Raw genomic sequence first — 57,671 nt, 5'->3', positions numbered from 1 at the left:
CGACGAACACGACGCGCTGATGCACGACCTCGGCGCGTTCCTCACCGTGATGGTCAACGAGCGGGGCCAGGTGCTCGGCGGCTGGGATCCGGCGACCGGAGAGCCCGTTCCCGAGAGCTGGAACCAGTACTTCACCGGAGAGGTGTTCTGGGCGCTCGGACTGTTGCATCGCACCTTTCCCGCCGCCGGCTACGACATCACCGCGCTGCGCATCGCCGACTACCTCGCAGCAGAGCGCGACGACGTCGAGGGCTGGTGGCCCGACGTGGCCGACCACTGGGCCGCCTACGGGTTCGCCACGATGGCGACGTGGCCGGGTGGGGCACCGCTCACCGACACCCACCGCGAGTACATCCGTCGCCAGATGGGCTTCCAGAGCCTGCAGATCCGCTGGGAGTCGCAGCGGACCAACAGCTTCTTCTCGCACTATACGAGGGGCCGTCAGACGCTCGGCGCCGGCATGGGCACGATCGGCGAGGCGCTCGACCAGTGGTCGGCCCTCGCCGAGGCCGACGACGACTTCGCCGGATACCGGGCTCCGCTGCGCGACCGGGCGCTGTGCGCAGCGGGCGTCCTTCAGTCGCGACAAGCCGACTCGGACACCGACCCGGCCGAGGACGGCGCCTGGTTCCAGTTCGGCATCACCCAGATGGACGACCAACAGCACTCGCTGTCGGCGCTGCTCGAGGCGATCCCGATCGCCCCCGGTGGCGACGGCTCGCACGACGTGGACCAACAGGGAGGATCGGCACCGTGAACTGGATCGTCGCCGTGGCGGCGCTGGTCGCCGCCGTGGATCTACCACAGCGGGTTCGCCAGCTGCGCGAGTACACGAGCAGCCAGCGCTACACGGTCGCCGCCGGCCTGGTCGCGGTGGGTGTGGTCGTCGCCGCGATCGCCTCGCTCCTTCTCGACGCCCTCGACGTCAGCTCGCCAACGATGGAGGTGGCGGCCGGCATGGTGCTCATCCTGTGGTCGCTGACGGCGTTCTTCCGGTGGTCCGACGATGCCGCGCCCGCTGCGCGGCCCGGTGCCGTCGGCGGTCTGGTGCCGGGCCTGTTCCCGATCGTGTTCACCCCGCCCGTCGGAGTCCTGACCCTCGCCGTCGCCGCCCGCAACGGCTACCCGGCGCCGATCCTCGGGCTTCTCATCGCCGCCGGTGTACTCGCCGCACCGAACGCCGTCGCGGCCGCCATCGGCCGCCGCCCCGCCCGTCTCGCGTCGGCCACGGCCGGCGTCGTCCTCGGCATCGTGATGATGACCGACGGCGTCCTCGCCGTGTAGTCACCGCCGCGCGTCCGGCTGTCAGACGGGGGCTTCGACGCGGCGCGGGGGCGACTTCATCGGGGGCTGGTGGGCGCGGAGGTCGGCGACGAGATCCTCGCGAAGGGCGCGCAGGGACAGGTCGTCCCAGCGGTTGACGCGCTGCAGCGGATCGTCGGCGAGCGAGTAGAGCTCGCCCTCCGTCCCGTCGTGCTGGGTGCCGGGCGCATACACCGTGCAGACCCACCCGTCGCGGGTGATCGTGCGGAGGTGGACCTCGACCCCGAACAGCTCGCTGTCCCACTCGGTGAGCACGCGCTCGAACCCACGGGCCTCGGCGTCGGCATCATCGACCGGCAGGGGCCGACCCTCCATCCAATGCGGGGTCGCCAGACCGGCGATCGCGCAGAACGTCGGGGCCAGGTCGACGTGACCGACCGGGCGCGAGACGGCCGACGGCACGGCTTCCACCGACGGCGCCGGGCGCCAGATCAGCGGCAGGCGCATCAGGGCGTCGACGTGATACGGGCCTTTGAACAAGAGCCCGAAGTCGCCCTGCAGCTCGCCGTGATCGGTCGTGAACACCACGTCCACCTCGGCCCCCCAGCCGAGCGCGTCGATCGCAGCCAGTACCCGGCCGACCGCCTCGTCGATCAACTCGACCTCGACCGCGTTGCGGGCGTTGACCTCGCGGACCTGGTCGGGCGTGAGCGTGGCCGGCACCCACCGCAGGGGCGCCTCGTAGTTGGACACGAGCCGGCCGTCGTACCAGGCCCGCCAGTGCCGCGGCTTGGCGTCGAGCACGGCCTCACGCTCGGCCCGGCCGGAGATGTAGCCGGCGGGCAACGGCACGTCGCGCCAGTCGAACCTGCCCAGTTCCGACTGCGGCGGATCCCACGGGTGATGGGGATCGGGGAAACTCATCCAACAGAACCAGTCGTCGGTGGGCGCCAGCGTCCGCAGCCAGTCGATCGTGCGATCGGCGACCCAATCGGTGTGGTACATCTCCCGCGCCACCGGGTTGTCCCACACCTGCGGGGCGCCGGTCTCACCGCCGCCGAGCGCGTTGACCTCGAGACCGGCGTCGAGCACGGGATAGAAGCCGGCCGCTGCCTCCGGGTGGTGCTCGGCCAGCCAGCGGGCGTAGTGCAGCGGTCCGGCTGGGGTGTGTGTCGCAGCGACGAAGTGCTCGAACCCGCGATGCGCCTCTGGTTGCCCGTCGCGTGCGAAGCGGTTCTCGGCGAACCGGGCGAAGGGATCGAGGAACGGCTCGAAGTGCGGCTTGCCGACGAGAGCCGTGCGGTACCCCGCCCCGCGCAGCACCTCGGCAACGGACGGGGCGTCGACGGGCAACGGCACGCCGTTCATCCACACGCCGTGGGTGCTCGGGTGCTGACCGGTCAGCATCGTCGACCGCGACGGCATGCACACCACCGACTGGGGGTGGGCCCGCTCGTACCGGTAGCCGGCGTTCGCCAGGGCATCGATGTTCGGGGTCCGCGACAACTGGCCGCCGTTGCAGCCCAGCGTGTCGTAACGCTGCTGGTCGGTCGTCACGAAGAGGATCTTGCGGCCCATCAGACGTCCGCCTCCGTCGTCTCCATCTGGCGCTTCAGCTCGGCGAGGGCAGCAGCCGTGCCCCCGCCGATCGTCAGGGCCATCGTGCGGGGATCAGCGTCGGTCGCGTACGACACGACGCACGTTCCGTCGTCGAGGTCGAGCACGTCGATCGTGCCGCGGTGATACGTGAACATCGCTTCCGTGATCCGGTACTGAAAGCGCCGACGGATGGCGTCGGCGACCGTGATCTCCTCCGTCAGCCGGAGCCCACTGCCCAGCGTCACCTTCCGGCACGTGCCCTCGACGACACACTCGTCGATCCCTGGGAACCACTCGTGGAGCCGGGCCGGATCGCCGACCAACGCCCACACGTCCGCCGCGGGCCGGCCGATCCGGACATGATGGCGCACCGACCCGAACGTCACGTAGCGAGCGTACGCTCTGTAAGTGTCCGCTCCGGTACCGAGCGGTCAGGGCACGATGCAGTCCATCGCCTCGCGATGAAGGTCGGCATTGGCCGCGGCGACCACGAATCCGCCGTTCAGCGGCCGGTGGCCGGACAGGTCGGTGATCACGCCTCCCGACGCCTCGACGATCGGGATGAGCGGCACGATGTCGTACGGCTGGAGGCTGGCCTCGACGACGAGGTCGACCTGTCCCATCGCCAGCATGCAGTACGAGTAGCAGTCCCCCCCGAACCGCGTCAGCTGCACCGCGTCCGACAGGCGGGTGAACGCATCGAGCTCACGCCCGGGACTGAACATCCCCGGAAACGTCGTGTACATCACGGCGCTGTCGAGATGTCGCCCGGTCCTCGAACGAAGCGGACGGCGTTCACCGGCATGGGCGAACCAGGCGTCGGACCCGACCGAGGCGAAGGTCTCGTCGAGGTACGGCTGGTGCACCCAGCCGGCGATCGGCTCGTCGCCGTCGAGGAGGCCGAGGAGGATCCCCCACAACGGCGAGCCGCTGACGAAGGACTTCGTGCCGTCGATGGGGTCGATCAGCCAGCGGTAGCGACCAACCGTTCCCGAGACCCCCTGTTCCTCGCCGATGATCTGATGGTCGGGATAGCGCTCGGACAAGCGCCGGCGCAGCAGATCCTCGATGCCGCGGTCAGCCTCCGTGACTGGGTCGAAGCCGTCGGCCCGCCCGGCGTTCTTGTCGTCGGCGATGAGCGCCGTGCGGAACCACTTCAGAGCGATCGCGCCCGCCTCGGCGAGCAACGGTGGCACGACGGTGTCGAGCTCGAGATCCTCCGCGACCATGTGACAACCTCCCTGTCGACGACCGGCGGCAGCGGCCAGGACAGACCGGCGTCAGCGGCCGATTGTGCCGCACCGGACACACCTGCGGCCAGCTCGCAGTTCTGGAGCCCGGCTCGAGGCGAGGCGTTCCGGGGCGGCGGCCGGTCAGCAGGGCTGGGCAAGGACCAAGGTGTTGCTCGTGATCGGCTGTCGGGAGGCCGTCGTGCCGATCGCGACCAAGTGGTCCCCCGCCGGCCAGTTGCCGAGGCACGGCGCCACGACGATGGACTGGGTCCACGAGCCGTTGCCTGCCAGGTCGGTGTAGATCGCAACGTACTCGTCGTCGCCGTTTCGGTGGATCGTCACGGAACCTCCCCGGAGGAGACCCGTGGCGGTGAGCTCCAGGTACAGGCAGCGATCGGCCAGGAAACCACAGTCGTCGATCCGTGGGCTGCCGATGGTCAGCGTGGGCGGGCCCGGCAGGGTCGTGGTGGTGGTGGTCGTGGTGGTGGTGGTGGTCGTGGTGGTGGTGGTGGACGTCGTGGTGCTCGTCGTCGTTGCCTCCGTCGTTGGCGCCTCCGTCGTCGTGGGTGCCTGCGTCGTCGTCGGCTCGGTCGTCGTCGATGTGGAGACTCCTGTCGTCGGAGCGGAGGTCGCCGGTCCGGTCGTCACCGTCGCCGGCACCGTGACGGGTGCAGACGCCGACGGTGGCACCGACGAGGCGCCGTCAGATGCTGCCGCCGGTGGGGGACAGTCCGTCCCTGCCGCCGCCGGATCGGACAACGGCAACGCTCCGAACAGCACCGTCGCGCCGAGCACAACCGCCGCCGTCGGTAGCCCGCGCCGTCTGACCACGAACACGATCGCCGAACCCACGACGATCAGCACGGCCGCGACGACCACGACGGCGGCGCCATCGAGGCCGGTCGCCGGTAGCTGACAGTCCATTGCACCCTCCCACCGATCTGGTGCCCATCAACCAGATCCCACGGCGACCGTAACACCCTCGTCGTCCGGCGGCCTGCGGACGCCAGCTCAGGACAGGTCAGCCGGCTGCCGTCACGAGAGCGACACTGCGGCGTACAACAGGTCGCGTAGCGCCTGATGCTGTTCGATCGGGATCTGGCCGGCGCCGGGTTCGGGCCGCTGCACGTAGAACACGTCGACCACCTCGTGCCCGAGGGTGGCGACCTTCGCCGTGCGGATGTCGACGCCGAAGTCGGCGAGCGAAGCGGCCAGACGGTAGAGCACCGCCGGGCCGTCCGGCGCTCGCACGTCGATCATCGTGGTCGAGTCGCTCGCCTCGTTGCTCACCAGCACCTCGGTCCTCGGCGCCGCCGCGGCGATGGCCCGCCGGCGGGCACGCCTCCGGGCTTCGTCGATCCGAGCGGCCAGCCGATCCTCCAGATCGAGCGAGCCGCCGACCACCGCCGCGAGGTCGTTCTGCACGCGGCCGAACGGCGGCGGGTCCTGATCGGGCAGGATCTGGAACTGCTGGACGGCCACACCGTCGCTGGTGCTCCACGCCTCGGCGGTCGCGATGTCCACCCGGTGCACCACGAGCGTGCCGACGACCGTGGCGAACAGGCCGGCCCGGTCGGCGGCAGCGACGCGGAACACCACGAACTCACCGTCGTGGTCCACCTCGCTGGCCACTCCGCCCCCGTAACGGACCTGCTCGACCAGGTCGGCGAACCGGGCGCCGGGGTCGACCCCGGAGGGTTGCGTCGGGCGCCCGTCGAGCGTCTCGTGGACGCGCCGCACCAACTCGTCGACGAGGGCCCGCTTCCAGGTCGACCACGCCGACGGACCGGTGGCCGTGGCGTCGGACTCCGTGAGGGCGCGCAGGAGATCGAGTCGCTCCGCGGTCCCGACGGCGTCGGCCACGTTGGCCGCCGTCCGTGGATCATTGAGGTCGCGGCGCGTCGCCGTCTCGACGAGCAGGAGATGGTGCTGGACGAGCACGGCGATCGTCTCCACGTCGTCGGGCGCGAAGCCCATGCGCGGGCCGATCAGCCGCGTGAGATCCACCCCGAGGTCGCTGTGATCACGCTCGTAGCCCTTACCGAGATCGTGGAACAGCGCGCCGACCAGCAACAGATCCGGCCGGCCGACGGCACGGACGAAGCCGGCGGCGTTGGCGATCGTCTGCAGCAGGTGACGGTCGACGTTGTAGACGTGGAAGGCGTTGCGCTGCGGGAGGCTCCGAACGTGCTCCCACTCCGGCAGCGCCCGGCTGAACAGGCCGTAGTGCTCGAGCGCCTCGACGACGCCGATCATCGGCTCCCCCGCGCCGAGCAGCCCGACGAACTCCTTGCGCATGGACTCGGTCCACGGCGCCGAGCCGTCGCGCGCCGGCAGCGACCGAAGGGCGGTCAGCGCTTCCCGGCTGAGGGGGATGCCGCTGCGCGCCGACACCCCGGCGACCCGGAACAACAGGGCCGGATCGTCGACGTCGGCCGCGTCGGTCAGATGGAGCTCGTCACCGATCACGGCGAGACCCGGCATCGGCTCGGGCGTCGGCCGCGTCGGCCGGTTGCGCCGCCCGCGTTCGACGATCCGCTCGAGCCGGCCGACACGACGCGGGCCGGCGGCTCCGTCGCCGGCCGAGCCGTCGAGGATCCGCTCCACGCGCCGCCAGAACCGCTCGCCGGCCCACTCGATGCTGCGCGCCGCGGTCGACACGGAGTGCATCAGACGATCGGCGGGATCGGTGCGCCCGCCGCGGTCGGCGTCGCCGTCGACGTGGAGCAGCGGGAGCTCGTCCCCGAAGGCGGCGGCGACCACGTCCTGCTCGTGCAGCGTCAGCACGTCGCTGTGCCGGCTGGTGGCCCGGTGGAGCTCGCAGCGCACGCTGAGCAGGAGGTCGGCGGCGGCGGCGAGCTCACCGAGTGGAGCCTCGAGGGACGCCACGACATCGGCGCGCCCGGACTCGACGGCCCAGCGCAGGACGTCGTGGTCACGTAGCCCGCCCCGACCGTCCTTGAGGTTGGGTTCGAGCAACGAGCTCACCGGCCCGGCGGTCGCCCAGCGTTGCCTGGTGGCCTCCAGCAACCGGTGCAGCCAGGGCAGCGGACGCTTGCGCCATTGCTGCTGGGCGCCCTCACGAAGCTCGGCGACCACCTGCTCGTTGCCGGCGAGGTGCCGGACGTTGAGCAGCGACGTCGCCGTGACGAGGTCGTCTGAGGCGAGCTGGAGCGCGCTTCGTGGCGACTGGACCGCCGGACTGAGCTTCAGCTTGGCGTCCCAGAACGGGTACCAGATACGGGCGGCGATCTCCTTGGCCTGGTCGTCGGACGCCCGCTGGGGGTGCAGGAGCAGCACGTCGATGTCACTACCAGGACACAGCGCGCCGCGTGCGTAGCCACCGGTCGCCGCCAGTGACCACCCCGCCGGCAGCCGTCCGGCGAGACGGACGAGCCACTCGTCGGCCTGGGCGGACAGCGCCGTCGCCAAGGCCCATCCCGTGAGGTCGCGGCGCTCGACGAGAGCGGCCCGCGCCGCTCGCATCGTTGTCCCGTCGAGAGCTGGCGGCGCCATCCCGATGGTCTAGTCGCTGGCCGTGCCGCGTGCTTCGGTTCGCGCGGGCGTCGTCCGCACTCGCGCGGGCCGTTCGGAGCGGTTGCTCAGCGCCCGCCGGCCCAGGACCACGGGTAGTCCGGGTCGCTGATCGCCCGGGCGGCGTCGCTCAGTCCGAGCGGCCGGAACGTGTCGACCATCACGGCGACCTCGGCGGTCTCCGCTTGCTCCTCACTCCGCTCGCGGCTGCCCGGCTGGGGCCCGTGCGTGAACCCGGCTGGGTGCAGGCTGATCGAACCGACCCCGATGCCCGAGCCCGATCGGCTCATGAAGTCACCGGCCGAGTAGTACAAGACCTCGTCGGAGTCGACGTTGGCGTGGTGGTACGGGACCTTCACGGCGTGCGGGTCGAAGTCGAACAAGCGCGGCACGAACGAGCAGACGACGAAGCCGTCGCCGGCGAACGTCTGGTGGACGGGCGGCGGTTGGTGGATGCGTCCGACGATCGGCTCGAAGTCGTGGATGCTGAGCGCCCACGGGTACACACACCCGTCCCAGCCGACGACGTCGAACGGGTGGTCGCGATGGACGTGACGGCTCCATCCGGCGCGCGCGCGGACCAGCACGTCGACGTCGGCACCCTCGACGAGCAACGGTTCGGGCTCGGGCCCGCGCAGGTCGCGCTCCGAGAACGGCGCGCCCTCGGCCAGCTGCCCGGTGGGGGTGAGGTACTTGCGCGGCACGCCGATGTGGCTGCGGGACCGCACGACGAGCAGCTCGACGCCGCTGTCCCCCTCGATCACCCAGCGATGGGTGATCCCGGTGGGGATCACGACGTAGTCGCCGTCGCGGACGGGCAGGCGCCCGAACACGCTCTCGAGCACGGCCGACCCGGATTGCACGTACACGAGCTGGTCGCCGACGGCGTCGCGATATAGCGGGCTGGTGCGCGTCGCGGTGGCGACGCCGATCTCCACGTCCTCGTTGCCGAGCAGGGCCGTGCGGGCGGTCACGGCGTCGTCGCCGGCCGGGACGTCGCCGGTCCGGAGATGGTGCGGCGTGACCGGCAGGTTCGGGCCGAACACCGGCTCGTCGATGTCGACGGATTCGATCGCGACGATCGCACTCGGCGAGTGGCGGTGGTACAGCAGGCTCGACGGACCGGAGAACCCCTCCTCCCCCACCAGTTCCTCGACGCACACCTGACCGTCGACGCGATGCAGGGTGTGCCGCTTCCGAGGGATCGCTCCGACGGTTCGGTAGTACGTCATGGCGCCTCCGGGGTCGGCACGATGGTGCCGGTCGCCTCGCCGAACCCAATGCGCGGACGGTCGCCGCCTCCGCACCATCCGCGGACCGTCACCGTGTCGCCGTCCTCGAGGAACGTCCGGGTGCTTCCGTCGTCCAGGGTGAGGGGTTCGGCCCCGCGCCACGTGAGCTCGATGAGGCTGCCGCGCTCGCCCTTGGTGGGGCCGCTGACGGTGCCGGAGCCGAACAGGTCACCCGAACCCGCCGGCGCCCCGTTGACGGTGAGATGGGCGAGTTGCTGGGCGAACGTCCAGTACATGTGGGAAAAGTTGGTGGCGGTGATCGGGGTCCCGTTGAGCTCGACGCGCAGCTCCAGATCGACAGCCCAGGGCAGAGCCGCCCGCAGGTACGGATCGGGCGGCGGTTCCTGCGCCGGCGGTTCCACGAGATACGGACGCAGGGCCTCGAGGGTGACCACCCACGGCGAGATGGTCGTGGCGAAGCTCTTGGCGAGGTGCGGGCCGAGCGGCTGGTACTCGAAGCCCTGGATGTCGCGGGCCGACCAGTCGTTGAGGAGCACGACACCGAAGACGTGGCGGTCGGCGTGGTCGGGTTCGATGCGCGCGGCCGGTTGACCGCCGACCAGGAACCCGACCTCCAGCTCGATGTCGAGCGCTCGGGTCGGCGTGAGCCGGCCGGTTCCCGATGCGTCGGCGACGAGCCCGGCCGGGCGTTCCACGGGGGTTCCGCTGACGACCACGGTGCGGGCCCGTCCGTGATAGGCGACGGGGAGCTGCCGCCAGTTGGGCAGGAGCGGCTCGCTGTCCGGGCGCAGGATGCGGCCGAGGTTCGTGGCGTGGTGGATCGACGAGTAGAAGTCGATGTAGTCGACGACGTCGATCGGCATCAGCACCTGCACGTCGGCGATCGGGTGGACGACGTCGGGTCGTTCGGGTCCGGTGAGCAACTCGGCGACGCGCTCGCGCACGGCCCCGCCATGGCCGCTGGCCATCAGCGCGTTCAGCGACGGCCGGGCGGCGAGGTCGGGCTCGATCCCGGCGGCGGCCACGTCGACGACGTGGTCACCGATGCGGACGCCGACGCGGGGCTCCTCGTCACGCGGCCGGAAGATGCCGAACGGGAGGTTCTCGATCGGGAAGTCCGACCCCTCCGGGACGTCGACCCAGGACATCACGGCGGCTCCCGTCCGGAGTCCAGCGAGCGCCAGAGAGCGTCCCGGCGTTCGAGCGGGGAGGCGACTGGAGCGCTGGCGGAAGGAGCCGGCGCCCCGGCCTGCGTGGCCGGGGAACGGTGCAGAATCGAATCGAGCTGGTCGGCGTGCTCTTCGTAGTGGCCAACGTGGAAATGACGGAGCTGATCGTCGAGATCCATCACCCCGAGTGTCTCATGGACACCGGCGCGTTCCCAGTCTTCATTCGTCATCCCGGCGAGCAATTCGGCGAGACGCCCCGCCGACGCGGTGACGACGGCGAGGTGCTCGGCCGGGTCGTCGTGGCGTCCGCGTTCGATCGCCTCGATGCGCCCGGCATCTCGGCGGGTGCGTCCGAACGGCACCGGCTCCGTCGAGGCCGCGTCGAGGATCGCCGTCAGCTGACCGAGCCAGTACTGGCCGAACTCGGCGACGTGGGCCCAGACCTGCCCGGCGTCCCACGTCTCGTCCTCGCCCGGCACGGGTGCCGTGCGACCGGGATGCTCGCGGTCGAGGTGTGACGCGAGGCGCGTCATCGCCGACTCCAGCCGGTCGAGCCATCGGGCTGCCCGCTGGGCCTGCTGTCCCGTCGCGATCGTCCAACCGCTGAGCAGGTCGGGGGCATCGTTCAGGCACGCCTCGAGGGCGGCGAGGAAGCGGTCGTTCTCGGCCGGCGTTCCGACCGTGACCCGCACGCCACCGTCGAGCGGCCGGGTGACGACGCCACGCCGTTCGAGCGCCTCGGCGAGCGGATGCGCTCCGGAGCCGGCGGCGAGCCACCAGAAGTTGCCGTGGCTCACCGGTACCCCGACGCCGAGATGGCGCAGCGCTCGGGCGACCCGGTCCCGCTCGGCGACGACGATGGCGCACCGGCGGCGGACCTCGTCGTCCTGTTCGAACGCGGCGAGTGCGCCGGCCTGGCCGGCGGCGTTCACTCCGAACGGTGTGGCGCAGGCGTCGACGGCCGCGATGACCAGCGGGTCGGCGACGAGGAATCCCACCCGCAACCCGGCGAGCCCGTAGGCCTTCGACATCGAGCGCAGGACGGCGACGTTGGGCCGGTCCGCGTAGCGGGCGATGGCGTCGGGGACCGAGACGTCGGTGACGAACTCGCGGTATGCCTCGTCGATCACGACGAGGCACTGTTCGGGGGCCGCGTCGACGATCCGATCGAGCTCGGTGGCGGTGAGCGCGGTCGATGTCGGGTTGTTGGGATTGGCGAGCAGGACGAGCATGGTGCGCTCGGACATCGCCGCGATCACGGCATCGGTGTCGAAGCGTTGGCGGACGAGCGGGACGGCGACCGGTGTCGCCCCGGCGAGCCCCGTGAACTGCGGATAGGCGATGAAGCTCGGCCACGGATACACGACCTCGTCGCCCGGGCCGGCGACGGCGAGAGCCAGTTGCTCGAGCAGCCCGACGGCGCCCGGACCGACGGCGACGTGGTCGCGGTCCACGCCGACGCGGTGGGCGAAGCATCGGGCGACGGCGTCGGCCGTGTGGTCGGCGTAGCGGTTGATCCCGCCAAGGACCGCGGACACGGCATCGGCGACGCCCGGCAGCGGCCCGAACGGCGTCTCGTTGGACGCCAGCTTGACGGCCGAGTCGAGCCCGTACGCCGCCATCGCGTCCGCTTCCGAACGTCCGGGCTGATACCGCGGCAGCCCGGCCACCCGGGGATGGGGCCTCACCACGTTTCCGCCCCCATCAAGGAGCGCTGCATCACAGATTGCCGCGGCGGGCTTGGTCGCGCTCGATGGCCTCGAACAACGCCTTGAAGTTGCCCTCGCCGAATCCCTTCGCGCCGTGCCGTTCGATGATCTCGAAGAAGACGGCGGGGCGATCGGTGATCGTCTCGGTGAAGATCTGCAGCAGGTAGCCGTCGTGGTCCTTGTCGCCGAGGATGTTCAGGCGCTGCAGTTCCGGCCACGGCAGGTCGAACTCGGCGAGGCGCTGCTTGGCCTCGGCGTAGTACGTGTCGGGCACGGTCATGAACCGCACGCCGCGATCGCGGAGCGCCTGGACGGCGGCGACGATGTCGTCGGTGCGCAGGGCGATGTGCTGAACACCGGCGCCGTCGTAGTGCTCGATGTACTCCTGGATCTGGCTCTTCTTGCGGCCTTCGGCCGGCTCGTTGATCGGCATGACGATCTTGCTGCCGTCCCAGACGACGGTGGACATCAGCGCCGAGTACTCGGTGCGGATCTGGTCGTCGTCGAAGTGGACCAGCGGTGAGAAGCCCATGACGTCGGCGTAGAACTGCACCCACGTGTCGAGCTGGCCCTCGGCGACGTTGCCGACGACGTGGTCGATGGCGACGAGGCCCACCGCCGGGCCGACCGTGGGGTTGGGCAGGTTGTCGTTCGTGTAGCCCGGCTCGAGCCCGCCCCGGTACCTGTGGCGGTCGACGAACGTGTGCACCGTCTCGCCGTACGTGGCCACCTGGGCCAACTCGAGATCGCCGTTGTCGTCGTGCTCGATCCACGGCTCGCGGACGCTTCGCGCACCACGGTTGATCGCCGCCTCGTACGTCGCACGGGCGTCGTCGACCACCCAGGCGAGGTCGTGGACGCCGTCGCCGTGGGTACGGACGTGGTCGGCGATGGGTGAGCCGGCCTCGAGGGCGCCGGACACCACGAGGCGGATGTCGCCCTGTTCGAGCACATAGCTGGCCTTGTCGCGGCGTCCAGTTTCGGGACCGGCGTAACCGGTGCAGCGGAACCCGAACGCCGACATGAGGAACCCGGCGGTGGTGCGGGCGTTGCCGACCCAGAACTCGATGCAGTCCCAACCGCGGAGGTGGGCGGCGGGCGGCACGGCGGTTGCTGCGGTCGTTGGTGCGCTCATATGCGTACGGAAGCCGATCGATCATGTGTGGTCAACATGCCGAGCGCGGCCAGCGCATGTTGTCGATGAATCGGCAAGATGCTGAACACTTTGTAGTGTCGAGCCATGGCGATCACCGATCGCGACCTGATGGACGCACTGGCCCCGCTCACCAGGCCGAACATGCTCGAGCTGTCCCGGCGTCTCGGCGTCGCCCGCAACACCCTGCAGGCCCGCCTCGACCGATTGCAGCGAGATGGCGTCGTGGCCGGCTACGAGCCGGTCGTCGATCTCAAGGCGGCCGGGTTCGGGGTGTTGGCCTTCATGACGCTCGAGATCGCCCAGGGCCAGGAGTCCTCGGCCCTCCACGTCATCGGCACCGTGCCCGAGGTATTGGAGGTGCACAAGATCACCGGGCCGGGCGATCTCTTCTGCCGGGTCGTCGCCCGTGACAACGAGCATCTGCACGACGTGGTCGAGGCCGTGCTCACCGCTCCCGGGGTGACGCGAACGACGACGACGCTCGTCCTCAACTCGCCGGTGAACCGCGTGTCGCCGAGCAGCGCAGCCGTGGCCGCGCTGCTCGGGACGAACGATCAGTAGTTGACGACGTTGTTGACGATCTCGGGGACGAGGCTGGTCAGCAGGGCGTAGGCGTGGCCGTCGGTGAGCGTGCCGGCGGGACCCGACACCGTGAACGTGACGACGAGCCCGCTGCGGTGCCACGTGGCGTAGCAGGCGACGGCCGGAGCGGGCGTCGCCGGGCACCCCGCGGCGAACTCCCCGCCGACCGCCGGGTCGGGCGTGGCGGACGGGGCGCCGAGACCGAGGCTCTGCACGTAGGTGGCGAATGGGTCGGCGTTGAGGGCGAACGCCGAGACGAGCACCGTGGTGGTCGCCGGATCACTCGCCCCGGGCCCGCAGACGACGCGCACGTCGGTGCTCGAGGTGTCGGCCGAGATCGAAGGCCGGAAGACCGAGCCGTCGTGGGTGACGCCGTAGGCGGCGAGCTGGGCGGTGATCCGATCACCGGCGATGAACGGGCACGGCGAGTCGCCGCCGAGCGTGCCGGCCGTGGCGTCCTGCGAGATGACGCGGGCCTTGGCCACGGCCGACGCCAACAGGCTGTCGCTGATCGGAGCCGGCGCGACCGTCGGGGCGGGCGTCGGCGCTGCGGTCGGCGGAGGCGTCGGGGCCGCGGTCGGAGGAGGCGTCGGCGCCACCGTCGGGGCCGGCGTCGGAGCCACCGTCGGGGCCGGCGTCGGAGCCACCGTCGGGGCCGGCGTCGGAGCGACGGTCGGGGCCGGTGTCGGCGCAACGGTCGTCGGCGAGCTGCTGGCGGACTGGTAGGCCGCGAGTGTGCTCACCGCTTCGGGGATCATCGACACCATGAACTGCTCGGCCTTGGCGTCGTCGACGGGATCGTCGGGGGCCGCCATGAAGTAGAAGAAGAGGAACCCGGAACGCAGCCAGGCGCCGAAGCACATCACGCGCGGGCGGCCGCTGCCGCACTGGGCGACGATCTCGCCGCCGAGCGTCGGCTCGGGATGGATCGACACCTCGAGCGTGAGCCCGAGTGCATCGACCAGCTGCTGGAGGCTCGTGATGTCGACGCGATGGGCTTCCATCTGGAACGCGAACGGTGCTGCCGGATCCGGCGTGTCGATGAAGTCACCCGGGTTGGGCCCGCACACGGCGCCGAGGCCGCCGATGTCGTCGAACGACGACGCGTCGGCGATGTATCCGTTCAAGGTCCCGGCCCAGCCGAGCTGACCCATGTAGAAGCCGACCTTGTCGGACGTGAGGATCGGACACACCCCGGGGGCGGCGGTGCCGGCGATGTCGTCGAGGCCGTACATCACCAGGCCGAGCTTGGCCAGCTCGAGCTGGGAGTCGTCGATGGCGACTTGGGCAGGGGCGGGGGCGGCCGCTGAGGTCGTCCCCGCTCCGAAAGCAGCCAGCGTGGCCGTAGTGGCGGCGATCGCCGTCGCGACACGCAGGACCCGGAAAGGCTTGGTGATGTTCACGGGTTACTCAGACGCTCGCCGCGAGCGATTGGTGTGTTGTGGTCGCGTAACTTTTACGTGACAGCGTCGACCAAGCGCTGGCGATTGTCGTCAAACCACCTGCGGCGCCGCTCGAATCGGGCCGCCCCACCCATCGCCTCCCACATCGCGATGAAGGCTTCATCGCCCGCATCCACCCGGCGTTGCACGAACGCCCCACCCCGCTCGATCTGTCCACCGAGCACTTCCACCAGTTCAACGCGGTCCCCATCGGAGAGACCGTAGCCGTCGGCGACGGCGGCGATCCCACCAAAAGGGTCGGAGGCGCCCCGTCCGAGCCGGGCCGCGTCCTCGGGCGAGTCGATGGGGACGCACATGCGCGCCAGCGCAGCCACGTCGTGGAGCCGGCGTCCGGGCGCGGCGAACTCCCAGTCGACGATGGCGACGGCGACGCCGCCGCGATAGACGACGTTCTCGGGGCAGACGTCGTTGTGGCAGATCACGTCGTCGCGACCGCCGGCCCGGGGATCGGCCATCTCGGTGCTCCACGACAGCCCGTGTGCGTCGAAGCCGACGGAGGCGTCGTGGATCCGGCGGAGTAGGGCGGCCGTCGAGGCGAGCGTGGCCGGGGCGTACGACCACGCAGGAAAGGGAGGCAGGGGCACGTCACCATCGACGAACACCAGCCGCTCACGCCCGTCCGGCTCCAGCCCGACGACCTCGGGCACGGCATCGCAGCCCGCCGCTCGTACGTGGTGGAGATAGCGGTGGATCGCCGGGGTGTGCGTCGACGTCGGACGCAGCACGTGATCGCCGACGCGCACCACCGCGCCGGCGTTGGCCACGCCACCGGCGAGCACCTCGACCGAGCCGTCGCTCGCTGCCGACCGTTCGGATCCCATGGCGATCAGTGTCGCAGTGATCGCGGCGGGTCGGACCCGATCCGGCGGTGCGCCGGATCAGTCGCCGGTCGAGCCGTCGATCGCCTCACGCAGGAGATCGGCGTGACCGAGATGTCGCGCGTACTCCTCGATCATGTGCACGACGATCCAGCGCACGCTGTACGGGCGCTCCGGGCGCGTCTCGAGCTGGTCGAGCGACGCCGCGGCCAAGATCGCACGGCTCTCGGCGATCTCGGCCTGGAGCGCGGCGAGCGCGTCGTCGAGCGTGGCGCCGGGCGGAGCGTTGAAGTCGCCGTCGTTGTCGCCGTCGGGGTGGGCGGCACCGTAGAAGCGGGGCGGCGCCTCCCTCCCGGCGATACCCCGCTGGAACCAGCTGCGCTCCACGTCGGCGAGGTGCCGCACGAGTCCGAGAATCGTCATCGGACTCGGCGGGCACGCGGCGACCCTGGCCTGCTCGTCGGTCAAACCCTCGGCCTTGCGGAGCATGACGGCGCGCTGGTAGTCGAGGAATTCGGACAGTGTGGTGCGCTCGTCGGCGGCGCCCGCCGGGTCGGCTGGCAACTCGGTGGGCATCGCAAGCTCCGTTCTCGCCGTGCTAGTGGTCTGTCGCCGGATTGATCAGGTGTCTCGCTTGCTGGATCTCGCCGCTGGCTGCGTTGCTCGTCCTCGAAAGACCTGGCGTATTCCTTCGTCCTCGCGCCTTGCCAGCGACGAGCCCAGCGGCGCGATCCACCTCACCAACTCGACGACAGACCACTAGGAGCACTACTTCTTGATCGAGCGCTCGTAGACGCGAACGGCGAGCGGCGCACAGACGACGACGATGCCGACGACCCACAGCATGGTGTAGAGCGCGGCGTGCTCGATCGGCCATGGCTGGGCGCCGGGGTCGCCGACCGGGTTGCCGAACTGCTTGCGCACGGCGTTGGCGAGCGTCGTCACCGGGTTCCACTCGGCCACCGTCTGCAGCACCCGGGGCATCGTGTTGGAGTAGGTGCCGTCGGCGTTCTGCCGGGTGAGCGGCACGAACGTGCTGGCGGCGAACGTGAGCGGGAACAGTGCCACGAAGGCGATTCCCGTCACCCCCTCGGGAGTGGCGACGGCGCTGCCGAGCAGCACCCCGATCCAGATCATCGCGAAGGCGAAGGCGATCAGCAGGAGGTAGCCGCCGACGGCGTCGATGAAGCCGCTGCGGATCCGCCACCCGACGACCAGTCCGCACAGCGACATCAGCACGATGGGCAGCAGGGCCTTGACGAGGTTGGCGATGGCGTGCCCGGCGAGGACGGATCCCTTGGCGATCGGCAGCGACCGGAAGCGGTCGACGGCGTTGTTCTTGCGGTCGTTGGCGAGCGCCAGGGCGACGCCGAACGCGGTGAACACGATCGTCTGGGCGAACACGCCGCCCATGAGGAATTCGCGGTAGTTGCCGCCCCCCGGGAGCGGGATGGCGCCGCCGAACACGTAGGCGAACAGGAGCACGAACATGATCGGCTGGATCGTCGCGTCGCTCAGCGCCTCGGGTTGGCGTCGCATGTGGACGAGACCGCGCTTGGCGATGACCCAGCTGTCGTGGACGACGCCACGAGCCGCGGGGACGTGCGCACTCGACCGGGGGGTCGACGAGTCGATGGTGATGGCGGTCATGAGTCCTCCTCGTGGGTGTCCGAGCCGGTGAGCGTCAAGAAGACGTCGTCGAGGGTCGGCTGGCGGATGCTGAGATCGTCGACCGCCACACCGGCATCACGGAGCGCCTGAGCCACGGCGATCAAGGTGTCGACGCCGCCGGTGGTGGGAGCGTTCACCGACCGGGCGTCTCGGTCGGTGGTCACGTCGGCCCCGGTCGCCGATCCGACGATGGCTGCTGCGTCGTCGAGACGGCCGGGGTCGATGACGACGACATGGATGTGGTCGCCGCCGACCTCGCGCTTCAACGTGCGCGAGTCGCCGCGGGCGATGATTCGGCCGCGGTCGACCACGATGATGTCGTCGGCCAGGCGCTCGGCCTCCTCGAGGTACTGCGTGGTGAGGACGAGCGTGGTGCCGCGGCCGACGAGGGTGTCGAGCACGTCCCACAGCTCGGCGCGTGCCCGGGGGTCGAGCCCGGTGGTCGGTTCGTCGAGGAACAGGACCTCGGGGCGCGAGACCAGCGTCGCGGCCAGGTCGAGTCGACGGCGCATGCCACCGGAGTAGCCCGACACCACACGGTCGGCGGCATCGGTGAGCGAGAAGTCCTCGAGCAGTTGCTGCGCCCGCTGCACGGCCTCCTTCTTGGTCAGCTGGTGGAGCTGGCCGAGCATCACCAGGTTCTCGCGACCGGTGAGCAGGTGGTCGACCGTGGCGTCCTGGGCGGCGAGCCCGATACGGCGTCGTACCTCGGCCGCCTCGGTGGCGACGTCGAACCCGGCGACGGTCGCCGTGCCGGCCGTGGCGTCGGTGAGGGTGGTGAGGATGCGTACGGCCGTGGTCTTGCCGGCGCCGTTGGGGCCGAGGACGGCCGTGACGGTGCCGGCGACGACCTCGAGGTCGATGCCGGCGAGGGCGGCGTTGTCGCCGTAGTGCTTCACCAGGCCGCGAGCGACGACGGCGTAGCGCTCCTCGGGCGCACCGCGGGATGCTTCGGCGGTGCGCAGATCGGTGGTGGGGGACGTTGTCGTAGCAGTCACGAGGAGAGGCCCTTCCTCAAGTGGTGGGGAACGAGCGGGGGCGTTCCAGGGGGTGTAGTCGACGGTAGGCGCCAGGGACGCGCCTCCCGTCGTGGGTTTCGACGGAGCGAGCCCCGGAAACTCATCGGTCCGGAGCGACGAACTCCGTCACTCCACGTTTCAGCCTAAGGAGCGGCGATAGAGGAGCGGCTCCATCGGGCAGCCACCAGCCAACTGCGGACGCCGAAACGCGATTAAGGTCCGCGTGCTCCCCCGATGTACTCGACCCGGGACAGCGGGAGCACCCGGGCGCCCACACGAAAGAGGACCAGCATGAGCGACGAGATCCACGACGCGGCGGACTCGGCCCAGGACGCCGCAGCCGGGGCCGCCGACGCGGCGCAGGATGCCGGATCGTCGGTGGCCGACAAGGCCGGCGACATCCTCGACACCGCCAAGGAGAAGGCCGGCGAAGCTCTCGACGCCGCCAAGGAGTTCGCCGGCGAGGCGAAGGAGAAGGCCGGCGGCCTGTTCTCGAAGATCAAGGACAAGATCGAAGACATCATCCCCGGTGACAAGGCCGGTGACAAGGCCGGCGACGGGACCGGCGACAAGGGCGGCGACGGGCACTGACCGCCCAGCGCTGATCCCATCGAGTTCGTCCGGGGCTCGATCGTGACGGCTTCGTCACGGTCGGGCCCGGCTCGCGTCCGCTGGGCTCCTGGGCCGAACGGTCGATCGTTCCCGCGCTACGTCTCTTCGGTGGCGCCTCTCGCTTCATAGGCTCCGCGTGTCGCTCGAGGCGGACCGTCGGTCCGTCCGCAACGTCCGGGGGGACCACATGACAGACAGCTCCGCCGACGCCGACTTCAACGGCGCCAACGGATCGAAGCACCCACTGAAGTTCGGCGTCTTCCTGCCGCCGATGCATCCGACGGGCCAGAACCCGACCTTGTCGATGCACCGCGACCTCAAGCTCGCCGAGCATCTCGACGAGCTCGGCTTCGACGAGTTCTGGGTGGGCGAGCACCACTCCAGCGGCTTCGAGACGATCGCCTCCCCCGAGGTGTTCATCGCCGCGGCTGCCCAGCGCACGCAGCGGATCAAGCTCGGCACCGGCGTCAACTCGCTGCCGTACCACCATCCGCTGATCCTCGCCGACCGCATCCTGATGCTCGATCACCTCACCAAGGGCCGCATGATGTTCGGTGCCGGTCCGGGCCAGCTGGCGTCGGACGCGGCGATGCTCGGCATCGTCGTCGACGAGCAGCGGCGGATGATGGAGGAGGCGTTCGAGGTCATCATGGCCCTGTTCCGGGGCGAGACGGTGAGCGCCGAGACCGACTGGTTCAAGGTGGTCGAGGGACGCCTGCAGCTGCGCCCCTACTCGAACTTCGACATCGCCGTCGCCGCCTCGATCTCACCGTCGGGCCCAAAGCTGGCCGGCCGCCACGGCGTCGGGCTGCTGTCCGTCGCCGCCACCAACCCGGCGGGATTCGAGAACCTCGCCGGTCACTGGAAGGTGATGGAGGAGCAGGCCGCAGAGGCCGGTCGCACCGTCGACCGCGGCAAGTGGCGGATGATGGGCCCGATGCACATCGCCGAGTCCGAACAGCAGGCGCTCGACGACTGCCGGTACGGCTTCGAGCGGGTCATCGACTACCTCGGCCACGTGATCCCGACCGCGCCCTCGGCGGCCACCGACTACGAGGGCCGGATCCGGGAGATGAACGACACCGGCGCCGGTGTGGTGGGCACGCCCGACATGGCGATCGCCCAGATCCAGCGGCTGATCGACCAGTCCGGCGGGTTCGGCACCTATCTCGTGTTCGGCGGCGATCTGGCCGACTGGCCGGCGACGCTGCGTTCCTACGAGCTGTTCGCCCAGTACGTGATGCCCCACTTCCAGGACCAGCTGGCGCCGCCGCAGCAGTCGTACGACTGGATCGTCGGGACGAATCACCAGTTCGTGCTGCAGACGCTCCACGCGATCGACAAGTCGCGCCAGGACTACGCCGCCGAACGCGGCGAGGACGCCCCCGAACTGCTCAGCCCCCAGTGACGCGGACCCCCAAATCCTGATTCTCAGCCGTCTCCGGTTGCGTTTCTGCAACCGGAGAAGCACAGGAATTTCCGGATATCCACGAAACGTGGACAGTGGATGACCACTTTCGACGCGGATGATGGTCACATGCCAGGACAAGCACCCGTGATCACCGACGAGCGCGAGCAACTGCTCGCCTACATCCGCCAGCAGCGCGACGGGCTGCGGTTCGCCATCTTCGGCCTGACCGACGAGCAGGCCGGGCTGGCCGCGGCCTGCAGTTCGCTGAGCGTCGGTGGCCTGTTGAAGCACGTCGCCAGCACCGAGAAGAGCTGGATCGACCTCGTCGCCCAGCGGCAGCGCCCGGCGACCGGGCAGGACGACTACATGGAGGGATTCCGGTTCAGCCCCGGCGACACCGTGCAAGGGGTCCTCGCCCGGCTCGACGAGGTCGCCGCCGAGACCGAGGCCGTGATCCGCTCGATCGACGACCTCGACCAACCGGTGCCGGTCCCCAAGGGCGTGCCCTGGTACCCGCAGGATCTCGACAACTGGACGGTGCGCTGGGTGCTGATGCACCTCATCGAGGAGATCGCCCGCCACGCCGGCCACGCCGACATGGTGCGCGAGGCCGTCGACGGCGCCACGGCGTTCGAGCTGATGGCCGCCGCCGAGGGTTGGCCGGCGACGCCGTGGCTCCAGCCCTGGTCGCCCGCCGCTGTCTGACCGCCGCTGTCTGGACCGCCGCTGCCTGACCACCGCTGCCTGACCACCGCTGCCTGACCACCGCTGCCGGCGGTCCTGACGATCCTTCATCCGAGTATGGAAGGGCCCGATTCGGGGCGTTCCGTACTCGGATGGGTCAGCGCGTTTCCCAGTCGGGGCGGAGGATGCTCATCAGGATCGTGTCATGGAACTCGCCGTCCCACAGGAGGGCGTCCCGCAGCACCCCTTCCTGCATGAAGCCGAGCTTGCGGTAGACGGCGATCGCCCGGGGGTTGAACGAGAAGACCTCGAGCGACAGGCGATGGATCGGCAACGACTCGAAGACGTAGTCGATGGCGAGGCGCATGGCCTCGGTGCCCACGCCACGGTCTCGATAGGCGGCGTCGACGGCGATGCGGATCCCGCAACTGCGGTTGTCGGGATCCCAGTCGTTGATCGCCAGCTCGCCCGCCCAGGCACCCGTGTGGGCGTCGGTGATGGCCAAATCGAGGCGGTCATCCTGCTCGATCCGTGACGCCGCCCACTGCTCGATGACCTCGCGGGTGAACTCCCGGTGGGTGCCGGTCAGCCGCTTCGCCTCCGGATCGTCGAGCCCGGCGAACATCGCATCGGCGTCGGCCGCCACGATCGGACGGAGCGTCACCAGCGTCCCCCGGATGGTCGGCTTGTCGGCGAAGGAACCCATGGCTGATGTCTACTTGACGTCAGCGGTGCTGGGCGGCGTCCAGAGCGAGGATCGCCCGAGCCCGGCCGAGCATGGCCGGGTCGACCATCTCGCCGTTGGCCAGTGTCGTGACACCGCCGGCCGCCATCACCGTGACCACGTCGTTCGCCCATTGCACATCGGCGGGATCGGGGGCGAAGGCGGCGCGGATGACCGCCACCTGCGAGGGGTGGATGGCGGTGCGCCCGACGAAGCCCATCGCCCTGGCCCGCTCAGTGTCGGCACGCAGGCCGTCGAGGTCGGCGATGTCGGCGTACACCGACATCATCGGCGCCGCCTTGCCGGCGGCGCGAGCGGCGAAGAGGAGCCGGATGCGGGCATGGTCGAGCACCGCTTGGTGACGGCTGCCGAGATCGCTGGCGAGATCGGCCTCGCCGAGCGACACGTCGATGACGGCCGGGTGGGCGGCGATCTCGAGGGCACGTTCGACGCCGAGTGCCGTCTCGATCAACGCGCTGATGCGAGCGCCCGGCAGCACGGCGATCACGGCATCGATGTCGGCAGACGACTCGACCTTGGGGACCTTGACGACGACCGCATCCTCGAGGCCGCGCAGCGCGGCGAGATCGTCGCCATCGCCGGCGTTGACCCGCACCTCGATGACCGGCGGTCCGCTCTCGCGAGCCGCGACCCAGGCGACGACGGCCTCACGGGCGGTGGCCTTGTTGGCCGGCGCCACGCCGTCTTCGAGGTCGAGGATGACCACATCGGTGCCGGTGGCCACCGCCTTGTCGAACCGTTCCGGCCGGTCGCCCGGCACGTAGAGCGACGTGATCGCGATCTGCTCTCCGGTGGTCATACCGCTCCCTCACTGCGTTCCCCGGCCACGCAGGCCGCTCCCGCACGTCGATGCCCGTTCACACCACACCTCTCACTGCGTTCCCCGGCCACGCAGGCCGCTCCCGCACGTCGATGCCCGTTCACACCACGCCTCTCACTGCGTTCCCCGGCCACGCAGGCCGCTCCCGCACGTCGATGCCCGTTCACACCACGCCTCGCGCGCGCAGGGCGGCGATCTCGTCGGCGGTCAGGCCGAGCTCGCCCAGCACCTCGGCGGTGTCGTGGCCGTGCGGGCGGCCCGTCCAGCGGATGTCGCCCGGCGTGCGGGACATGCGGAACAGCACGTTCTGCATCTTGACCAGACCGAGCTCGTCGTCGTCCACGGTGCGCACGGTGCCGAGCGCCTCGTACTGCGGATCGGTCATCACGCCGCGCACGTCGTAGACCTGGCCGATGGCGGCCTCGGCCTGCTCGAAACGGGCGATCACCTCGGCGGTCGGACGGGCGGCGATCCACGAGCCGACCGCGTCGTCGAGCTCGTCAGCGTGCTGGGCGCGCTCGTGCCCGGTGGCGAACCACGGCTCGTCGATCAGTTCGGGGCGGCCGACGAGGCGCAGGACCCGCTCGGCGATCGACTGCGACGACGTGCTGACGGCAACCCAGTCGCCGTCCGCGGTGCGATAGACGTTGCGCGGCGCGTTGTTGACCGAGCGGTTGCCATGGCGTTCCTGCACGATGCCGAGCTGGTCATACGCCGTGATCTGACCGCCCAGCATCATCAGGATCGGCTCGATGATCGCCATGTCGATCACCTGCCCCTCCCCCGTCGCCTCGGCGTGGCGCACGGCGCTGACGGCGGCAAAGCTCGTCGCCAGCGCCGTGATGCCGTCGGCGAGTCCGAACGGCGGCAGCGTCGGCGGGCCGTCGGGCTCGCCCGTGATCGCCGCGAACCCGCTCATCGCCTCGGCGAGCGACCCGAACCCGGGCCGTCCGGCATACGGCCCCACCTGACCGAACGCCGTCACCCTGGCGACCACCAGCCGCGGGTTGGCGGCGTGCAGGCGCTCGGGCGCGAGGTTCCAACGCTCCAGCGTGCCGGGACGGAAGTTCTCGATGAGGACGTCGGCCCGTTCGGCCAGGCCCACCAGCAGATCGGCGCCGTCGGGCTGGGAGAGGTCGAGCGTGACCGTCCGCTTGTTGCGACCGAGCGTCTTCCACCAGAGGTTGACGCCCTCCCGTTGCGGGCCGTGGCCTCGGGCGGCGTCGGGCCGGCGCGGGTGCTCCACCTTGATCACGTCGGCGCCGAAGTCGCCGAGGAACATCGCGGCGAGCGGCCCGGCGAACAGCGTCGACACGTCGAGCACGCGCACGCCTTCCAACGGACCACTCACGGTCAGGCCTCCAGGTCCCAGGCGATGCGGAAGCCGATCTGCGGCGAGCGCTCGACGCCCAGCCCGGCGAGCAGCAGCTTGGCCGAGAACTCCGGCTCCCGGGCGCCGCCGTCGAAGTACCACTCACGGCCCGGGGTGTCGGCGGGATCCTCGCCGGCCCCATCCGGCACACCGACCCGGAGCGGGTCGTAAACCGACCCGCCCTTGAGCATGACGAAGCGCGTGATGCCGTCAGTGTGCTCACTCTCGGTCCAGTTCCACACCAGCGGTTCGGCCCGGTGGAAGCCCTCGGCGTTGGCCGCCAGCTGCCACTCGTGCTCGGTGGGGAGGCGGGCGCCGACCCACGCGGCGTAGGCCCGGGCGTCGGCGAGCGAGACGTTGACGACCGGTGCCTCGGCGGACCGCGTGTCGCCACCGGCCACGAACCGGTTGCCGACGGCCGGGACGTACCCAGACTCGTCGACGAAGCGGGCGAACTGGCCGACGGTCACCTCGAGCGACGCCACGGCGACGGCGCCGACCTCGACGTCGACGACGGTCGACATGGCGGCGTGCAGGCGGGGCGGCAGGGGCTTCCATTCCTCCACGTACGGCGCTCCGTCGTACATGCCCGTCTCCCGCTGCCGGTAGGTCACGGTCAGCTGGCGCCGTCCCGGAGCGAGATTGATCGCCGTCCTCGGAACGACTTTGGACGTCGACCGCGCAGGCTGGACCCGAACGGCCGGCCGAGCCGGGAACGACGCATCGGTCGAGCGCTCGTCCGCTGCCGCGGCGGCCGCCAGTTCTGTGATCTCCGCGGCGACGGCGCCGGCAACGTGGACGAGTCCGAGCAGCCCGCGGGCGGGGACGGTGACGGCCAGGTCGGCACCCACCGTTCGACCGCCGGTCACGTCGAGCCATGCGCCGCCGGAGATCTCGGCGGCGACGTCGTCGGCGATCACCAGGCCTGTGTAGTCGGTGACACCGCGATTGACGATCGTCCACAGCGTCGTCTCCCCGCGAGTCCAGCGCGACGCGAAGACCCCGGCGGCCATCGCCTCGGGCGAAGCGTCGGTCAGCGGCGTCCAGTCGGCGTCGATGAGCAGGTCGGCGAGCACCCGCTGGGCCCGGACCATCGCCCGCAGCGTCGACGCGTCACGATCGTTCCATCCGACCCAGGACCCGAACACGGCGTCCCAGACGACGAGGCCGACGCCGTTCATCCACGCCGACTGCAGCTCCTCGCTGTGGTCGCGGTTCCAGCGACGGGTGTGGTGCTGCATGTGCCGCCGCTCGAACCAGTGGGCCCGCATCACCCCCGGCGCCCCGGTAGCCGTGGGGACGGGTTGCACCGCGTCGGCGAACCACTGGGCCCAGCTGATCTGGTGGTCGGCGATGCGGGCGAGCGACACCTTCGACTCGCCCTCCAGCACCATCGGCGGGTCGGTGGAGCGCAGTGCGGCCACCAGCTCGGCGCCGCCCTCTTTCATCGTGTCGAGGAACACGCCATCGGCACCGAGCGACACTGCCGCCGCTCGCGTCTCGGCGGCGTGGTCGTACGGCGTGACAGTGTCCCACGGGTTGTAGTCGACGAACACACGAAGGCCGCGGTCGTGGAACCAGGCGACAAGGTCGCCGAGCCCGGGGACGTCGTAGAAGTCGTACTGCGTGCGCTCGTCGATGCCGATGATGGGATAGGCGTGCCAAAGCACGATCGCGTCGAAACCGCCGAAGTGGGCTGTCTCGACGACGAACCGGCCCGGCGTGAAGCGCTGCGTGGCGTGGTCGAAGAGCCGCTCGTCCCACAGCCAGGTGAGCGCCACGCTGAAGTAGCGGCTCGCCCATGCCGTGCGGTCGTCGCGGTACGCCGCGTCGTCATAGCCGACGCGGGTCCGGGCGCCGTCGCGCCATGCGGCCAGCTGGGCGCGCCAGCGGGGCCAGTCGGCCGGATCGTCGGGCGCGGCGAAGATCTTGGTCCCGTCCATCGCCTCGACGTCGCCCGGCCCGTCGAGGTCGACGATCGTCGGCCGGTCGATCGGCCGGGGCACCAGCGGGTCGAAGTCGCCGCTCATGGTGCCGCCGATCGATGCGATGAGCGATGAGGCCGCCACGTGGCCTCATCGCTCATCGCGCTGGTCGTGTCGCCGGGCTGCGGGCTCATTCGAGGCTGGCGAGGAACTCGTCGATGACGGCGCGCGTCGGGATCGACGACACGGCTCCCTCGCGCTGCACCGAGAGCGCCGCGGCGGCGACGGCGAAGCGGGCCGCGGCGGCAAGGCCGAGGCCGTCGTCGAGAGCGGCGACGAGCGCACCACAGAACGTGTCGCCCGCGCCGGTGGTGTCGACGGCGTCGACCTTCGGCGAGGCGACGGCGGTCGAGACGCCGGTGCGGTCGCGAACGACGGCGCCACGGGCGCCGAGCGTGACGACGCACTCGGGAACCTGGGCCAGCTGCTCCTCGCCGACGGCCGCAGCCTCCACCTCGTTGACGATGAGCAGGTCGACGAGGGCGAGCAGCTCGGGCGGCAAGGGGCGAAACGGTGCGGCGTTGAGCACGACGGCCGTGCCGGCAGCTCGTGCCGCCGCGGCGGCAGCGATGACGGTGGGCAGCGGCGTCTCGAGCTGCATCAACAGGATCGACGCCGAGGCGACGGCTGTCCGCTCCTCGTCGGTGAGGTCGATGAGGTCGTTGTTGGCGCCGGAGTTGACGACGATCGAGTTCTCCGCGGCGTCGTCGACGGTGATCAGCGCCGTGCCGGTCGGCGTCGCCGGTCGGCGGAGTAGCAGCGTCACGCCCGCTTGCTCGAGGGCGGCGACCAGCAGGTCACCGTCGGCGTCGGCGCCGATCGCGGCGACGAACGTGGCCGGCGCCCCGGCGCGAGCAACGGCGATCACCTGGTTGTTGCCCTTGCCGCCGGGGTGCTTGGCGGCGCCGGTGGCGAGCACGGTCTCACCGGGGGCCGGCAGCGCATGGACTCGGTAGACGAGGTCGAGGTTGGCACTGCCCACGACGATGACGCCGCTCATCGCCGCCCTCCGACGCCTGCGCTCCCCCCGGCCGACGCCAACCATCCGAGTACGGAAGGTCCCGTTTCCGGCCCTCCGGTACTCGGGCGCCCTTCAGTACTCGGGCAGGAAGTCCCGCTCACGGGAGCTTCGCCTCGATGGTGCGGCGGGTGAGGTCGTCGAAGCCGATGCCGTCGAAACCGCGGACGCTCGTCGCCAGGCGGTTACGCAGCGGCTCGGTCCAGCGGCCGGGGAGGGCCGACGCTCCGGCGAGAGCCCCGCAGATCGACCCGACGGTGGCACCGTTCGAGTCCGTGTCCCAGCCTCCCGACACGGTGGCGGTGATCGCCGTCTCGTAGTCGCCCCCGCTGCGGGCGAGGGCGAAGGCGCACAGGGCCGAGTTGTTGATGGCATGGACCCAGTGGAGGTGTCCGTACTCGTCGTAGATCATGTCGATCGCAGCTTGGTCGGTCGCATCGCTTCGTCCAAGTTCGACCCCGCGCCGGATCGCCGCGGCGAACCGGCTGCCGCCCGGCACCACGCCGAGGCCGGCGGCGATGCAGTCGTCGACGCTGTCGGCCACGAGCGCCATCGACGTCGCCGCGGCCACGAACATCGCTCCGTAGACGCCATTGCGCCGGTGGCTGAGGCGGGCGTCGGTCCAGGCCAAGCGGGCGGCCCGCCGTGGCTGGCCGGGGGCGACCCAGCCGTACAGGTCGGTGCGGATCTGGGCGCCGATCCAGTCGGTGAACGGGTTCCCTCGCACGGCAGCGACATCGGGCTCGTCGCCGGCGAGGAGGTTGCGGTACGTGATCCGCTCAGCCGTGAACACCCGACCCGCCGGCAGTTCGTCGAGCCAGGCCTGCGCCACATGGTCGGTGGTGATCCCCTCACCGTGGCGCTCGACCAGGCCGAGGACGATCAGCGGGAAGTTCATGTCGTCGTCTTCGGGCATGCCGTCGATGTTCTCGACGAGGCTGTTGACGGCGCTGCGCCGGTTCCACGGATGGGCCTTGGCGATCTCGAGGTCGAGTCCGACGGCCGTGAAGTACGAGGCGATCGGCCAGTTCCCCGTGGACTCGGCGATCGCCCGGATGCCGACGCGTCCGACCTTCTCGACCGGCTTGCCGAGCAGGCAGCCGGCGGCGCGGCCGACCCACGCCCCGTGCACCCGGTCGGGGTCGACGTCCGGCGCCGCCGAGTCGGCGGCGCGCCCAACGGGTGGTGCCTGGCACGAACCATTAGGCGCGAGCTGCTCGATCGACTCGAGGTCGTCGGGCTCGGCGGCGGCGAGGTCGGCCGGGATCGGCCGGCGGTCGAGCTCGGCGAGCAGCTCGACGCCGAGGGCACGCACGTCGTCGCCCGCCGGCAGGGGTGTGGCACCGGTGACGGGGGGTGTCACCGGGCCTCCGGCCGCCTGCCAGCGGGCGGCGAGATCGTCCACGTCGATGCCGTCGAGGCGAGCGGCGACGAGGGCGTGGGGAACGAGGTCCTCGGGCTGGGTCCAGCTGAGCCGGATCATCGGCCACCGACCCGAGCATCTGGGCGCGAATCGTGACGCTCCCCGTCACGATCGGCGCCCAGAAGCGGGAATGGCACGATTCGCGCCCAGATGCTCATCGGTACGACGTTCGGGCTGACGCGACGGCCTCGGCACGGGCGGCGTCGCGCTCCCAGATCTCGCGGGTCACGGCGGCCATCGTCGCGCCGGGCGCGGCGAGGTCCACCCGGCTCGCCGACGCCACGGCGTCCTGCCAGTCGCCGGGAAGGCTCGACCGCCCACCGAGGGCGCCGGCCAAGGCACCCGCCATCGAAGCGATCGAGTCGGAGTCCCGCCCGTAGTTCACCGAGCCGAGCACCGACTCGCGGTAGTCGCCGCCGGCGACGAGCAGCATGCCGATGGCGATCGGCAGCTCCTCGATCGCCTTGGTCCGGCTGGGCAACCGGGCATCGAGGCCCGGCTGCCGGTAGTGGGGACCGACGGTGTCGAACGGCTCGACCGCCGCCCGCAGCGCCGGCAGGGCCGCCCGCCAGTCGTCGAGCCCGTTTGCTGCCTCGACGACGGCGACGATTGCCGCCCTCGTCCCATCGTGGGCGACCTCGATGGCGGTCGAGGCCACGGTGGTGGGCGTCGCGCCGGGCCGCATCGCCTCGGCCACCGTCGCGGCGAAGACCCCGGCCGCCTCGCGTCCATAGCTCGACTGGTGGGCGCCGGCGATGTCGATCGCCTCGGCGTACGCCCCGGCGGGATCGGCGGCATTGGCGATCCCGACCGGGGCGACGTACATGGCCGCACCGCAGTTGACGATGTTGCCCACCCCCGCCTCGCGGGGATCGACGTGGCCGTAGTGGAGCCGAGCCACCATCCACTTCTCGGCGAGGAAGACACGCTGTAGCAGCAGCGCCTCCGTCTCGAGCTCGGGGATCCAGCGCTTCTCGCCGATCAGGCGGGGCACGAAGTGCTCGGCCATGGCGAAGGCATCGAGGTGGTCCCGCACGGCGGCGTAGACGTCGACGAGCGTCATCGACATCAGCGTGTCGTCGGTGATGTGCCCGTCACCCTTGTGGTACGGCGCGATCGGCCGGGCGTCGCGCCAGTCGTCGAAGAACGGCGGCACGATTCCGGTGATGTAGCCGCCGTAGCGGCTCTGGATGTCCTCGGGCGGGTTGCCCTCGGCGGCACCACCGAGGGCGTCGCCGATCGCCGCGCCGGCCAGCGCGGCGATCGACCGGTCCTCGAGGGTTCCGTGCTCGTCCTCGCCGACCGGGGAAGCGTCGTGGGGGGTGACGGGCATCAGCCTCAGCCGCCCGCCTGCTCCCAGCCGTCGGTCAGCTGGGAGGCGAGGTCCTCGAGATCCCCGGAATCGGACGCCAAGAACGCCTGCAGCGACGGCTGCAGGTACTGGTCCTTCCAGCGCGTGTAGTCGGCGACCGACTGGAACGGTCCCGGGACCAGCCCTTCGGCGCTCGCCAGCATGCCGTCCCATCCGTTCTCGCCGGCCGTCGCTTCGGCCACGGCGTCACGGGCGTCCGACGACGTGGGGATGAGCACGTCCCCCTGCGCCACCGAGGCGAGGTTCGACGCCTCCATGAAGAAGTTGAGGAACTGCGTCGCCTCCTCGGGGTGCTCGCTGTCGACCGACACCGAGATCGTCTGCGGGTTGGCCGCCTGCAGCGGCCCCTCCGTTCCGGCGAGCGGCGGGAGCACGACGAACTCGAAGTCCTCGGGGCCGGTGTCGACGATCGAGCGGGCGAGGAAGCTGCCGCCGACGAGCATCGCGTAGTCGCCACCGAAGAAGCCCTGGAGGGCGTCGGTGCCGCTCTGCGTGAGCGACACGGGGTCGATCGACTGATCCGTGTACGCCATCTCGTGGATGCGCCGCGGCACCTCGAGCTCGGCCTCGCCGACCTCGAACGTGATGTCGTCGCCGTCGACGGTGAAGAAGTCGCCGCCGAAGCCGAGCGACAGGCTCATCACCGTTGCCGCCGGCGAGCTCAGGCCCCACCCGAGGCCGTAGCTGTCGTCGCCGGTCAGCGACGCGGCGAGGGCGGCGAAGTCGTCCCACGGCAGCGTCTCGCCGGTGGGCAGCTCGACCCCGGCCGCCTCGAACGCGGCGGTGTTGGCGAACACCACGTACGACTGGAGCAACGTCGGGACGGCGACGATCGCCCCGTCCGACGACGTGACCGTCTGCCAGAGCTCGTCCGACACGGCCGCCTTGACGTCCTCGGACAGATACTCGGTGATGTCGGCGAGGTAGCCCTGCTCGGCGAAGCCCATGATGTCGGCGGCCTCGTCGTGGATGATGTCGGGGGCCGTGCCGCCGGCGAACTGCGTGACGAGCTGGTCGTGCACGTTGTCCCAGCTGCCCTGCACCAGGTCGACCTGGATGTTCGGGTTGGCCTCGTTCCAGGCGTCGACGATCGCCTCGGTGGCGGCAACGGTCGGCTCGAGGTCCGACAGGCTCTGGAACGTCAGCTCGACGGTCTCGCCCCCGGCCGATGCCGTGCCCGTGAAGGCGGTCGCCCCGGCGACGAGCCCGAGCGCGGCGACCCCGGCGACGGCAGTCCTCTTCTTCTTCATGGTTTTCCTTCCCCCTTGTGTGGATGGTGTCGGCCGCTCGCTGCGCTCACCCTTTGACCGCCCCGCTGAGCAGGCCGGAGGTGAGCCGGCGTTGGATGAGTACGAAGAAGGCCAGGCTCGGCACGGTCGACAGCAACGACGCGGCGGCGAGCTGGCCGAGATTGGTGCGGCCCTCGGAGCCGATGAACAGCGACAGCGTGAGCGGCAGCGTCCGCTTGGCCTCGTCCTGGATCAGGACCAGGGCGAAGAAGAACTCGTTCCACGAACCGATGAACGCGAACAGGCTCGTCGCCACGAGCCCCGGTGCCAGAAGCGGCAGGACGATGCTGCGCAGGACACGTACCCGTGAGGCGCCGTCGATGGACGCCGCGTCCTCCAGCTCCCTCGGGATCGCCGCGACGTAGCCCTGAAGCATCCACAGCGAGAACGGCAGCGCCCACACCGTGTACACGAGGATGAGGCCCTGCAGCGTGTCGACCATCTTGAGGTCGCGCAGCACGAGGAACAGCGGGATGACGATCAGGATGTAGGGGAAGATCTGGCTGAGCAGGATCCAGCCCGTCGCCAGGCCACGCAGCCGCGTGCGGAAGCGGGCGAGGGCGTAGGCCGCCGGCAACGAGATGAGGATGACGATCCCCGTGGTGGCGGCGGCGACCACGAGGCTGTTGCGGGCCGAGCGGAACAGCCTCGTCTTCTCGATCGCCGCGCCGAAGTTGCTCCACTCGAACCCGCGGGGAAGGAACGACGGGTCGGGCGACGCCACCTCGCGCTGCGACTTCAGCGAGAACATCGCCAGGAACACCAGCGGGAAGGCGAGGAAGATCAGGTACCCGATCAACGCCAGGTAGTGCAGCGGCCGCGTGATCCGCGACGATCGTGACGCGATCATTGCAGCGCCCGCGCTTTCGCTTGGGACCGGAGGTAGAAGACGAGGAATCCGGCGACGATGACCACCATCACGTTGCCCATCGCCGCGGCAAGCCCCCAGTTGCCGTACTGGAACGCCTCGTTGTACGCGAACAGTGCGGGCAGCATCGCCTCGCTGGCGGCCGCCTGGTTCTGCATCATCACGTACACCAGACCGAACGAGTTGAAGTTGGAGATCAGGTCGAGCGTGGTGATCGCCACGACGATCGGGCGGATCGCCGGGAAGGTCACGTGCCAGAAGCGCTTGGCCGTGCCGGCGCCGTCGATCGACGCCGCTTCGTGCAGCGAGCCGTCGACCTGCTGCAGCCCGGCCAGCAGGGTGATCGTCGTCTGTGGCATCCCCGACCAGACGCCGACCACGATGACTGCGCGCAGGGCCCAGGCGGGGTCGCCGAGCCAGTTCGTGTCGCCTTCGAAGCCGAGTGCTCTGAGGCCCTGGTTGATCGGCCCGTGGTTGGGGTTGAGCATGAGGCGCCACATGATCGCCACGATCACCGGCGGCATCGCCCACGGCACGAGGGCGAGCGTGCGCGCCAGCCAGCGCAGGCGCAGATCCATGTTGAGCAGGAGGGCGAGACCGAGCGAAGCGAAGAACTGGATGATGGTGACCGACAGCGTCCAGATCACACCGATGCGGAACGACCGCCAGAACAGGTCGTAGTGCCACAGCTCGCGGTAGTTGTCGAGGCCGTTGAATGGCGACGAGATCTCGCGGGCAGCATGGGTGTCGGTGAAGCCGAGATAGATCCCGCGCAGCAGCGGATAGACGCTGAAGATGACGATCGGCAGCAGGGCGGGCAGGACGAGCAGCCAGGCGTCACGACCGTCACTACCGGCCGCGCCAGAGCGGTACGACGGACCCTTGCGCCGCCCGAACCGTCGGCGCGGCGCCGGCGCGGCGATCGCGGCCGTCATCGACGATGGCCCCGGGATGGATGGGCGGTGGGCGCGTGCATGCTCGACTCACGGACGGTCAGCTGCGGCTCGACGATGACGTGGCGATGGTCCTGGCCGGGGTCGGCGAGGCGCGACAGCAGCAGCTCGGCGGCGGCAGCAGCGCGCTCGGCGGCGCCGAGGTTCACGCTGGTCAGCGACGGGCTGGCGAGCTCGGCGAGGTCGGAGTCGTCCATCCCGACGACGGCCACGTCGGCGGGCACGGCGCGATCAGCGCGGGCGAGCACCTTCATCGTGGCCACGGCGAGCAGGTCGTTGGCGCACATCACGGCGTCGGGCGTGGCTTGGGCCAGCAACGCCTGGGCGGCGACCAAGCCGGCGTCGAACGTGAAGTCGTCGGCCTCCACCTGGAGCTCGGCCGTGGTCGGCAGACCGATCCGCTTCATCGCCGCGAGGTAGCCAGCGAGGCGGGCCGCGCCCGGGACGGTGTCCACCGGGCCGTTGACGAAGGCGATGTGGCGCCTGCCGTTGGCGTAGAGGTGGTCGAGCGCCATGCCGACGCCATCGGCGGACACCGCCCGGACGTTGTCGATGGGCACGCTGTCCGGGAGCGTTCCGACCACGGCGATCGGGAGGCGGCTGGACGACAGTTCCTCGACGAGCTCAGCGGTGATGCGGAGCGGGACGAGGATGAGACCGTCGGCGTAGCCACGGTTGACGCTGCGGAGGAGGTCGATCTGGGCGTCGGGGTCGCTGCCGGTGGATGACATCACGAGGCGGTACCCGCCCCCCGCCACGACGTCGGTGACCGCCCGCATCATCGTGACGTAGGCCGGGTTGCCGAGGTCGGGGACGGCGAAGGCGATCTGTTCGGTCTTGCCGACCTTGAGCGAGCGGGCGGTGGCGTCGGGGACGTAGTCGAGCTCGCGGGCGGCCGCTTCGACCTTGGCCTTGACCTCCGGAGACGTGGGGAGGCCGTTGAGCACTCGCGACACCGACGCGATCGACACCCCGGCGCGCTCGGCGACGAGCACGACCGTCGAGCGCCGCTTCGGGCTCATTGCATCGCTCCGTTCATGCTTCCCCTCGCCGCGGATTCCGGTAAACGTTTACGAGAACGTTTACCGCACCGTAAGCCCATCGAGAGGGGCGCGTCAAGCCCCAGCCATCACCTTCGCACCACCTTCCGCTGGCGCGAAAACACCGCGCCACGGCCTTCCGGCGCCACCAGAACAACGCCCCACCTTCTGCTGGCGCGAAAACACCGCGCCACGGCCTTCTGGCTCCAGCAGAACGAGTTCGGCGAAGCCGCCGCGGACGCTCAGCGGAAGTGGAGGCCGGCGAAGTCGCCGGAGTTGCGCCACTCGTCGAGATACGAGAAGTACGCCATCGCACCCTGCGGGTAGCCGACGAAGAACGCCCGGTTGTAGGCGCTCTGCTGTCCCTCGTTGTTGTAGTAGCCGGGGGTGCAGTCGGCCGAGCCGAGGAACGTCCCGGGACCGGTCAGCAGGAGGTCGACCCACTGCTGCTCGGCCTCGGCCGTCACCTCCACTTCTCGGTAGCCCTGGTCGAGGGCGTGCTTGACGATCATCGCCACCGTCCGGCTCGACTCGACGAAGTTGTGGGGCACGTTGGAGATCAGGTTGGCGCCTTGGGTCATCTGCAGCAGCAGCATGTTCGGGAACCCGTGCACGTGAGTGCCGTGGAGGCTGCGCATGCCCGTCCCCCAGTGCTCGGACATCCGCACACCATTGCGGCCCACGGGGTCGAAGCCGGCGCGCCGGGCGTGCTCGGTACCCACCTCGAAGCCCGAGGCGTAGATGATGCAGTCGACCTCGTACTCGACAGGCCCATCGGGGCGATCGACGACCACGGCAGACTCGGTGATCCGGGCCACGCCTTTGCCGTCGGTGTCGACGAGGTGGGTCCCCGGCTCGTTGTACGCCTGCAGGTACTCGTCGTGGAAGCAGGGGCGCTTGCAGAGCTGGCGATACCACGCCTTGAGGCTCTGCGCCGTCTCCGGGTTCTCGACGATCGTGTCGATCCGGGCCCGGATCTCCGACATCTTCTCGAAGTCCGAGTCCTCGAACGCGGCGAGCATGCCCTCAGGCGTCATCTGGTCCGGCGGCAGCTGCATGATCTTGGCTCGGATGCGGCGTGACAGGTCGGTCCAGCCGTCCATCACCAGGTCCTCGTCGCCGCCGACGCCGGTCTGGTTGGCCGTGAAGTTCTCCAGCCAGCGCTGCTGCCAGCCGGGCGTGGCGATGGCGGCGAACCACTCCGGATCGGTCGGCCGGTTGTCGCGGACGTCGACCGACGACGGCGTGCGCTGGAAGACGTAGAGCTCCTTGCACGCCATGGCCAGGTGCGGGATGCACTGCACGGCGGTCGCGCCGGTGCCGATGATGGCCACCCGCTTGTCGCCCAGCTTGTCCAGCGGGGCGCCGGCCGGGTCACCGCCGGTGTACTCGTAGTCCCAGCGGCTCGTGTGGAACGAGTGCCCCTGGAACGTCTCCAGACCGGGGATGCCCGGCAGCTTCGGGACGTGCAGTGGGCCGGTTCCGGTGGCCACGAACTGGGCGCTGAACTCGTCGCCGCGGTTCGTGCGCACGATCCAGTGCCGTGCGTCGTCGTCCCACACTAGCTCGGACACCTCGGTGTGGAACAGGGCGTTGTCGTACAAGCCGAACTGGCGGCCGATGCGTTGGCAATGCTCGAGGATCTCGGGGGCGTGGGCGTACTTCTCGGTGGGCATGTGGCCCGTCTCCTCGAGGAGCGGCATGTACACGAACGACGCCGTGTCGCACTGCGCGCCGGGATAACGGTTCCAGTACCACGTGCCGCCGAAGTCGCCGGCCTTGTCGATCATCCGGACGTCGGGCACCCCCGCTTCCTTGAGGCGTGCGCCGGCGAGGAGTCCGGCGAAGCCTCCACCGACGACAGCCACGGTCACGTGATCGCGCACGGGCGCGCGCTCCACCACCGGCGTGTAGGGGTCCACGAGGTAGTGGGCGAACCTCCCGGCGACCTGGACGTACTGGTCGTTGCCATCAGGTCGCAGTCGCTTGGCCCGCTCCTCGGCGTACTTCGCCTTCAGTGCGTCGATGTCGACGATGTCGGTCACGTCCCCTCCTCGTACCGTCCTCGGTCCGGCGGCGCCCGCCGGGCACGAACGTCGCCACTCTGGCACCATCGCCGGCGCCGCATCGGACCGAGCGCGCGGGCAGGACGCGACGTGAACACGGCCCGAACACGGCCCGAACCGGCAAGCTCAGACTGCTCCGGTGTGAGCAAGACGTCCCCGTCGGAGCGGCCGCGGAACATGGCGGAAACCCGGCGTGCCGCTCCGACGGTGGACCTCCGCAACCATGACGACGGCGTGTCGACCTACCTCGCCGACGAGTTCCCCAACGTCCTGCCGGCCTGGGACTGGTGCGTCGGCTACACCAGGCGCCTCATCGAGATGTCGTTCCCGGCGTCGCGCGAGGTCAGTGGCGACACGATCAAGGGCTTCGACCGCAGCTGCGGCGCCGACCGCAACCAACTCGATCGCGCCATCGCCGCGCTCGATGCCGGCTCGGCCGTCGCCTTCTACGGCTGGTGGCCGACGCCCGAGACGCTGAACCACGCGCCGATCCTCGGGGTGGAGCTGATGGAGGTGCCGACCCCTGACCGCAAGGGCGCGACGCTGGTCGACGGGCACGCCGTGGTCCTCGTCGGGTACGCTCGCCACCGGGCCTTCCCCGGCGGTGGCTACTTCGTCGTTCGCGACCCGAACGCGCCGGGGAGGTTCACGGGTCTGCCGTTCACGTACGTGCGGGCCTACGCCACCACCTTGTGGACGGGCCGGCCCGAGCTCCGTGATTCGGCGGACCGGCCAGAGGACGGGGACCAACTCGACCCCGTGGACGCCAACCGGCGCATCGCCAGCGCGGCGCGCTGCGCCGACCCGCGAGCGTCGTACACGTCGCTGTTCTTCTCCGAGGACCCTCGCGACGTCCTGCGGGCCAAGGCGATCTGCTCGGTCTGCACCGTGCGCCAGCTGTGCCTCAGCCGGGCCCTCGAGCGCCGCGAGCCGTACGGAGTGTGGGGCGGAGAGTTCCTGTTCGACGGTGCGGTCGTGGCCGTCAAGCGGGGCCGCGGCCGTCCCCGGGCCACGCCGCTGCCGCTGTACGTCGACGAGGTCACCGGCCAGCCGCTCGAGACCGTCGCCTGACGGATTGCGTTCCCCTGCCACGCAGGCCGGCGCGCCAGCCGGCTCCGCTGGCGCTCCGCCGTCTTACCCGCTCGAACTCCAGGACGCTCGCTGCGCTCGCTGAAGACGTCACGTCCGCGCGGGAACGACTACCTGGGGAACGGGGCGGGCTCGATGTCGAGCTCCGCGAGGCGGGCGCAGTACTTGCGGTACGCCCGGCGGGCCTCGCCGTGGCGACGTTGGGCCAGCAACGAAGCGATCAACCCCAGATAGGCATCCTCGTCGTAGGGGTCGACGTCGAGGATGCGCAGCCAGTGGCGGATCGCCTCGCTGTGCTCGCCGGCCGCATCAGCGAGCCCGGCGAGCTCGAACGACGTGTCGACGAACGTGTGCTTGGCGAGGTCGCGGATGCCGGCCAGCCAGTCGGCGTACGGGTCGTCGGCGCAGAAGTCCCCGACGTAGCGGGCCGCGGCGTCCGACAGCACGTCGCGGGCCTTCTGCCGGTCGCCCGCGGCGAGCAGCCGACGACCGTCCGCGGCCTCGGCGATGAACGACTCGATGTCGAGATCGACGTGATCCCGAACGAGCCACATCGTGTCGTGGTCGGCGTTGACGAAGTACTCGGGCTCGTGCGCCTTGCCGGGGTCGAAGACGTTCCGCACGGTGCTCAACAGCACCGACAGCCGCCGACCCGAGCGCTCACCGGCGTCCGGCCAGAGCACGTCGAGGGCCTCGTCGCGCACGACCGGGGCCCCGCGCCGGGCGATGAGCAGCTTGACGAGGTCGCGGGCCTTGCGCGATCCCCACTCCCCCACGTCGACCGGGACACCGCGCCGCACCACCCGGAAGCCACCGAGGGTGAAGATCGCTACCTCAGGCGCCGTTGGTCCCGCGGCGAGCAGGCGCCAGTCGGCGAGATAGCCGAGGGCCCCGGCGTCGTAGAGCACGCGCTCGGCGTCGGCGACCAGCTCGTCACGCCGCCGCCCGCTGCGTGACTGGGCGATCAACAGGTCGGCGCGGGCGCGTCCGATGCGGTTGCCGAGGTCGTTCCAAAGCCGCCCGGCCTCCTCGGCGAGGGCCACGTCGGGCGGCTGTTCGATCGCCGCCCGGAGCAGCAGCGACTCGGCCAGCGCCGGGCGATCGCGTCGATCGGCGGCGAGCTGGGAGGCCTTGTGAGCCCACCCGCGGGCTGCGGCGCGATCGCCCATCCGCAGCGCGATGCCGCCGGCGGTGACCAGGGCGTGCGGCATCCAGATGGCCTGGCCGGAGTCGACGGCCCGTTGGGCGACGGCTGCAGCCTCGTCGGGGCTCTCCAGCTCCAGCGCTCGGGCCAGCCCGACGAGCGACGCCGCCTCGCCCTGGGCGTCGCCCTGCTCGGCAGCTAGCCGGATGGCCTGCCGGAACAGAGCGATCGCTTGGGCGCGCTGGCCGCGCATGTACTGAACCACACCGAGGTTGCCGACGGCGTAGAGCACACGGCGCGAGCCCAGCCGTGTCCAGATCCGCTCCGCCTCGCGCAGCGCGACGAGGGCGTCGTCGAGGTTGCCGAGCGCCAGGTGGGCCTCCCCGCGGTTGTTGAACGCGAGGGCCGTGAACGTGTCGGATCCGGCCACCTCGGAGAGCTGGATCGCCGTATCGAGCTCGGCCAGCGCCTCGGCGTAGCGGCCCTCCTCGGTGAAGCGGCTCCCCCGGTTGGCGTGGATGCGGATGACCTGCACCACGTCGCCGCCCCGTTGCGCGTGCTCGAGGGCCCGTTCGTACCAGTGAAGGTTGGCGGCGAGGTCTCCGTCGAGGGCGGCAAGCATCGCCTTAGCGGTGTAGACGGCGGCCCACGCCGAGTCGTCTCCGGCCTCGGCGGCCAGCTGTTCGGCCGGCTCGACGAATCCGGCGCAGCCGGCGCGGTCGGCCCGGTTCCAGCAGACGACAGCCCGCCACATCAGGATCCAGGCCTCGTTGCAGGGGTCCGTGCCATCGATGACCGCCGTGCTGCACACTGCGTCGGTGGCCGCCAGATCGCCGCGCAGGTAGTGGATCGCCGCCTGTTTGCGGATGAGGCGCGTCGCACCGCCGTCGTCGCCGGCGATCGAGAGAGCGCGACCGTAGGCGGCGAGCGCCTCGTCCCAACGCCCCGTCCGGTAGTGCAGGTCGGCGCGCAGCTCGGCGGCCAGCGGGTGGGCGGGACCGCGATCGGCGACGTCGAGCGCCGCCTCGACGGCGTGCGGCAGCTCCACCAGGTGCCGGTGCTGGACGGCACCGAGCACCCTGATCACGAGCGGGGCGGACCCGGAGTAGGCCGCGAGATGCAGTGCGTTGCCCACGTCACCCGCCGCCACGTAGGCGTCGGCGACGCGCTCCACCAGGGATGGATCCGGTGCGGGCAGGGCCCGGCGGACGAACTGCCGGCCGAGCATCGTGGCCCGAGAGTCGCACACACTCGACATGATCGGCTCGACGAAGATGCGATCGGCGACCATGCGATCGAGCAGGGCGGCCAGGTCGTCGCGGCCGACCGCTCCGAGCAGCTCCGCCGACACCCGTGGCAGCACGCCGACGAGGGCGAGCAACTCCCGTTCGGCCGAGCCGAGTCCGGCGACGATCTCCTCCGCCAGGTAGTCGAACAGCACCGCGTCAGGGGCGAGCAGCCGCTCCACGACCTGCTCGCGATCGAGCGAGCCGTCGCGGCGGACGAGCGCCGTGGCCAGTTGCACGGCGAGCGGCCACCCGCCGGTCGCCTCGACGATGGCCGCGACCGTGTCGCGGCTGGCGGCGTCGGTCACCACGTCGTCGCCAACGTCGTCGATGCCGACGGCGAGGTCGTCACCACCGACCTTGAGCACCTCGCCGGCGGCGCGGAGACGGGCGATGCGAAGGGCGGGGGCGGTCCGGGCTGCGACCACGAGGTGCAGCCGGACGGGCAGATGCAGCACGAGGGTCTCGAGGAAGACCGACAGCGGGTCACCGGCGGGCCAGTCGGCGTCGTCGAGCAGCACGACGGTGTCCTCGGTGATCCGCTCGGCCGCGACCGCGGCGAACCCGGCCGCCAGCGCGGCGGCGTGAGCCGCCTGGTCCTCCTGGGTCGCGCTGGTGTACGCCGGCAGCTCCTCGCTCCCGGCGGCGCCGATCGCGTCGAAGAGCGCCCGCGTCAGAGCAAAGGACGTCCAGCCCGACGGCGGACGGATCACCTCGACACTGCGTGTCACCGAAGCCACCCTGCGGATGAACGTCGACTTGCCCCAGCCCGGACCGGCAACCACGAGCGTCAGCCGATGGGCGAGTACACGTTCAACCGTCGCCGCCGGCCACCGCTCCGAGGCCGACGTGTTCAGGCCCCTGATGGTAGGCCAGCGGCCTGGCACCGTGCCATCAATGCGTCGCGCCGAAGGAGATTCCCCGGCGCCGGCGGGACGCTGATGTCAGCGGGCCGTCCAACGGAGGTGCGCGAAGCGCGGGTGGCCACACTCGCAGCGGTAGTACACGACATGTCCCTCCGCCGTCCTGTGGCTCGACATTCGACGGTCGGGGTCGTCGACGTACGGCTCCGCCGCGCGGCCGCACCGGCAGCGCGGCGCGCACTCCACCTCGAGCCGCGTCTCCGTCGCGGGTTCCGGCAGAACGGGGTCGTCGACATCGTCGACCTTGTCCAACAGGCGACGGCCGGCTTCGATCGTGGCGGTCATCATCATCTCGGTTGCCTCCCTTGCGGCCCTCCGGCCGCTCCTCACCGAGAATCAGGCTGCATCCGCCCGGCTGCAGAACAGCTGCAGGCTGCGCGCCGCTCAAGCCCTCAGGCAGGCGGCGCGTCGACGACCTCGTCGCCGACCGCGACGGCGCCGGTCGTCACCACACCGGCGCCGACGGCGAGCAGCGACCGCCGTTCGGCGTTGATCGTGCGGAGGACATCGAGGTCGCGCTCGATGCCACCCGGCTGCGGGCGCGTCGTCATCACACACCGATCGATGGCCTTGACGATGTCGAGCCGGCAACCACCGACGGCGACCTGTGAGCCGACCAGACGATCCTCCTCGCCGTCCTCGCCATCGACGATCACGTTGGCCCGGAAGCGCCGCCGGTCCCAGTCGCGGATCGAACCAGTCGACAGGATCGACACCCTCGCCCGCGCCGAGTCGTGGAACGTGTCGTCGGGTCCGGTCCATTGCACCCACTCCGAGCCCGCCTCGTCCTCGAAGTCGACGGCGATCTCGTACGTGCCCGCCGTGCCCGCCCGCTGGAGCGAGACCGGCCGGCCGAGCCACCGGGACAGGTCGTCGTCGCTCATCGCCGTGGAGCCGTCAGGCAGGTCGATCGTGACGGTGTCGTCGTCGTTGCGGCGCGCCGCGGCGAACAGCAGGGCCGGCTCGCGGCGGGCGGTGAGGGCTAGGCCGGTGGTGCCGTCGACGATCGCCCACTGGCGGTCGCCGACGATGCCCTGGGCGCCGATCTCGGCGGCGTCGAGCCGTTCGCCCTGCATCGACTTCACGGGGTACCGCCACAGTTCGACCACTCGCATCGCGCCGACGCTACTGCCGGCGTCGCTGGGCACTGGTGGCCGTTCCGAACCCGTTCCTGTGCCGCCACGGTCGCGTCTTCGGGGGCTCCTGTCTTTCGTGGGTTCTGGACGGTGGAAGTGCGTACGGGGTGGGCCTCGGGGAGCGCGCTGGGTCGGCACTTCGACCGGGGCCGTTGCGCCTCTCTCGTCTTGTGCTGGCCGGGGGTTGGGCTGTGTCGCTGGTGACGGCTGCTGCTCCGACGGTGAGGTGATCGACATCAGTGGCCGGGGTGGACGCTGGACACCGTCGAGAATCTGGGGCTCGATCGTGCCATTCGGTGATCCCCGACGAGCCGCGTCGGCCTCGAGACCCCGAGGTCGGTGACGGAGATTGCGGCAACCGCAACCGGCGACCCAAACCACCCCGTCGCACCGACAAAGTGCCGGCCTCCGGCGTCCGACGACGGCACTCCAGCCTCAGGAGCAGACCAGCGTGCCGCAGCACAGCGATCACACCTGTACCCGACCCACAGGTCCGACAGGAACGCCCGATCTAGCGACGCCAGACGCCTGAGAATCGAGTTTTCCGGGTCAGTAGCGGCTGGGGGGCGGCTTGTCGTCGCCGGCGTCGGCACGATCGCGCAGGAACGCAGGCGTCTCGCCGAACACGGCGATCGCCTGACGCAGGGGCACCAGGTCGCGCCGCTGGCGGCGCTCGGCCTCGGCGATCGCCGCGTGGGCCTGCTCCTTGGCCGCCGCCAGCTCTTGGCGCAGCCGCTGGTTCTCGGCCTCGAGCTTCATCACCCGGCGGATGCCCTCGAGGTTCATGCCCTCCTCGGCGAGCTCGGAGATGCGCCGGAGCACGTCGATGTCCTCGTCGGAGTAGCGGCGGTTGCCACCCTGGGTGCGGGCGGGATTGACGAGGCCGCGCCGCTCGTAGATGCGCAGCGTCTGGGGATGCATGCCGGCCAACTCGGCCGCCACGGAGATGACGTAGACCGCCTGGTTGTGATGGCGTCGGACGCTCATGAGCTCGCTCCCTCCGGCACGACGGTACTCGCCGCCTTCAGTGCCTCGATGGCTTCGCGCTGTTCCTTGGTGAGGTGTCGCGGCACCGCGACATCGATGGTGACGATCAGGTCGCCGGTGCCCTTCTTGGTGGCGATCCCCTTGCCCTTCACACGGTGGCGACTGCCCGACTGGGTGCCGGGCTTGACGCGCAGCGTCACGTCGGGGCCACGCAGGGTGGGGACACCGATGACGTCGCCGAGAGCCGCCTGCCAGAAGTCGATCTCGACACGCACGGTGAGATCGAGACCGTTGCGGCCGAAATGCAGGTCGGGCGCGACGTTGATGTCGACGAGGAGATCGCCGGGCGGACCGCCGTTGAATCCCGGTGCGCCCCGGCCCTTCAGACGGATCGTCTGGCCGTCGTTGACGCCGGCCGGGATGCGCGCCTGCACCTGGCGGTCACGCTTCTCGGTCCCGCTGCCGCGACACGCCGGGCACGGATCCTCGATGATGGTGCCCGCTCCGTGGCACCGCGGGCACGGCGCCGAGAACGAGAAGAGACCCTGGTTGTCGTCGACCACCCCGCGGCCGCCGCACGTGGGGCAGACCTTGGGCATCGTGCCGGGCTTGGCCCCACTGCCGTGGCACACCGAGCACTGGGCATCGGTGGTGAGGTGCAACGTGGTGGTGAGCCCGAACGCAGCGTCGGCGAAGTCCATCGTCAACTGGGCACGGACGTCCTCGCCGCGTCGGGGGCCGACGCCCGACGCCGCGCCACCTCGCTGCTGGCGGAACATCTGGCCGAACAGGTCGCCGAGTCCGCTCGCGTCACCGGCGCGGTCGCGCATGTCGTTGACGTTGAAGCGGAACCCGCCACCTCCGGGTCGACCGCCTGCGGTCGGCCCGAGGGTACGGACTTCGTCGTACTCGGCTCGCGTCGCGGGGTCGTTGAGGACGTCGTACGCGACCGACACTTCCTTGAAGCGCTCCTCGGCCGCCGCGTCGCCCGGGTTGGCGTCGGGATGCAGCTCGCGCGCCAGCTTCCGGTACGCCTTGGTGATCTCCTTCGGGCTGGCCGTCGGAGACACTGCGAGGACCTTGTAGTAGTCCTTCTCGAACCACTCACGCTGCGCGGCCATCTCTACTGCGTTCCCCGGCCACGCAGGCCGGCGCACCGGCCTGCTCCGCTAGCGCTCCGCAGACCTACCCGCGCAAACTTCAGGACGCTCGCTTCGCTCGCTGAACTCCGGACTCGCGTCATCTGCGTTCCCCGGCCACGCAGGCCGGCGCACCGGCCTGCTCCGCTACCGCTCCGCAGACCTACCCGCGCAAACTTCAGGACGCTCGCTTCGCTCGCTGAACTCCGGACTCGCGTCATCTGCGTTCCCCGGCCACGCAGGCCGACGCGCCGGCCTGCTCCGCTAGCGCTCCGCAGACCTACCCGCGCCGACTCCAGGACGCTCGCTTCGCTCGCTGAACTCCGGCACGACATCGACTGCGTTCCTACAAGTGCTTCGCTGAAGCTCACGAGGCCACGCAGGCCGACGCGCCGGCCTGCTCCGCTAGCGCTCCGCAGACCTACCCGCGCCGACTCCAGGACGCTCGCGTCGCTCGCTGAACTCCGGCGCGACGTGCGACTGCGTTCTCCGGCCACGCAGGCCGCGTGAACGGCCGGCTCCGCTGGCGCTCCGCCGGCCTTCACCACGCGGACTGCGGGACGCTCGCTGCGCTCGCTGACATCCGGGCGAAGACCTCTCACTGAAGTCCCTTTCAGTCCTTGGTGCGGACCATCGCCGGGCGCAGCGTGCGCCCGTTCCATGTGTAGCCGCTGCGCAGCACCTCGGCGACGACGGGCTCACCACCGTCGCCGGGTTCGTGAGCCACGGCGTCGGCGAGGTTCGGGTCGAAGGGCTTGCCGAGGAGATCGACGGCCTCCAACCCGCGCTTCTTCAGCTCGGCCAGCAGCAGGTTCAGCAACGGGCCGACCTCGTCGGGGTGGCCGACGTAGGCCGCCTCGGCGGCGTCGAGCACCGGCAGCAGAGCTTCGGCGAACGCACCGGTGGCGCGCTCGATCTCGGCGGCCTGCTGGGCGGCGACGCGCTTGCGGTAGTTCTCGAAGTCGGCCTGGAGGCGCTGAGCGATGTCCTTGTACTGGTCCCGTTCGGCGGCCAGCTGGTCGATCTCCGAGGAGATCTCGTCGGCGAGGTCGCCCTCGTCGACGAGATCGGCCGGGTCACCGTCGGCGCCACTGTCTGACTGGCCACCGTCGCCGGTCTCGTCGACCGGAGCGGCAGCGGCGTCGTCGGCAGCGGGGTCGGGGTCGGTGTCATCGGAGTCGGTGTCATCGGAGTCGGTGTCGCCGGCCTCGGCGTCGAGGTCGATCGGCTCGACCTCGACGTCGTCAACCGGCCCCGTCACGTCATCGTTCGATGTCACGGTTGGCCTCCATCAGGTTCAACGAGGGGATGCGAGCGACCGGGCCTCCTGCGCGGACGGCGGTCATTGCTCGTCGTCGACGACTTCGGCGTCGACGATCTCGTCGTCGGACACGTTGCCGGCGCCGGACCCACCGGCCGCCTGACCCGAGGCCGACGTGCCGGCGGCGTTGGCGTCGCGCGCGGCGGCCTCGTACAGCTTCTGGCTGAACGCCTGGCTGGCCGACATCAGGGCCTCGCTGGCGGCCTTGATGGCCTCGACGTCGTCACCCTCGAGCGCCTTCTTGAGGTCGGCGAGCGGCTGCTCGACGGCGGCCTTCTCCTCGGCCGCGACATTGTCGCCCTGGTCGCGCAGCACCTTTTCGGTCTGGTAGACGAGCGAGTCGGCGTTGTTGCGGACCTCGGCCTCGGCCTTGCGGCGACGGTCGTCCTCGGCATGCGCCTCGGCATCCTTCACCATCTGGTCGATCTCGTCCTTGCCGAGCGTCGACTGGCCGGAGATCGTCATCGACTGCTCCTTGTTCGTCGCCCGGTCCTTGGCGGACACGTGGACGATGCCGTTGGCGTCGATGTCGAAGGTGACCTCGATCTGCGGCACGCCGCGAGGCGCCGGGGGCAGGTCGACGAGCTGGAACTTTCCGAGCGTCTTGTTGTACATCGCCATCTCGCGCTCACCCTGGAGTACGTGGATCTCGACGGACGGCTGCATGTCCTCGGCCGTCGAGAAGACCTCGGTCTTCTTGGTGGGGATGGTGGTGTTGCGCTCGATGAGCTTCGTCATCACGCCGCCCTTGGTCTCGATGCCGAGGCTGAGCGGGGTGACGTCGAGCAGCAGGACGTCCTTGACGTCGCCGCGCAGCACGCCGGCCTGGATGGCGGCGCCGACGGCGACCACCTCGTCGGGGTTCACCGTCTTGTTGGGCTCCTTGCCGGTGAGGTTGAGGACCAGCTCGTTGACAGCGGGCATACGCGTGGAACCACCGACCAGGATCACGTGGTGGAGGTCGCCCTTGGCGACGCCAGCGTCCTTGAGCGCCTGCTCGAACGGGATGCGGCAGCGCTCGATGAGGTCGGCGGTCATCTCCTGGAACTTGGAGCGGCTGAGCGTCTCGTCGAGGTGCAGGGGGCCGTCGGCCGTGGCCGTGATGAAGGGCAGGTTGATCTGGGTCTGCTGGACCTGGCTGAGCTCGATCTTGGCCTTCTCGGCGGCCTCCTTGAGCCGCTGGCTGGCCATGCGGTCGGTCGACAGGTCGACGCCATGCGCGGACTTGAACTGCTGGACCAGCCAGTCGATGATGCGCTGGTCCCAGTCGTCACCGCCGAGCTGGGTGTCGCCATGGGTGGACTTGACCTCGAAGACCCCGTCGCCGATCTCGAGCACCGACACGTCGAACGTGCCGCCACCGAGGTCGAACACGAGGACGGTCTCGTCCTCGGCGCCCTTGTCGAGGCCGTAGGCGAGGGCCGCGGCGGTGGGCTCGTTGATGATGCGCAGCACCTCGAGGCCGGCGATCTGGCCGGCTTCCTTGGTGGCGGTGCGCTGGGCGTCGTCGAAGTAGGCGGGCACCGTGATGACGGCCTGGGTGACCGTGTCACCGAGGTAGCTCTCGGCGTCGCGCTTGAGCTTCATCAGCGTGCGGGCGGAGATCTCCTGGGGCGTGTAGCGCTTGCCGTCGACGTCGTCGGTCTTCCAGTCCTCACCCATGTGTCGCTTCACCGACCGGAACGTGCGGTCGGGGTTGGTGATCGCCTGGCGCTTGGCCACCTCGCCGACGAGGACCTCGCCGGACTTGGAGAAGGCGACGACCGACGGCGTGGTGCGCGACCCTTCGGAGTTGGGGATGACGACGGGATCGCCGCCCTCGAGGACGGCGACGACGGAGTTGGTGGTACCGAGGTCGATACCGACGGCCTTGGCCATGGTGATGCTCCCTGATGTGCGGATGGGTGTGTGCGGATGGGGTGAGGACGTGTCGAAACGATCTGTACTGCCACGATACGGAGCAGCCTCCGGGAGCGACAACTCCACACGCAGAAAGATTGAGTCAAGATGACTCAAGTTTGACCCGTCGAGTGACGAGTCCGTCAGTCGCGGGCGTCGGCGAGCACACCGTCGATGGCCGACGCCAGCGCGGCCAGGTCGCGTTCCGCGTCGCCCGCGTTGCCGGCGTCGGTCGACTCGAGGCGGAACGACAGGCCGCCCGTTGTCCACAGCACCGCCGAGCCGGCCGCCACCGACCGGTACGGGGTCGTCAGGACATGATCACCCTCGACGGCCACGCCGCCGTCGCCGAGATCGGGCAGCGGGCGCACCTGGGCGGCCATGGCGACGGTCTTGGTGAACAGGATCTCCTGCAGCTCGCCGGCCGGTAGCAGCCAGAGCGTGGTCCCACCGTCGTCCCACACGGCAGCCGCGCCGCCTTCGGGCACCGCCAACCAGGCGACGGGCGCGCCGAGTGGGCAGTGATCGAGCCCGTCGACGGGCACCCCGACCCGCGCAGCCGCTTGCGACGGGGCGATCGGCTCGCCGCCGGCGACGAACCCGGGCAAACGATCCGCGGGCAGCGCCAGGTCGACGTCGACGCGGAACTCCGTGCGCCCCACGCCGAACCAACCGCCCACCGTCCGGCGCGCCGGGGCGATGGCCAGCACGGCGCCGGCCACGACCACCACGGCGAGCGCGGCAACGAGCAGGCGTTGCCCCGGATGCCGGCGGCCCGCCCACCCTGCTGAGGCGAGGTCCGGGGAGAGGTCGTCGCCGCTGTCCGGCGCGACGGCCAGATGGTGGCCGACGCTCTCGAGGACGGCGTCGAGCCGGTCGTCATCGATCATCGGCCACCGTCCGCCAGCTCGGCGCGCAACCGGGTCATCGCCCGTGACAATCGCGACTTCACGGTTCCCGGCGCGCACCCGAGCACGTCGGCCATCTCCCGCTCGCTCAGCTGCTCGAAGTACCGCAGGGCGATCACCAGGCGGGCCTCGCGGTCGAGTCGGTTGAGGGCGGCCACCACCACCGCCCGTTCGGCCGCCGAGACGGCCGCACCCTCCGGATCCTCGACCACGGGACCGGACGCCCGCTCGGCGAGACGCAGCTCCGCCCGCGCCCTGCGCCACCGTGAGCGGCGGTGATTGCGCGCCGTGTTGGCGACGCCCCGCAGGAACCACGACCGGAAGCCGCGGTGGGGATCGAGCGCGGCGACCGCCGGCCACATCCGCTCGACCGCCTGCTGCACCACGTCCTCGGCGTCGGCCGGCGAGCCGAGGACGATCGTGGCGACCCGGAGCGCGCTCGGCCGGTGGCGCGCGACGAGCTCGCCGTAGGCCTCGGTGTCGCCCGCCCGGGCTCGCCGCACGTCGTCATCATCGCCCCCTGCGATGCGATCATCCTTGCCCGTCCGACGACGACCCGAGGAGGTAGTCGACCACCGCCGCGACCTCGTCGTCGGTCAGGGGGAGCACCGGCATGTGCGACGTCGGGCCTGACGGACCACCCCATGCCGGCGAGACGAAGGCCCAGGGCGACTGGATCGACTGGGTGAGGTACTCCTCGGCCGACACGCCCTCGATGCGGCTGCCCGCCCAGTCAGCGGCCCCGACGAGGGACGGGGCGACGCCCGGCATGGCCGCCGGGCGATCGGCGGTGTCGTGGCATGCCGCGCACCCCTTGTCGACGAACAGCACCTGACCGTCGACCGCTCCCCTGGTCGCCGAGTCGGGACGGGCGACGACGGCGACCACGGCGACGAGCGCGGCCGCACCGGCACCCGCGCCGAGCAGGACCGCTCGACCCTCGATCACGCCGCGGCCGGCACCGCTCGCCGTCGGCGCAGCAGCTGAGCGCCGGCCAGACCGAGCACGGCGGCGACACCGACACCACCCCACTGGGCGACGTCCCATCCCCACGACGCCGCCGACGCCGGCGAACCGCCGACGTCGAGCGTGCCGAACTCGTAGGGCATGAACGTGCCCTGCAGCTCCCACGTGTACGTGCCCTCGCCGAGCGTGATGGTCGCGACGTGGTGGCCGTCCTCGCCGTCCGGCACGACGGCGAACCGCTCGCGGACACCGTCACCGGTCACGACGATCGCCATGTCATCGGAGGATTCGGGCGTCACACCGTGGCGAAGCACGGTGAACCCGACCTCGGTCGGTTCTCCGGCGTGGAACTCCGGGCGCTCGTCGAGTGAGACCACCACCCAACTACCGGCCGAGGCCGGCGAGGACGGCAGCCCGACGAGGCCGACGAGCGCGGTGAGCAGCGCCAACGCGCCGCCGATGAGGCTGAGGATTCGTTTCACACCCCGTCCTACACCGCCGGGGCCGGATCGGTTCCCGACGGTGCGCATGAGGTACCTCAGACGCCGGTCCCGGTCGCCGAAAGGCCACGTGACGTGCATCAACGGGGCATTCGCCCGATGTGCACCGGCACCTCACGGGCTCACCATGGATGCATGAACCCCTTCAGCATCGAACTCGCCAACGAGCACCGCCAGTCGCTCCTCGACCAGGCCGACGAAGCCCGGCGCGCCAACCGGTACCGCAACAACCCGCGCTGGGTGCGCCGCTGGCGGCACTCGAGCGGAACCCTGGGCCGAAACCGTTGACGACCCTGCCACCATGGAGTCCGTGACGATTCGCCTCACCGGCCGCACGATGGTGGGTCGCAGCGCCCAGCTCGACGAGCTGGAGGAGCTGTGGGCCACCGCGCGGTCCGGCCGGGCCGTCGCCGTCCTCGTCGGCGGCGACGCGGGCGTCGGCAAGACCACGCTCATCGACACGTTCTGCGAGCGTCGCGACGACGCCCGCATCGTGCGCGGCCAGTGCGTCCCGCTCGGCGGCGACGGCCTCGCCTACGTGCCGATCGTGGCCATCCTTCGCGACCTCGAGGCCCACGTCGGACGCGATCGCCAGATCGACTGGGCGGGTCCGGGAGTCGCCTCGTTACAGGCCTTACGACCCGAGATCACCGGACCGGCCGGACCCCTCGCGCCTGGGCCGAGCGATCGCACCCGCACGTTGGAGGTCGTCACGGAGATCCTCGAGCACGCCTCGAAGGACCACCCCCTCGTCGTCGTGGTCGAGGACCTCCACTGGTCCGACACGTCGACGCGCGACCTGCTCGGCTTCGCCGTGCGCGCCCTCAACGACGTGCCCGTGCTCCTCGTCGCCACCTATCGCACCGACGAGTTGCACCGGCGCCACCCGCTGCGGCCGTTCCTCGCCGAACTCGACCGGCTGCCGCAGGTCACCCGCCTCGACGTCCCCCGTCTCGACCGCGACGGTGTGGCCGCGATGCTCGCCGAGATCGACGGGGCGGGCGGCGTTGATCACGAACCCGACGCCGGCCGCGTCGACGACATCCATCGCCGGAGCGACGGCATCCCGTTCTACGTCGAAGAGCTCGCCGCCACCGGCGAGTGCTGCCTGCCCGGACCGTTGCGCGACGTCATGCTCGTGCGCTTCGAGGCCCTCAGCCCGAATGCCCAAGAGACCGTGCGCCTGCTCGCCGCGGCGGGCACGCGCACCGACCACACCCTGCTCGAGTTGGTGAGCCACCTGTCGCCGAGCGATCTCGACGCGGCGATCCGCGAGGCGGTCGACGCCAACCTCGTGGTCGCCGACGACACCGGCTACGGGTTCCGCCACGCGCTGCTGCGCGAGGCCGTCGCCGAGGATCTGCTACCCGGTGAGGCAGCGGCGCTGCACCGGTGCTTCGCCGAGACGCTGGAGCTGAAGGCCGGCATCATGGACGAGGCAACGAGGGCCGTCCGGCTCGCCCACCACTGGAACGCCAGCCACTCGCCGGGCAACGCCTTCCGCTGGTCGGTCACGGCGGCACGGATCGCGTCGGTCGGCAAGAGCGAGGCGCTCGGTCTGTTCGAGCGCGCCATCGAGCTGTGGCCGCAGGTGCCCGAGGCCTCCGAGGTCGCCGGCGTGTCGCACGCCGAGCTCGTGGAGGAGACGAGCAACATGGCCACCGACGCCGGCGAGCTCACGAGGGCGCTGGCTCTGGTGGACCTGGCCCTGGCCGAGATCGACCGTGAGACGAACCCGCTGGCGGCCTCTCGGCTGCTCGCCAAGAAGGGTCGCCTCGTCTCCAACCTCATGCGCTTCGGCGGCGTCGAGCTCCTCGAAGAGGCCGTCAGCCTCGTGCCCGCCGATCCCCCGAGTGCGCAGCGGGCCGAGGTCCTCGCCATGCACGCGGCGATGGTGATGCTGGCCGGCGACGACGAAGCGGCCATCGGTCCGGCCCTCACCGCCGTGGCGGCCGCCCAGGCTGCCGGTGCGCTCGCCGAGGAAGCCTCGGCGCGCATCACGCTCGGCACGAGCCTCGGTGGGTTGGGCCGGCTCGACGAGGCCCTTGCCGAGTTCGCCATCGCTCGCCGGCTCGACGGTCACAACGACCGCACCCTGGCCCGCATCCTGATCAACCTGTCCGACGTCCTTCGTCTCAACGGCAAGCTGCGCGAAGCGGTCGCCACCGCCACCGAGGGTGTGGCGATCAGCCGCACGCTCGGCATCGAGCGCACGTGGGGCGCGATGCTCGCCGGCAACGCCGCCGAGCCGCTGCTCGGTCTCGGCGAGTGGACCGAGGCCAGTCGCATCATCGAGCGTGGCCTCGCCCTCGATCCACCGCCGCAGAACCGCCTGCACCTGCGCCTCCTCAAGGCTCGCTTCCTCGTCGGCACGGGCGACCTCGCCACGGCCGATCGGCTGCTTTCGGAATTCCGCCCGCAGCTGCCCGGCCCCCACGCCAACCCGCAGTACCTGGCGATCATCGCCACGGCGGAGGCCGAGTACGCCCTCGCCGCAGGTGAACCGTTCCGCGCGTGGAACGCCGTCATGCACTCCTACGAGGCCCGGGCGGAGCTGAAGCCCGACGCCCTGTGGTGGATCTACGTGATCGGGGCCACGGCGACCGCCGACGCCCGGCGGGATCCGTCGGCGGCTCGTGGTTTCGACGTCGGGGCCGCGGTCGAGTTGCTCGGTGGCGCCGTGGTCGAGCTCGAACAGACGGTGCCGAATGACGCCGCGTCGGCACTCATCGAAGCCGAGCTGTCCGACGACGTGCCCGCGTGGCAGCGGGCCGAGGCCGCCCTGTCCCGGGTCGAGGGACCGGTCGTGTACGGACCCCACGCCCAGATCCGTCGGGCCGAGCTGGTCGCCGCGACCGATCGGGCTGCCGCCACCGAGCTGCTCTCGGCGGCGGCCGAAACGGCGAGGCGCATCGGTGCGGCGCGGCTCATCGATCGCGCCGACGACCTGCTGCGGCGCCTCGGCGCCCGCGAGGACGCCGGCGCAGCGGCGGGGGCGCCCGACGCGGGTCCTGAAACCGTGCCCGGCGCCCCCGCCCTCACCGCTCGCGAGCTCGACGTACTTCGCCTCGTGGCCGCCGGGCGCAGCAACGGCGAGATCGGCAAGGAGCTGTTCATCAGCACCAAGACGGCGAGCGTGCACGTGTCGAACATCCTCGCCAAGCTCGGCGTGGCCCGGCGCACCGAAGCCGCCGCCGTCGCCCACCGCCACGGCCTGCTCGACTGACGAGCGGCGACGTCGCCACCGCCGTTCGAGCGTCAGGTCCAGCCGAGGCGGGCGCGGACGGCGGCGACGGCGGCGGTCGGGAACCCATCCCAGCCGGGCGCCAACTCGCGCTCGGCGAGGTCGAGGAGACGGCGGGCCGCAGTGTCGGCGTCGAGGCGAACCGCCTCCTCGATCGCTGAGGCGATCGTCGGGTGGACGCGCTCGAGCCGGCGGCGGACGTCGAGCGTGTCCCGGGCCATCGGGTCGCCGGCCGGCGCGACCCGGACGGCGACCGCGGCGAGCAGGTGCTGCACCGCTTCGGTCCGCACCATGTGACTGCCGTTCGTGACCTCCCCGCGTCGGACCCGGCCGACGCCGATCAGCAACTGCGTGAAGAACAGCCGGATCTCCCGCTCTGGCACGACGCCGTCGCCCGGCACGGGCTTGGCGAGGACGGCGGCGACGGCCTCGGCGACCCCGCCCTTGTCGACGAGCACCTCGGCCCGGTTGCCGAGCCAGCGGGCGAAACCGTCGAGCGAGTCGATGCCGAACTCGAGCACGTGTCCGTCGTCGTAGACGACCTTGACGCCGCCGTGGCTCTCGACGACCGACAAGGCGATGCGGTGAGCATCGGGGAGCCACGAGAGGTCGTGGCGGTAGCGGTCTTCGGCGCCGGGCACCGTGAGCCAGGCGAAGTCGTGGTCCGACCACTCGTCGACTCGGGAACGATCGGCGGTGGAGCCGAAGCCGACGAGTCCCACCACGTCGGGCTCGCCGCCGGCGATGTCGACCAGCCGGGCGAGGTAGTCCTCGAACGCTGCGGCGACGGCGGTCATCGATCGAGTTGCTCGGGCCCGAACGCCTCCGGCAGCAACTCGCCGAGGGTGAACGTGCGACGCACGCCCTCGGGTCCGGCGGCGTGGACGGGAACGTCCGGCGTGGCGAACTCCCGGAGCTTCTGCCGGCACCCCCCGCAGCACGTGGTGAGGTGCTCGCCATCGGCGACGGTGAGCACCTCGACGATCACCCGCTCGCCGGCGGTGACCATCGCACCGATCGCCGAGCCCTCGGCGCACACACCCTGCGGGTACGCCGCGTTCTCGTAGTTGGCGCCGGTGAACACCCGGCCCGACCCGGTTCGGATCGCTGCGCCAACCGGAAAGCGGGAGTAGGGCGAGTAGCTGTTGGCCTGCGCCGCCTTGGCCGCGGCGAGCAGCTCCTCGACCCCTCCTTGCGAAGCATCGTGCACGGCACGGACACTAAGGGCCCACAACAGGAACCGTCGCGCCTGCTGCGGCGACGGCTCGGCGGCGTCATTGCGATGCGCCCTTCGTGGGGCGTGACCGGGCATCCGCTCCCGGTCACGCCCACACGATCTCTGTCGACGCTGGTCGACACTGGTCGACGGCCGTCGACGACCCGATGCTCAGCCGCCGGCGACGGCGAACTGCTCGTCGCCGACGGTGTCGGCCTCTCCGGCCACCTCATCGGCGGGGGCGGCGACGCTGGCTGGACCCCGCCACCACGTGTAGAGGGCACCGAGCACGAGGAGTCCGGCGGCGATCAGGACCGCCGTCTGCAGCCCGGACTCGAACGCCGACTCGGTCGCCCGGCGCAGCGAGTTGCCGGCGGCCCCGAGCTCGTCGGCTCGCCGAAAGGCCATCGCCGGCGCTTCCCGGGCGGCCTCAGCGACCTCAGGGTCGAACTCGGCGAGCTTGGGGCCGATGTCGTCGCGGTAGGCCGAGTTGAACGCGCTGGCCAGCACGGCCACGCCGACGGCGCCACCGATCTCCCGGGCCGAGTCGTTCACCGCCGACGCAACGCCCTGCTTGGCCGTCGGCAGCGAGTTGACGATCGCCGTCGTCGCCGGCGTCATCGCCAGGCCGAAGCCGACGGCGACCAGGAGGATGCCCGCCAGGAAGTCCACATACCCGCTGTCGGCGCCGAGCGTGGAGAACCAGGCGAACCCGGCGGCGGCGACCAGCAGGCCGATCGTCGTCAGGCGCCGTTGGCCGACTTTCATCGACAGCGGGGCGGCGATCGCCGACAGCGGCATCGCCAGCAACATCATCGGCAGCAACCCGACGGCGGCGGCCAGCGGTGTGTAGCCGAGGATCAGCTGGAGGAACTGGATCGACACCAGGAAGAACCCGAACATCGCCAAGAACATGATGAACAGTCCGGCGGCGCCCGTGCCGAAGCCCGGGAGTCGGAACAGCCTGGGGTCGAGCAGCGGGTGCGTCGAGCGCAGCTCCCACAGCACGAATCCGACGCTGGCGATGAGTCCGACGGCGAGGCCGGCGAGCGTGACCGGGGACGTCCAGCCCTTCTCGGGGCCTTCGATGATGCCGAACACCACGCCGCCGACGGCGAGGGCCGACAGGACGGTGCCGCCCGGATCGAGGCCGACGTGTTCACCGGCCTTGGTGGACGGTACGGCGATCACGATGCCGGCGAGGGCCACGGCGGCGATGATCGCGGCCACGACGAACGTCGACTCCCACGAGAACCACTTCAGCAGCAGGCCGGAGCCGAGCAGGCCGAGCGTGCCTCCGGCCATCGCGAAGCCCGTCCAGATCCCGACGGCACGGGCTCGCTTGTCGGCGGGGAAGACGCTCGTGATCGTGGACAGGGTGCCGGGCATGATGAGCGCCGCACCGATGCCCGTGAGGGCTCGATAGGCCAGCAACTCGTTGCCACTCGACGCGAGGGCGGAGAGAGCCGAGCCGATCCCGAAGAGGACCGTGCCCGCCGCCAGGGCGCCGCGGCGGCCGAAGCGGTCGCCGAGGGCGCCGGCGATGAGCAGGAGGGCGGCGAAGGGAAGGGCGTAGGCGTCGACCACCCACGTCTGCTGGGTCTGGCTGAGGTCGAGGTCCTCGGCCATCATCGGCAGGGCGTTGGTGAGCATCGACACACCGGCGATCACCAGGACCAGTGCCAGGCACATCGCCCACAGCACCATCGAGCGGCGCCGGGCACTGAGCTGGATCGAGGGCGCTTCGGGGTCGGGCGGTGTTCCGGCGGCGCCGCTGCCCAGTGCGGCGCCATCGAGGGCTTCGGTAGTCATGAGCACACTCCGGTGACGAGAGGGGGATGGGGTTCGGGTGGGTCTGACGTCCCCGCCGGTACCATGTGCACGTGGATAAACGGAAGGAACCTCCGGAACGATACGGAGGCGACCTCCGCTTCGCAACCCGCATTGCCCGTTGCCGCAGATTCCTCCGCGGCGCCACCGGTTCGCCGAGCCGGTCCCAGCTGAGACAGGATTTGTCGTGATGTCGCCCCAAGCCCCCGCGCCCGCCCGCCCCATGCGCGCCGACGCGCGGCGCAATCGGGAGCGCATCCTCACCGCCGCCGCGGCCGAGTTCGAGGAGCACGGCCCGGAGGCCGCACTGGAGGACATCGCCTCGCGAGCCGGTGTCGGCATCGGCACGCTCTACCGGCACTTCCCCGACCGCCAGGCGCTGTTGGTCGCGGTCTACCGCGAGGGCGTCGATTCACTCGTGCACTGCGGCGACGAGCTCTTGGCCGCCGACGACCCCTTCGACGGTCTCGCCCGCTGGCTCGGGGCGCAGCTCGAGCACAGCCGCAAGCACCAGTCGCTGGCGGCGTCGGCGATGCTCAACATGCTCGACGACCCGGACGGGCCGCCCCCGCCCTGCGAGGCGATGATGACCACCGGGGCCGCCCTCCTCGCCCGCGCCCAGGAGCGCGGCGTGGTGCGGGCTGACGTCGATGCCAGCGACGTGTCGCGGATGGTCGGGGCGATCGCCCTCGCCACCGACGGTGCACCCGACGGCCCGGTCTGCAGCAACCGCCTCTTCCAGGTCATGCTCGACGGCCTGCGCCCGCCGGCCGAACGCTGATCCCGACCCGGCCCACCGGGCTCTTGTACTCCTGTGGCCGCCTTTTCGGGCGCTCCTGTCGCTTTCGTGGGTTCTGAACGGTGGAAGTGCCTACGGGGTGGGCCTGCTGTGAGCGCGCTGGGTCGGCACTTCGGCGGGGCCGTCGCGCCTCTCTCGTCTTCTGCTCGCCGGAGGTCGGTCCGCTTCACCGGTGACGGCTGCTGCTCCGAAGGTGAGGCGATCGACATCAGTGGCCGGGCGGACGCTGGACAACGCCGAGAATCTGGGGCTCGATCGTGCCATTCGGTGATCGGGGGCGGGATCGTGACGAAAACCGTCACGATCCAGCCCCCGAAACATCCCCACGAGCCGCGTCAGGCGTCAGGAAAGCGCCGTGAGGACGGTGGCGACGAGGGCGTCCAGATCGCCCGGTCCGAGGTGGACCTCGGGCCGGTCGGGCGCCTCGTACGGATCGTCGATGCCGGTCATGCCGGTGAGCTCGCCGGCGCGCGCCTTGGCGTAGAGGCCCTTCGGGTCGCGCTCCTCGCACAGGGCCAGGGGCGTGTCGACGAAGACCTCGACGAACGGCAGATCCGCCGTGGCGTGGGCGGCGCGCACCCGATCGCGGTCGGCGCGGTAGGGGCTGATCACGGGCACGAGGGCCACCAGCCCGGCGTCGGCCATCAGCTTGGCCACCTCGCCGACGCGCCGCACGTTCTCGGCGCGGTCGGCGGCGGAGAACCCGAGCCCGGCGTTGAGGCCGTGGCGCACGTTGTCGCCATCGAGCACGTAGGCCGGACGTCCGGCCTCGAGGAGGGCGGCGGCGACGGCGTTGGCGAGCGTCGACTTCCCCGACCCCGACAGCCCCGTGAACCACACCGTCGCACCCGACAGCCCGTGGCGTTCCCAGCGCTGCGCGCGCGTCACCGACGTCTCGTGCCAGGTGACGTCGCTCACGTCAGCCCCACCGGCCCGAACGGGCGCTTCGGCATGACACGAACGGCCTCAATCGAGGCGGACGAGGCCGGCGGCGACCGTCTGGTTGGTCACCTCGTCGATGAGGACGAAGCTGCCCGTGACCCGGTTGCGCCGGTAGTCGTCGACGACGACGGGCTCGGTGAGGCGCAGGCTGGCGAGACCGATGTCGTTGGCCGCCAGGGTGTCGGCCTTCTGCGGCTCGCCGAGGCGCTCGACGTC

At 70.8% G+C, this 57,671-nt stretch carries 50 protein-coding genes and 1 pseudogene (2 of these 51 only partly in view); 10 read left to right on the top strand and 41 right to left on the bottom strand.

What is annotated here, in order from left to right; all coding sequences use genetic code 11:
• Together DN771_RS01645 and DN771_RS01640 are read left to right on the top strand one after the other, a co-directional pair.
• Positions 1-757: the 3' portion of a prenyltransferase/squalene oxidase repeat-containing protein gene (locus tag DN771_RS01645; RefSeq protein ID WP_116995569.1), read on the top strand. Its footprint begins 470 nt before the window's first position; only the last 757 of its 1,227 coding nucleotides appear in the window; its start codon lies beyond the left edge, outside the window; it ends in the stop codon at positions 755-757.
• Positions 754-1,284 carry a hypothetical protein gene (locus DN771_RS01640; RefSeq protein ID WP_116995568.1) on the top strand — a complete coding sequence of 177 codons (531 nt, stop codon included), beginning with the start codon at positions 754-756 and terminating at the stop codon, positions 1,282-1,284. The genes DN771_RS01645 and DN771_RS01640 overlap by 4 nt, the downstream gene beginning before the upstream one ends.
• Before the next feature lie 21 nt (positions 1,285-1,305).
• Here DN771_RS01640 and DN771_RS01635 read toward each other — a convergent pair whose 3' ends face one another.
• The 9 genes and pseudogenes from DN771_RS01635 to hppD all read right to left on the bottom strand — a co-directional run bounded on the left by DN771_RS01635 (position 1,306) and on the right by hppD (position 12,894).
• Positions 1,306-2,841, bottom strand: a complete 1,536-nt coding sequence (locus DN771_RS01635; RefSeq protein ID WP_116995567.1) for a sulfatase family protein — start codon at positions 2,839-2,841, stop codon at positions 1,306-1,308.
• A complete protein-coding gene (locus DN771_RS01630; protein ID WP_116995566.1) occupies positions 2,841-3,248 on the bottom strand; it encodes an SRPBCC family protein in 408 nt (135 codons plus the stop codon). The genes DN771_RS01635 and DN771_RS01630 overlap by 1 nt, the downstream gene beginning before the upstream one ends.
• A 45-nt stretch (positions 3,249-3,293) precedes the next feature.
• Complete coding sequence (locus DN771_RS01625) at positions 3,294-4,091, bottom strand: inositol monophosphatase family protein (RefSeq protein ID WP_116995565.1); 798 nt, start codon at positions 4,089-4,091, stop codon at positions 3,294-3,296.
• A gap of 144 nt (positions 4,092-4,235) precedes the next feature.
• Positions 4,236-5,018, bottom strand: coding sequence for a hypothetical protein (locus DN771_RS29130; RefSeq protein WP_162941368.1), 783 nt, complete (start codon positions 5,016-5,018; stop codon positions 4,236-4,238).
• Between the two features lie 111 nt (positions 5,019-5,129).
• The gene (locus DN771_RS01610; protein WP_116995562.1) at positions 5,130-7,610 is read right to left on the bottom strand and encodes a [protein-PII] uridylyltransferase; all 2,481 of its coding nucleotides are present in this window, start codon (positions 7,608-7,610) and stop codon (positions 5,130-5,132) included.
• An 86-nt stretch (positions 7,611-7,696) separates the two neighbouring features.
• Positions 7,697-8,860: a homogentisate 1,2-dioxygenase gene (locus DN771_RS01605; RefSeq protein ID WP_116995561.1), complete on the bottom strand. Its 1,164-nt coding sequence runs from the start codon at positions 8,858-8,860 to the stop codon at positions 7,697-7,699.
• A complete protein-coding gene (gene fahA / locus DN771_RS01600) occupies positions 8,857-10,029 on the bottom strand; it encodes a fumarylacetoacetase (RefSeq protein ID WP_116995560.1) in 1,173 nt (390 codons plus the stop codon). The genes DN771_RS01605 and fahA overlap by 4 nt, the downstream gene beginning before the upstream one ends.
• 647 nt (positions 10,030-10,676) lie before the next feature.
• Positions 10,677-11,741, bottom strand: a pseudogene (locus DN771_RS30800) (histidinol-phosphate transaminase); the annotation flags it as partial.
• Positions 11,742-11,769: 28 nt separating this feature from the next.
• On the bottom strand, positions 11,770-12,894 hold the full coding sequence (gene hppD, locus DN771_RS01590) for a 4-hydroxyphenylpyruvate dioxygenase (RefSeq protein WP_116995558.1): 1,125 nt from the start codon (positions 12,892-12,894) through the stop codon (positions 11,770-11,772).
• A 105-nt stretch (positions 12,895-12,999) separates the two neighbouring features.
• On the opposite strand from hppD, the gene DN771_RS01585 reads away from it, so the two are divergent.
• Positions 13,000-13,476 carry an Lrp/AsnC family transcriptional regulator gene (locus tag DN771_RS01585; protein ID WP_116995557.1) on the top strand — a complete coding sequence of 159 codons (477 nt, stop codon included), beginning with the start codon at positions 13,000-13,002 and terminating at the stop codon, positions 13,474-13,476.
• On the opposite strand, the gene DN771_RS29930 is transcribed toward DN771_RS01585, so the two are convergent.
• The 5 genes from DN771_RS29930 to DN771_RS01560 form a co-directional block, all read right to left on the bottom strand.
• A complete protein-coding gene (locus tag DN771_RS29930) occupies positions 13,470-14,900 on the bottom strand; it encodes a hypothetical protein (protein WP_193615335.1) in 1,431 nt (476 codons plus the stop codon). The genes DN771_RS01585 and DN771_RS29930 overlap by 7 nt on opposite strands.
• A gap of 53 nt (positions 14,901-14,953) precedes the next feature.
• Positions 14,954-15,781 carry a phosphotransferase gene (locus DN771_RS01575; protein ID WP_116995556.1) on the bottom strand — a complete coding sequence of 276 codons (828 nt, stop codon included), beginning with the start codon at positions 15,779-15,781 and terminating at the stop codon, positions 14,954-14,956.
• 57 nt (positions 15,782-15,838) lie between these two features.
• Positions 15,839-16,354 carry a DinB family protein gene (locus tag DN771_RS01570; protein WP_116995555.1) on the bottom strand — a complete coding sequence of 172 codons (516 nt, stop codon included), beginning with the start codon at positions 16,352-16,354 and terminating at the stop codon, positions 15,839-15,841.
• 192 nt (positions 16,355-16,546) lie between these two features.
• Positions 16,547-17,428, bottom strand: coding sequence for an ABC transporter permease (locus DN771_RS01565; protein WP_116995554.1), 882 nt, complete (start codon positions 17,426-17,428; stop codon positions 16,547-16,549).
• Positions 17,425-18,447 carry an ATP-binding cassette domain-containing protein gene (locus DN771_RS01560; protein WP_227462241.1) on the bottom strand — a complete coding sequence of 341 codons (1,023 nt, stop codon included), beginning with the start codon at positions 18,445-18,447 and terminating at the stop codon, positions 17,425-17,427. The genes DN771_RS01565 and DN771_RS01560 overlap by 4 nt, the downstream gene beginning before the upstream one ends.
• Positions 18,448-18,759: 312 nt before the next feature.
• Between DN771_RS01560 and DN771_RS01555 the strand changes: the two genes are divergently transcribed.
• From DN771_RS01555 to DN771_RS01545, 3 genes are all read left to right on the top strand, one after another.
• A complete protein-coding gene (locus DN771_RS01555) occupies positions 18,760-19,059 on the top strand; it encodes a hypothetical protein (protein WP_116995553.1) in 300 nt (99 codons plus the stop codon).
• 208 nt (positions 19,060-19,267) lie between these two features.
• Positions 19,268-20,488 (top strand): LLM class flavin-dependent oxidoreductase, encoded by a 1,221-nt coding sequence (locus DN771_RS01550; protein WP_205528359.1) that lies wholly within the window; start codon positions 19,268-19,270, stop codon positions 20,486-20,488.
• Positions 20,489-20,617: 129 nt separating this feature from the next.
• Positions 20,618-21,196 carry a DinB family protein gene (locus DN771_RS01545; protein WP_116995552.1) on the top strand — a complete coding sequence of 193 codons (579 nt, stop codon included), beginning with the start codon at positions 20,618-20,620 and terminating at the stop codon, positions 21,194-21,196.
• A 136-nt stretch (positions 21,197-21,332) separates the two neighbouring features.
• Here the strand turns inward: DN771_RS01545 and DN771_RS01540 are convergent, their stop codons facing one another.
• The 12 genes from DN771_RS01540 to DN771_RS01485 form a co-directional block, all read right to left on the bottom strand.
• The gene (locus DN771_RS01540; protein WP_116995551.1) at positions 21,333-21,881 is read right to left on the bottom strand and encodes a GNAT family N-acetyltransferase; all 549 of its coding nucleotides are present in this window, start codon (positions 21,879-21,881) and stop codon (positions 21,333-21,335) included.
• A gap of 19 nt (positions 21,882-21,900) precedes the next feature.
• Positions 21,901-22,719, bottom strand: coding sequence for an HpcH/HpaI aldolase/citrate lyase family protein (locus DN771_RS01535; protein WP_116995550.1), 819 nt, complete (start codon positions 22,717-22,719; stop codon positions 21,901-21,903).
• Positions 22,720-22,903: 184 nt separating this feature from the next.
• The gene (locus tag DN771_RS01530; protein ID WP_116995549.1) at positions 22,904-24,091 is read right to left on the bottom strand and encodes a CaiB/BaiF CoA transferase family protein; all 1,188 of its coding nucleotides are present in this window, start codon (positions 24,089-24,091) and stop codon (positions 22,904-22,906) included.
• A gap of 2 nt (positions 24,092-24,093) precedes the next feature.
• The gene (locus DN771_RS01525; RefSeq protein WP_205528358.1) at positions 24,094-26,181 is read right to left on the bottom strand and encodes a formylglycine-generating enzyme family protein; all 2,088 of its coding nucleotides are present in this window, start codon (positions 26,179-26,181) and stop codon (positions 24,094-24,096) included.
• A 46-nt stretch (positions 26,182-26,227) separates the two neighbouring features.
• Positions 26,228-27,097, bottom strand: coding sequence for a ribokinase (locus tag DN771_RS01520; protein WP_116995548.1), 870 nt, complete (start codon positions 27,095-27,097; stop codon positions 26,228-26,230).
• A 118-nt stretch (positions 27,098-27,215) separates the two neighbouring features.
• Positions 27,216-28,598: an ADP-ribosylglycohydrolase family protein gene (locus DN771_RS01515; RefSeq protein WP_116995547.1), complete on the bottom strand. Its 1,383-nt coding sequence runs from the start codon at positions 28,596-28,598 to the stop codon at positions 27,216-27,218.
• A gap of 94 nt (positions 28,599-28,692) precedes the next feature.
• Entirely contained in the window at positions 28,693-29,871 is a 1,179-nt protein-coding gene (locus DN771_RS01510; RefSeq protein ID WP_116995546.1) for an ADP-ribosylglycohydrolase family protein, read from the bottom strand.
• Positions 29,872-29,876: 5 nt separating this feature from the next.
• Complete coding sequence (locus DN771_RS01505) at positions 29,877-31,160, bottom strand: ABC transporter substrate-binding protein (RefSeq protein WP_116995545.1); 1,284 nt, start codon at positions 31,158-31,160, stop codon at positions 29,877-29,879.
• A 46-nt stretch (positions 31,161-31,206) separates the two neighbouring features.
• Complete coding sequence (locus DN771_RS01500) at positions 31,207-32,049, bottom strand: carbohydrate ABC transporter permease (protein WP_116995544.1); 843 nt, start codon at positions 32,047-32,049, stop codon at positions 31,207-31,209.
• Positions 32,046-33,002, bottom strand: coding sequence for a carbohydrate ABC transporter permease (locus DN771_RS01495; RefSeq protein WP_116995543.1), 957 nt, complete (start codon positions 33,000-33,002; stop codon positions 32,046-32,048). Before DN771_RS01495 ends, DN771_RS01500 begins: the two co-directional genes overlap by 4 nt.
• Positions 32,999-34,042 (bottom strand): LacI family DNA-binding transcriptional regulator, encoded by a 1,044-nt coding sequence (locus DN771_RS01490; protein WP_116995542.1) that lies wholly within the window; start codon positions 34,040-34,042, stop codon positions 32,999-33,001. The genes DN771_RS01495 and DN771_RS01490 overlap by 4 nt, the downstream gene beginning before the upstream one ends.
• 260 nt (positions 34,043-34,302) lie before the next feature.
• Positions 34,303-36,096, bottom strand: coding sequence for a flavin-containing monooxygenase (locus DN771_RS01485; RefSeq protein WP_420810916.1), 1,794 nt, complete (start codon positions 36,094-36,096; stop codon positions 34,303-34,305).
• A gap of 171 nt (positions 36,097-36,267) precedes the next feature.
• Here DN771_RS01485 and DN771_RS30635 point away from each other — a divergent pair, with 171 nt between their 5' ends.
• A complete protein-coding gene (locus DN771_RS30635) occupies positions 36,268-37,197 on the top strand; it encodes a WhiB family transcriptional regulator (RefSeq protein WP_276113416.1) in 930 nt (309 codons plus the stop codon).
• A 128-nt stretch (positions 37,198-37,325) separates the two neighbouring features.
• On the opposite strand, the gene DN771_RS01475 is transcribed toward DN771_RS30635, so the two are convergent.
• The 10 genes from DN771_RS01475 to DN771_RS01425 form a co-directional block, all read right to left on the bottom strand.
• Positions 37,326-40,376 carry a tetratricopeptide repeat protein gene (locus DN771_RS01475; RefSeq protein WP_191912100.1) on the bottom strand — a complete coding sequence of 1,017 codons (3,051 nt, stop codon included), beginning with the start codon at positions 40,374-40,376 and terminating at the stop codon, positions 37,326-37,328.
• A 584-nt stretch (positions 40,377-40,960) separates the two neighbouring features.
• The gene (locus tag DN771_RS01465) at positions 40,961-41,683 is read right to left on the bottom strand and encodes an MOSC domain-containing protein (protein ID WP_116995538.1); all 723 of its coding nucleotides are present in this window, start codon (positions 41,681-41,683) and stop codon (positions 40,961-40,963) included.
• A 570-nt stretch (positions 41,684-42,253) separates the two neighbouring features.
• The gene (locus DN771_RS01460; protein ID WP_116995537.1) at positions 42,254-42,691 is read right to left on the bottom strand and encodes a heat shock protein transcriptional repressor HspR; all 438 of its coding nucleotides are present in this window, start codon (positions 42,689-42,691) and stop codon (positions 42,254-42,256) included.
• Entirely contained in the window at positions 42,688-43,812 is a 1,125-nt protein-coding gene (dnaJ, locus tag DN771_RS01455; RefSeq protein ID WP_116995536.1) for a molecular chaperone DnaJ, read from the bottom strand. The genes DN771_RS01460 and dnaJ overlap by 4 nt, the downstream gene beginning before the upstream one ends.
• Before the next feature lie 631 nt (positions 43,813-44,443).
• Complete coding sequence (locus DN771_RS01450) at positions 44,444-45,109, bottom strand: nucleotide exchange factor GrpE (RefSeq protein WP_116995535.1); 666 nt, start codon at positions 45,107-45,109, stop codon at positions 44,444-44,446.
• Positions 45,110-45,172: 63 nt separating this feature from the next.
• Complete coding sequence (gene dnaK / locus DN771_RS01445) at positions 45,173-47,029, bottom strand: molecular chaperone DnaK (RefSeq protein ID WP_116995534.1); 1,857 nt, start codon at positions 47,027-47,029, stop codon at positions 45,173-45,175.
• 164 nt (positions 47,030-47,193) lie between these two features.
• Complete coding sequence (locus DN771_RS01440) at positions 47,194-47,940, bottom strand: hypothetical protein (RefSeq protein WP_116995533.1); 747 nt, start codon at positions 47,938-47,940, stop codon at positions 47,194-47,196.
• Positions 47,937-48,461, bottom strand: a complete 525-nt coding sequence (locus tag DN771_RS01435) for an RNA polymerase sigma factor (protein WP_162941423.1) — start codon at positions 48,459-48,461, stop codon at positions 47,937-47,939. Before DN771_RS01435 ends, DN771_RS01440 begins: the two co-directional genes overlap by 4 nt.
• A gap of 28 nt (positions 48,462-48,489) precedes the next feature.
• The gene (locus DN771_RS01430; protein ID WP_162941422.1) at positions 48,490-48,906 is read right to left on the bottom strand and encodes a c-type cytochrome; all 417 of its coding nucleotides are present in this window, start codon (positions 48,904-48,906) and stop codon (positions 48,490-48,492) included.
• A complete protein-coding gene (locus DN771_RS01425) occupies positions 48,903-49,406 on the bottom strand; it encodes a hypothetical protein (RefSeq protein ID WP_116995530.1) in 504 nt (167 codons plus the stop codon). The genes DN771_RS01430 and DN771_RS01425 overlap by 4 nt, the downstream gene beginning before the upstream one ends.
• A 153-nt stretch (positions 49,407-49,559) precedes the next feature.
• Here DN771_RS01425 and DN771_RS29120 point away from each other — a divergent pair, with 153 nt between their 5' ends.
• Together DN771_RS29120 and DN771_RS30630 are read left to right on the top strand one after the other, a co-directional pair.
• Positions 49,560-49,712 (top strand): hypothetical protein, encoded by a 153-nt coding sequence (locus DN771_RS29120; RefSeq protein ID WP_162941421.1) that lies wholly within the window; start codon positions 49,560-49,562, stop codon positions 49,710-49,712.
• Positions 49,713-49,734: 22 nt separating this feature from the next.
• Positions 49,735-52,650, top strand: coding sequence for a helix-turn-helix transcriptional regulator (locus DN771_RS30630; RefSeq protein WP_162941420.1), 2,916 nt, complete (start codon positions 49,735-49,737; stop codon positions 52,648-52,650).
• A 32-nt stretch (positions 52,651-52,682) separates the two neighbouring features.
• Here DN771_RS30630 and DN771_RS01415 read toward each other — a convergent pair whose 3' ends face one another.
• The 3 genes from DN771_RS01415 to DN771_RS01405 all read right to left on the bottom strand — a co-directional run bounded on the left by DN771_RS01415 (position 52,683) and on the right by DN771_RS01405 (position 55,696).
• Entirely contained in the window at positions 52,683-53,465 is a 783-nt protein-coding gene (locus tag DN771_RS01415) for a hypothetical protein (protein WP_116995528.1), read from the bottom strand.
• A complete protein-coding gene (gene cdd, locus DN771_RS01410; protein WP_227462239.1) occupies positions 53,462-53,878 on the bottom strand; it encodes a cytidine deaminase in 417 nt (138 codons plus the stop codon). Before cdd ends, DN771_RS01415 begins: the two co-directional genes overlap by 4 nt.
• 177 nt (positions 53,879-54,055) lie before the next feature.
• Positions 54,056-55,696 carry an MFS transporter gene (locus DN771_RS01405; RefSeq protein WP_162941419.1) on the bottom strand — a complete coding sequence of 547 codons (1,641 nt, stop codon included), beginning with the start codon at positions 55,694-55,696 and terminating at the stop codon, positions 54,056-54,058.
• 208 nt (positions 55,697-55,904) lie between these two features.
• Here DN771_RS01405 and DN771_RS01400 point away from each other — a divergent pair, with 208 nt between their 5' ends.
• Positions 55,905-56,495, top strand: coding sequence for a TetR/AcrR family transcriptional regulator (locus DN771_RS01400; protein ID WP_116995763.1), 591 nt, complete (start codon positions 55,905-55,907; stop codon positions 56,493-56,495).
• Between the two features lie 360 nt (positions 56,496-56,855).
• On the opposite strand, the gene cysC is transcribed toward DN771_RS01400, so the two are convergent.
• Together cysC and DN771_RS01390 are read right to left on the bottom strand one after the other, a co-directional pair.
• Positions 56,856-57,431, bottom strand: coding sequence for an adenylyl-sulfate kinase (gene cysC / locus DN771_RS01395; protein ID WP_116995525.1), 576 nt, complete (start codon positions 57,429-57,431; stop codon positions 56,856-56,858).
• Between the two features lie 48 nt (positions 57,432-57,479).
• On the bottom strand, positions 57,480-57,671 hold the final stretch of the coding sequence (locus DN771_RS01390) for a sulfate adenylyltransferase subunit 1 (protein WP_116995524.1). Its footprint extends 1,122 nt past the window's final position; only the last 192 of its 1,314 coding nucleotides appear in the window; its start codon lies beyond the right edge, outside the window; the stop codon is at positions 57,480-57,482.

Source organism: Desertimonas flava (assembly GCF_003426815.1).
GTDB classification, from domain to species: Bacteria; Actinomycetota; Acidimicrobiia; order Acidimicrobiales; family Ilumatobacteraceae; genus Desertimonas; species Desertimonas flava.
Note: the sequence above shows the minus strand (reverse complement) of the source record. Positions and strands in the feature narration are given on the sequence as shown.

What these genes read in the sequence shown, in the direction of transcription:
- DN771_RS01510 (WP_116995546.1), bottom strand. Translation starts at nt 29,871, where the DNA reads ATGCCCGTCACCCCCCACGACGCTTCCCCGGTCGGCGAGGACGAGCAC.
- hppD (WP_116995558.1), bottom strand. Translation starts at nt 12,894, where the DNA reads ATGAGCGCACCAACGACCGCAGCAACCGCCGTGCCGCCCGCCGCCCAC.
- DN771_RS01575 (WP_116995556.1), bottom strand. Translation starts at nt 15,781, where the DNA reads ATGGGATCCGAACGGTCGGCAGCGAGCGACGGCTCGGTCGAGGTGCTC.
- DN771_RS01635 (WP_116995567.1), bottom strand. Translation starts at nt 2,841, where the DNA reads ATGGGCCGCAAGATCCTCTTCGTGACGACCGACCAGCAGCGTTACGAC.
- DN771_RS01625 (WP_116995565.1), bottom strand. Translation starts at nt 4,091, where the DNA reads ATGGTCGCGGAGGATCTCGAGCTCGACACCGTCGTGCCACCGTTGCTC.
- DN771_RS01505 (WP_116995545.1), bottom strand. Translation starts at nt 31,160, where the DNA reads ATGAAGAAGAAGAGGACTGCCGTCGCCGGGGTCGCCGCGCTCGGGCTC.
- DN771_RS01415 (WP_116995528.1), bottom strand. Translation starts at nt 53,465, where the DNA reads ATGACCGCCGTCGCCGCAGCGTTCGAGGACTACCTCGCCCGGCTGGTC.
- DN771_RS01495 (WP_116995543.1), bottom strand. Translation starts at nt 33,002, where the DNA reads ATGACGGCCGCGATCGCCGCGCCGGCGCCGCGCCGACGGTTCGGGCGG.
- DN771_RS01400 (WP_116995763.1), top strand. Translation starts at nt 55,905, where the DNA reads ATGTCGCCCCAAGCCCCCGCGCCCGCCCGCCCCATGCGCGCCGACGCG.
- DN771_RS01605 (WP_116995561.1), bottom strand. Translation starts at nt 8,860, where the DNA reads ATGACGTACTACCGAACCGTCGGAGCGATCCCTCGGAAGCGGCACACC.
- DN771_RS01565 (WP_116995554.1), bottom strand. Translation starts at nt 17,428, where the DNA reads ATGACCGCCATCACCATCGACTCGTCGACCCCCCGGTCGAGTGCGCAC.
- DN771_RS01610 (WP_116995562.1), bottom strand. Translation starts at nt 7,610, where the DNA reads ATGGCGCCGCCAGCTCTCGACGGGACAACGATGCGAGCGGCGCGGGCC.
- dnaK (WP_116995534.1), bottom strand. Translation starts at nt 47,029, where the DNA reads ATGGCCAAGGCCGTCGGTATCGACCTCGGTACCACCAACTCCGTCGTC.
- DN771_RS01555 (WP_116995553.1), top strand. Translation starts at nt 18,760, where the DNA reads ATGAGCGACGAGATCCACGACGCGGCGGACTCGGCCCAGGACGCCGCA.
- fahA (WP_116995560.1), bottom strand. Translation starts at nt 10,029, where the DNA reads ATGTCCTGGGTCGACGTCCCGGAGGGGTCGGACTTCCCGATCGAGAAC.
- DN771_RS01585 (WP_116995557.1), top strand. Translation starts at nt 13,000, where the DNA reads ATGGCGATCACCGATCGCGACCTGATGGACGCACTGGCCCCGCTCACC.
- DN771_RS01570 (WP_116995555.1), bottom strand. Translation starts at nt 16,354, where the DNA reads ATGCCCACCGAGTTGCCAGCCGACCCGGCGGGCGCCGCCGACGAGCGC.
- DN771_RS29120 (WP_162941421.1), top strand. Translation starts at nt 49,560, where the DNA reads ATGAACCCCTTCAGCATCGAACTCGCCAACGAGCACCGCCAGTCGCTC.
- DN771_RS01550 (WP_205528359.1), top strand. Translation starts at nt 19,268, where the DNA reads ATGACAGACAGCTCCGCCGACGCCGACTTCAACGGCGCCAACGGATCG.
- DN771_RS01490 (WP_116995542.1), bottom strand. Translation starts at nt 34,042, where the DNA reads ATGAGCCCGAAGCGGCGCTCGACGGTCGTGCTCGTCGCCGAGCGCGCC.
- DN771_RS01405 (WP_162941419.1), bottom strand. Translation starts at nt 55,696, where the DNA reads ATGACTACCGAAGCCCTCGATGGCGCCGCACTGGGCAGCGGCGCCGCC.
- DN771_RS01520 (WP_116995548.1), bottom strand. Translation starts at nt 27,097, where the DNA reads ATGAGCGGCGTCATCGTCGTGGGCAGTGCCAACCTCGACCTCGTCTAC.
- DN771_RS01515 (WP_116995547.1), bottom strand. Translation starts at nt 28,598, where the DNA reads ATGATCCGGCTCAGCTGGACCCAGCCCGAGGACCTCGTTCCCCACGCC.
- DN771_RS01460 (WP_116995537.1), bottom strand. Translation starts at nt 42,691, where the DNA reads ATGAGCGTCCGACGCCATCACAACCAGGCGGTCTACGTCATCTCCGTG.
- DN771_RS01500 (WP_116995544.1), bottom strand. Translation starts at nt 32,049, where the DNA reads ATGATCGCGTCACGATCGTCGCGGATCACGCGGCCGCTGCACTACCTG.
- DN771_RS01545 (WP_116995552.1), top strand. Translation starts at nt 20,618, where the DNA reads ATGCCAGGACAAGCACCCGTGATCACCGACGAGCGCGAGCAACTGCTC.
- DN771_RS29130 (WP_162941368.1), bottom strand. Translation starts at nt 5,018, where the DNA reads ATGGACTGTCAGCTACCGGCGACCGGCCTCGATGGCGCCGCCGTCGTG.
- DN771_RS01540 (WP_116995551.1), bottom strand. Translation starts at nt 21,881, where the DNA reads ATGGGTTCCTTCGCCGACAAGCCGACCATCCGGGGGACGCTGGTGACG.
- DN771_RS01440 (WP_116995533.1), bottom strand. Translation starts at nt 47,940, where the DNA reads ATGATCGATGACGACCGGCTCGACGCCGTCCTCGAGAGCGTCGGCCAC.
- dnaJ (WP_116995536.1), bottom strand. Translation starts at nt 43,812, where the DNA reads ATGGCCGCGCAGCGTGAGTGGTTCGAGAAGGACTACTACAAGGTCCTC.
- DN771_RS01465 (WP_116995538.1), bottom strand. Translation starts at nt 41,683, where the DNA reads ATGCGAGTGGTCGAACTGTGGCGGTACCCCGTGAAGTCGATGCAGGGC.
- DN771_RS01535 (WP_116995550.1), bottom strand. Translation starts at nt 22,719, where the DNA reads ATGACCACCGGAGAGCAGATCGCGATCACGTCGCTCTACGTGCCGGGC.